This window comes from Streptomyces sp. NPDC002004 (assembly GCF_053593975.1).
Genome location: NZ_JBSFDP010000017.1, coordinates 1 through 56,963, shown reverse-complemented (window position 1 = coordinate 56,963; position 56,963 = coordinate 1). Strand labels below are relative to the sequence as shown.

The window sequence follows — 56,963 nt, the reverse complement described above, 5'->3', positions numbered from 1 at the left end:
ACTGGGCGTGCAGATGCAGGTCACGTGCGGCGGCGTTGGCGGAACCGGTGTCGAGGTACGCGGTGAGTGCGTGCAGCAGATGGCGGTTCGCGGGATCGGCGAGGGGACCGAGGACGAGGCGGCCGATCTGGTCGGGGGCGGCGGCAGGGTGCCCGGCGAGCAGCGCGAGCACCTGGGCGTCCGCGTCGGTGAGCACCCGGTCGGGCTGGTGGGCGTGGGCGGGCGCGGTGTCCAGGGCGTCGGCTGCGAGGCGATGGGCGACGGCGACGCGGTCGAGCGGCTCCCGGGTCATCGCGCAGCCGCGCCAGCGCCGTTCGTGCAGGGCGGCCGGTGCGCCTGCGGCCTCCGCGGCGGGCAGCAGCAGGACCGCTCGGGAGCCGCGGACCGTCGCCAGGGCCGTGGTGTGGCCGCCGTCCGCGACGAGGGAGGCCAGCAGCCGGGCGGCCGTGTCGGGCGCCATGTCGGGGGTGCCGGGACCGACGGGCTCGGCGACCAACAGGCAGTACGGGTCCGGGAGGTGGACGCCCAGCCGGGCCGCCCGGTCCGTGAGGGCGCCGACGGACGCGTGCCGGCCGGCGATCAGGTCGTCGAGCAGCAGACGCAGCGCCCGGTCGTGGTCCTCGGCGAGGTCCTGGCTGGCCGCGGCGTAGGTGGCGGCCATCTCCTCGGAGAGGGTGTCCAGCGCGGCGAGCAGCATCCGGGTCAGCGCGAAGGCGTCATCGGTGGTGGGCCGGGGCATACAGGCCGCGACCTCGTCGGCGATCACCGTGGCGGCGACACGGTACGCCCGCAGTACGGCCTGCACGGGGCGCCCGTCCGCGGCGCGGGCCGCCGCGATGCCGCGGAAGCGGCGCAGGTCGGCGGGGGCCAGATCGCCCTCGGTGGCCCAGAGGTGCAGCAGCCGCTCCAGGGCCCACGCGGCGATCGCCCGCACCTCCGGCATCCGGCTGTCGTCGAGGGCCGCGTACGCGGGGACCTGCCGGTGCACCGCCTCGACGATGGACTCGACGACCCGCGGCGTGGCGGTCAGCTCGTGCCGGATGCGCTCACGGTCGTTCATCACAAGGTGATGATTCCAGCGGAAGGAAGTGCGCACCAGCCTGGACGGGGCTTGTCACTGTCGACAGGATCGGCGTCGATGTCCGAAGCGGACCGGCGCGCAGGACGGCACCGGCGGCGCCCTCGTGGGACGGGCCGGTGCGTGCCGGTGCGGACCGCTGCGGGTCGCGGCGCACCGGGCGAGGACGCGGTCCGCGGCGCACACCACCGGCGCCCGGCCCGTGGCCGGCCCCGGAGGCGGTCCGCGGCGCACACGGGCAGGCTTTGACACGGTCTCAGGGACGAGAGGCGGGGCTCACGCATGACGGCACATTGGGCGGACTTCCAGTACGAGATCTATCTGAACGGCATGACGGGCGCCGTACCCCGGCTGCCCACGGATCTGACGCGGCTCGAGGAGCTGACGGAGCAGCGGCTTGGCCCCGGGCCCGTGGGCTACGTCGCCGGGAGCGCGGGCGACGGCAGCACCGCGCGCGCCAACCGGGCCGCGCTGGACCGGTGGCGGATCGTGCCGCGCATGCTGCGCGACGTGCAGGCCCGGGACCTGGCCGTCGACATGCTCGGACGCACCCTGCCCGCACCGGTCGCGCTCGCGCCGGTGGGTGTCCTGTCGATCATGCATCCGGACGCCGAGTCCGCGGCCGCACGGGCCGCGGCGGCACGTGGTGTGCCGTACATCCTGTCCTCCGCCTCCAGCACGCCCATGGAGCAGGTGGCCGAGGAGATGGGGGACGGCGAGCGCTGGTTCCAGCTGTACTGGGCCAGGGACCGCGAGGTCACCCGGAGCTTCCTGGACCGGGCCAGGGCCTCGGGGTACACGGCGCTGTTCGTGACGCTGGACACCCCGCTCCTCGCGTGGCGGCCCCGCGACCTGGACCAGGCGTACCTGCCGTTCCTGCACGGTGTGGGCACCGCCAACTACTTCTCCGACCCGGCGTTCCTGGCCGGTCTGGCCAAGCCGGTGCACGAGGACCCGAACGCCGCCGTGATGCACTTCGTGGGCATGTTCGCCGACCCGGGGAAGACCTGGCCGGACCTGGCGTTCCTGCGCGAGAACTGGGACGGCCCGATCGTGCTCAAGGGCATCCTGCACCCGGACGACGCCCGGGCCGCGGCCGACGCCGGGATGGACGGCGTGGTGGTCTCCAACCACGGCGGGCGCCAGGTGGCCGGCTCGGTGGCCGCGGCCGACGCCCTCCCGGGTGTCGTGGACGCCGTCGGCGACCGGCTCACCGTGCTCTTCGACAGCGGGATCCGCACCGGCGACGACATCGTCAAGGCGCTGGCGCTGGGCGCACGTGCGGTCCTGGTGGGGCGTCCGTACGCGTACGGGCTCGCCCTGGACGGCCAGGCGGGCGTCGACCACGTCATCCGGTGTCTGCTCGCGGAGCTCGACCTCACGCTGGCCCTGTCCGGTCATGCCGGGCCGGACACCCTGACCCGCGACGACCTGGTCAGGGACGCCCGATGACCCGGGACGCGGCAACCGCAGGCCCCCGCACCGCCCCCACCTCCGAAGCGATCACTGGAGCAGCCACCGTGAAGAACGTCCTCGCCGTCATCTCGCCCCACGTGGGCGGCCGTTCCGCCGGCGCCGCTCTCGCCGGCGTCTTCCCCGAGGCGGCCCGGGTCACCGTCGTCGAGAGCACCGACGAGGATCCGGCCGCCCTGCGTGAGGCGCACGTCATCGTCACCGGCCTCGCCCCGGTCACCGCCGGCCACATCGCCGCCGCCCCGGCGCTCGAACTCGTCCAGTGCGCCAGCCACGGCTTCGACTACGTCGACGTGGACGCGGCGCGCGAACGCTCCGTCCCCGTCTGCAACATCGGTTCCAGCGGTGCCGAGAAGCAGAACGTCGCCGAGCAGACGTTCGCCCTGATGCTGGCGCTGGCCAAGCAGTTGATCCCGGCCCACACCGCACTCGTCGAGGCGGACTGGGCGCTGCCGCGGCTCCAGCAGTCCATCACGGAGCTGTCGGGCAAGACCCTCGGTGTGGTCGGTCTCGGTCACATCGGCGAGGAAGTCGCCCGCCGCGCCCTGGCGTTCGACATGCACATCGTGTACGCGGGGCCCTCGGGGATCGGTGCCGAGGCCGAGGCCCGGCTGGGCGGAGCCCGTCACGTCGAGCTCGACGAACTGCTGCGGACCGCCGACTACATCACGCTGCACGCCCCGCTCACGGACAGGACCCGGCACCTCCTGGACGCGGACCGCCTCGCGCTCCTCAAGCCCACCGCGTTCGTCGTCAACACGGCCCGCGGCGCCCTGATCGACCAGGACGCCCTCGCCGACGCCCTCGAACGCGGTGCCCTGGCGGGCGCGGGCATCGACGTCTTCGACCCGGAGCCGCCCACCGCGGCGCTGCGGCTGCTGAAGGCACCGAACGTCGTGCTCTCCCCGCACGTCGCCGGGGTCACCCGCGAGACGCTGGTACGGATCGCGCTGGCCGCCGTGCAGAACGTCGCCGACCACCTCGACGGCAAGCCGCTCAGGGACGTGGTCGGCTAGGAGTTCCGGCCGACGGCACGAGCGAGGTCCCACACCCGGATGCCCCCATCGCTCCCCAGGGTGACGGCGACCGGGACGCCGGACAGCTCGGTGACCGTCTCCAGGCGGCCGGGGATCGGGGCGCCGAGCAGTTCGCGGTGCCCCAGGTCCCACACCCGGCTGGTGCCGTCGTCGCTGCCGGTGACCGCGATCGCGCGGCCGGCGATCCGTATGGTCCTCATCGTGACGATGCGCTCGGTGTGACCGGGGAGAGGCGCACCCAGCGGCTCTCCGCTGTCGAGGTCCCACAGGTGGAGGGCGTTGCCCTCGCCTCCTGCCACCACCACCGGACGGCCGTCGGCCTCCACTGCCGCGAGGGCCCTGACGACCGGCTCGATACCGGTCAGGGACTGCCCCAGCTGCCGGCCGGTGAGCAGATCCCAGACCTGTACGAAATCGTCGTGGCCCCCGGTGACGGCGACGGGGCGACCGGCGATGAGGCCGGCTCCCATCCCGCCGTTGTAGCTGCCTCGGAGTGCCGCCACCCGCTCACCGCGCGTCAGGTTCCAGGCCCTCAGCTCTCCGTCCTCGGAGCTGCTGACGCCGAGCAGCCCCAGGCTGGTCTCCACCGTGGTGAGCGACGTGACGCCGAGCCCGTGACCGGTCAGCGTCTTTCCGATCTTCTCGCCGGTGTACAGGTCCCAGACGCGTACTGCTCCCCCCATCGTCTCCAGGTCGGGCCCGGACAGATCGAGGCGTCCGCCGCCGGTGACGATCACGGGGCGTCCGCCCAGGTGCGCCACCGTCATCTCGGAGGCGATCTCGTAGGCGTCCACGTCGCACCTGGGCCTCCACTCGCCCTCGTCGCCCTCCGCCTCCTCGAAGCCCTCGTCGTCCGCGTCCCACTCGCCGACCTCGTAGTACCACTCGTCCTCGGGGCCCGCGGCGTCGAGCTCCAGGGGGCGCCCGGCGCACGCCCCGCCCAGCAGGTCGCAGACCCACAACGTCGCGTCGCCGTCGACGCCGACGGTGACGGGAACGCCGTCCACCTCCGTCACGGACGTGGCGGAGGGCCGGGCGTGGGTGTGGCCGGCGTAGCGGCTCATGATGCCTAACCACCGCTACTGACAAGAGAGTTGGCGGTCGGGGGGGCGGCTCAGTCGCGCCGTCGGTCCTCCTCGTGCCACAGGTCGGTGCTGCGGGCGTCGACGAGTGCCCGGATGCGGGCCAGGGCGTCGGCGACAGGGCGCGGATCGAGCCGGCGCCCGTCCCGCAGGCGCAGCGCGACACGGCCGTCGGCGGCCTCCCGGGCGCCCACGACGGCCTGGTAGGGCACACGTCGGGCCTCGTGGACACGGGCCCCGAGGCTGCCCCGGTCCGGCGCGAGGAGCTGTGCGCGCAGGCCGAGCCGGGTGGCCTGTGCCACCAGGCCGGCGGCGTGGTCCAGTGCGTCGGCGGAGACCGGCAGGACGGCCAGTTGGGTGGGGGCCAGCCAGGCGGGGAACGCCCCGCCGTGCTGCTCGACGAGGTGGGCGACGGCCCGCTCCACACTGCCGATGATGCTCCGGTGCACCATGACCGGGCGGTGCCTGGCTCCGTCCGCTCCGGTGTAGTGCAGGTCGAACCGCTCGGGCTGGTGGAAGTCGATCTGCACGGTGGACAGGGTGGATTCCCGGCCGGCAGCGTCGGCGACCTGGACATCGATCTTGGGGCCGTAGAAGGCGGCCTCGCCCTCGCCCTCCTCGTAGGGCAGCCCGGAGCGGTCGAGGACGTCGGTGAGCATCTCGGTGGCCCGCTGCCAGGCGGCCGGTGCGGCGACGTACTTGCCGCCGGGGCCGGGGAGGGAGAGACGGTGGCGGGCCGGGCGGATGCCGAGTGCCTCGTACGCCTTGCGGATCATGTCGAGGGCGGCGGTCGCCTCGTCGGCGACCTGTTCCAGGGTGCAGAAGATGTGCGCGTCGTTGAGCTGGATGGCCCGCACCCGGGTCAGCCCGCCGAGTACGCCGGAGAGTTCGGAGCGGTACATGCCGCCGAGTTCGGCCATGCGCAGCGGCAGCTCGCGGTAGCTGTGGGACCGTGAGCGGTAGATCACGGCGTGGTGGGGGCAGAGGCTGGGCCGCAGGACGACCTCTTCGGAGCCGAGTTCCATCGGCGGGAACATGTCGTCGCCGTAGTGCGACCAGTGGCCGGAGATCTCGTACAGCTCGCGTTTGCCGAGCACCGGCGAGTACACGTGCTGATAGCCGGCCCCGCGTTCCGCGTCGCGGATGTACTCCTCGAGGGTGTGGCGTACGGTCGCGCCGTCGGGCAGCCAGTAGGGCAGGCCGGCTCCGATCAGCGGGTCGGTGTCGAACAGGGCCAGTTCGCGGCCGAGTCTGCGGTGGTCGTGCGAAGCGTTCACGGCGGTCTCCTCGCGGGTGCGGGGCGAGCGACCGCAGGACGAGAGCCCCGGGGCACTTGCCCCGGGGCTCTCGATACTGGACATCGGTCAGCGCGCCGGGACACTCTCCGGCGTCGTCGTGAGGTCTGCGCGCTTCATGCGGTGCACCGTAGCAAGGCGTTGGCGGGGGCCGCGCGCGATTTTCAGCGGGGCCCCGCGGCCCGTTCCCGGCCGTCGCCCGGCAGCCGTGAGGCGATGCCGTCGACGAGGAAGCCGAGGCCGCACACCTCCGCGTACGCCGTCGACGCCTTCGGCGCGGACGTGGCCGTCGAGCGCCACGGCAACGGGAACCCGGCCGGGGCACCGTGCGCGTGCCGGTCTCGGTCACACCGCTGTTCCTCTTCACCGCCCTGGACCGGAGCGCCGGGTCCGACGCGGTGGCCTCCACCGGGCGTGCGCACCGCCCGTGACCGCCGAAGCCACTGCCCCGGCCCGCGAACGCGTCGGCGACGGCGACGCGACAGCGGCGGCGATCGCTTGAACGCGCCCGCCGTCGCTCCGCCGGACCCACGACACGGGCCACGCCCGCCGGTGAGCCCTGATCGGCCTGTGCCAGACTGGTGATCACTTATGTCCACAGGGCGTCCGAACGCGCCCGGCAACACCCGGAGTAATCCCATGACGAAGGTCCGGCTCAGCACCAACCACGGCGACATCGTGCTGGCGCTCAACGACGAGAAGGCGCCGAACACGGTGCAGAACTTTCTCTCGTACGTCGACGCCGGCCACTACAACGGCACGGTCTTCCACCGGGTCATCCCCGGTTTCATGGTCCAGGGCGGTGGCTTCTCCGAGGCCATGCAGCAGAAGCCGACCAGCGCGCCGATCCAGAACGAGGCGGACAACGGTCTGAAGAACAACGCCTACACCGTCGCCATGGCCCGCACCAACGACCCGCACTCGGCGACGGCGCAGTTCTTCATCAACGTCAACGACAACGAGTTCCTGAACTTCACCTCGAAGTCCCCGAACGGCTGGGGCTACGCCGTGTTCGGCGAGGTCGTCGACGGCCAGGACGTCGTCGACCGGATCAAGGGCGTGAAGACCGGCTCGCGCGGCATGCACCAGGACGTCCCGAAGGACGCCGTCGTCATCGAGCGCGCGGAGCGCGTGGCCGACTGACCGGTCCCTGCCCGACCCCTCGGAGCCCGGGCCGGCGCCCCGCGGGTGCGTGACGCCGGCCCGGACCCCACCCGTGCGGGCCCACGCGGCTCACACGCCCTCGCCGGGCGGGAAGCCGGTCCAGCGCAGCTCCTCGGGCAGATGGCGCATGTCGTTGTAGAACACCACGGACGACGGCCGGCCGGGTTCGTAGCGGATGACGGTCAGCGCCGCATTGGCATGGTGGAGGCCGATCCAGCGCCAGGACGGAGCGTCCAGCGCGTCCCTCACCAGCCATCCGATGAGGAAGTTGTGGGTGACGACCAGCTCGTGACGGGGCTCCTCACCGGCGACCGGCCCGGTGAACCGCGCCAGCGCGGCACGCGCCAGCCCGGGACCCTGCTCCCGCTCCGGCGCGGGGAACTGCGCCAGCCGCTCGACGACGGCCCGCCCGGAGTCCTGCGGCAGCTCCTTCTCGTCCGGAACGTAGGGGAGGTAGTCGCCGGCCACCTCGGTCGACTCCACGGCGACGCCGTCGAGTTGCTCGCCGATCAGCCGCGCCGTCTGCGCCGCCCTGGCCAGCGGGCCGTGGTGGATCACCGACAAGGGGACGGCGCGCAGGCGCTCCCCCAGCAGCACGGCCTGGCGGCGGCCCTTCTCCGTCAGTGCGCTCTCGTCCTCGGTCGCCTCGCCGTGCCGGGCGAGGTAGAGGTGGCGGGTGGCTTTCGCCGTCATACGGCAGGTCCTCTCTGCAGCGCTCTCGATCGCGAGCGTTCTTGATCTTGTGCCCTGAGGGACGTTCCGGAGAAGAACGCGGTTCCCCCATCCGCGTCATATGGGGCGTCGTCGGCTGGTGTCTGCGGGTGACAGCCTGCCCCCGGCGGGGTGAGCGTTGACCCGCACGGCCGGCCCTGCGGACCCGGACCGGGCATCCACACACCATGATCAAGAACTCGGTACGCACCCTGTGCGCCCTCTCACTCGCCATCGCTCCCGTCCTCCTCGCCTCCCCCGCCCACGCGGCGAGCAACTGCACGGTCAACGGCGTGCCCGCGACGGGCCCCGCCGTCAACGGCACCGCGGGCCATGACGTCATCGTCTGTTCCGGTCTCGACGCGGGCGACACGGTCAGTGCCGGCGACGGCGCCGACGTCGTCCTGCTGACCGGCGGCATCAGCGGCACCGTCGACGCCGGCGCGGGCAACGACGTGGTCAGCCTCGCCCGGACCGCCACACTGAACGCCGACGGCGTCATCAACGGCGGCCCGGGCAGCGACACCGTCGATCTGCGCGGCACCGTCCAGGGCCGGGTGAACGGCAACGAGGCCGACGACTACCTCGTCGCGAACACGGTCGCGGCCGGCGGATCGGTCAGCGGCGGCGACGGCAGCGACGTCATCAGCGCCGGATCGAACGCCGGCAGCGTCGGTGGCGGCAGCGACTTCGACATCTGCCATGTGGGTACCGGCAACGCGCCCACCGACTGCGAAATCACCTTCTAGACGGGGACGCCGGTGTTCGCCGCCCGCCCGGGCGGCGAACCCGCGTCGTCACCGGCGCACGGCACGAGACCTCACACCTCCGGGGCGCGGCGGCCTGCGCTCAGCCGCGGCTCGTGTCGATGACGCAGAACCGGTTCCCGTCGGGGTCGGCGAGGACGACGAAGTCGGGGTCCTGCGGATACAGGTCCCAGTCGACGCGGTGCGCGCCGATGGACACCAGCCGCTCGACCTCGGCGGCCTGATCGGCCGCGTCACCGGCGTAGAGGTCCAGATGGACGCGAGGGTGCTCCTGGACCGGCGTTCCGCTGCGGCCCAGGGACAGCTGCGGGCCGGCGCCCTGCGCGGGAACGAGCACCACCCAGTCGTCCTCGGTCTCCTCCCGCGGGACGTACCCCAGGGCCTGCGTCCAGAACGCGGCCGCACGCCGCACATCCGACACACCCAGCACCAACGACCCGATTCTCAGCATGCCCCGAGTCAACCAGACGCCACCGGGCGGTTCCTCATGTCCCGGCGGACGGGGACGCCACGCCGACCGGCGCGTCGGGATGGGTGAACCAGGAGCCCTGCACCAGCCGCTGGACCAGCATCAGCACGACCCCGATCAGCAGCGAGCCGATACCGACGACGGACACACCTCCGACCTCGCCGACCAGGGGCAGCCGGATGACGGTGGCGCCGTACGAGGGGTCCGCGTACACGACGAAGGCCGCGTAGCAGAAGAAGAACAGCAGCATCAGTGCGCCGAGTCCGGGCAGCACGCCCTTGAGCCAGAAGTCGGCGGCAGTGCGCGTGAGGACCTTGCGGAAGTACCACACGCAGGCGAAGCCGGTCAGCCCGTAGTAGAAGGCGATGCCCAGGCCGACCGAGGAGATCGAGTCCTCCAGGACGTTGTCGCTGATCGCGGTGAGTCCGACGTAGAAGGCGATCGACACCAGCCCCATCGCGACCGTCGACCAGGTGGGGGTGAGGAAGCGCGGGTGGACGCGGGCGAAGGCCGCGGGCAGCGCCTTGTGCGTGGCCATCGAGAAGCTGGTGCGCGCCGTCGGCAGGATCGTCGTCTGCGTGGAGGCGGCGGCGGACGTGAGCACCATGAGGACCAGCAGCTTCGACAGGAACCAGCCGAACCCCGCGGTGCCGAAGACCTCACCGCCGAGGCTGCCGAGGACGTCTCCCGCATGGGCGGGGTTGGCCAGGCCGCTGCCCGTGTCGTCGATCCCGGCGAAGGCCTGGGCGGCGGTGGTGACCAGGGCGTAGATGCCCAGGAGCAGGACCGTGGAGATGACGGCGGCGCGTCCCGGGGTGCGTTCGCGGTCGGCGGTCTCCTCGTTGACGGAGACGGCGGTGTCCCAGCCCCAGTAGATGAAGACGGCGAGCAGCACACCCTGGGTGAACGCGCCGGCGGAGCCGATGGCGAAGGGGTTGAACCAGTCCGCCCTGACGTGCAGCGACTCCGGGGGCGGCGTCGCGGAGTACGCCTTGACCAGCGCGGTCACCGACAGCACCGCGAGGAGGACGAGCTCGACGGCCAGGAGCCACTTCTGCAGGGCGGCGGAGATCTCGATCCCGATGTAGCAGATGGCCGTCATGACGACGATCCAGATCACCCCGGCGACGGCCGTCCACCAGTGGCTGTGGGCCAGGCCGCCCGCACCGACGAGTTCGAAGCCGTACTGGCCGGCGATCTGCGCCAGGTTCGCCATCACGATGATGTCGGCGACGATGATGCCCCACCCGCCCATCCACGCGGTGCGGGGGCCGAAGGCCCGCGCGGCCCAGGTGAAGGTGGTGCCGCAGTCCGGGTCGACCGCGTTCAGGGCCTTGTACGCGTAGGCGGTGAACAGCATCGGCACGAAGCCCAGGATCACCACGACCGGGGACTGGAGTCCCACCGCGAGCACGATGAAGCCGAGCGTGGCGGCGAGGCTGTACGCGGGGGCCGTGGAGGCGAGCCCGATGGCGACGGAGGAGACGAGCCCGAGCGCGCCGCGCTTGAGCCCCTTCCCGCCCACCTCTGAGGTCTGCGTGGGTACGGGGCCGGGCTCACCGGGCTGTGTGCGCATGGTGCCGCCTTTCACCTCGGCCGGGCGGCCGACGGGCGAGCATCACCAATGTAACGGCCCTGCGGCGTCCGTGCCGTTCGCGGCGGGCCCGTTCCCGCCCGGGCCGGGTCCGCGAAGTCCGCCCGGCTCGTGGCGGATGGACGGCGCTGCTTTGCGGGCACGACCTAGCCGGGGCCGTCCGTGCCGAGGCGTTCCTGCGGCGGCAGGGCGAGCTCGCCCCACACCTGTTTGCCGCCGCCGACGGGCACCGAGCCCCAGGACTCCGACAGGGCCTCGACGATGAAGAGGCCCCGGCCTCCGGTGGCCTGCCACTCCACGTTCGCCGGCCGCACGGGGGTGCGCGGAGAAGTGTCGCTCACGGCGATGCGCAGGCGGTCCGCGGAGAGCGTGAGATCCAGCCGGACCTCGCCCTGGGTGTGCACCAGGGCGTTGGTGACCAGTTCGGACACCACGACGGGCACGGCCCCCGAGTCGTCCGTGACCTGCCACGTGCGCAGGGTGCGGGCGGTGAACCGGCGGGCGTGCATGACGGCGTTGGGCAGTCGCCACACCGTCCAGCTCGCCCGCAACGGCCGCACCAGCGTGCCGTCGTAGCGCAGCAGCAGGAGCGCCACGTCGTCGTCGCGGCGTACCGAGGTGCCGAGCAGTTCGTCGGCCACCCGCCCCATGTCGGCGGGATCGACGCTGTCGAGGACGTCCCGCACCCGGTGCATGCCGCTCTCCAGCGGCAGGTGGGCCGACTCGACGAGCCCGTCCGTCACCAGCGCCAGGAGGGAGCCGGGCGCCAAGTCGACTTCCGTGAGGGGGTAGTCCGCGTCCGGGACGACGCCGAGCGGGGGCCCGCCCTCGATGTCCAGCTCCTCGGTGGTGCCGTCGGGCCGGCGCAGCAGCGGCGGGGGGTGACCGGCCCGGACGAACCACGCGAGGCCCTCCTCCATGTCCAGGTCCACATAGAGGACCGTGGCGAACATGTCGGCCTCCATGCCGACGAGGAGGCGGTTGGCGTGGCCGATCACCACGTCGGGCGGGTGCCCCTCGACGGCGTAGGCCCGGACGGCCGTGCGCATCTGCCCCATGATCGTGGCGGCTCCGGCGCTGTGCCCCTGGACGTCGCCGATGACGAGGGCCACGTGCGAGTCGGACAGCGGGATGACGTCGTACCAGTCGCCGCCCACTTCCAGCCCGACGGTCGCGGGGAGATAGCGGGCGACGGCCATGCCTCCGGTCAGCTCGGGCAGGTTCCTGGGCAGCAGGCTGCGCTGGAGGGTCCGGGCGAGCTCGTGCTTGGCGTCCAGGCCGTGGGCGCGCATCAGGGCCTGGCCCGCGAGACCGGCGGTCGCGGTGAGCAGGGACCGCTCCTCGGGGCCGAACCGGTGCTCGCCGTCCCAGCCGACGAGACACACCCCGACCATCCGGCCCTCGGCGGGGAGCGGCAGCACGGCGAGGCCGCCGGGGCCGATGCCCATGAGTCCGGGTTCGAGGTCCGCACCGGGCGGCCACAGGCTCACATGACCCTCCCGTACCGCGCGCTGCAGGGTGGGCAGGTCGTGGAACGGCACATCGGGCCAGTCGGAGCGCCATTCGGCCCGCCATGTCTCCGGCCAGGCGTCGGGCTCCGGCGGGTCCAGACAGGTGACGACGAGCCGGTCGGCCTCCAGTTCGGCGATCGCGGCACGGGTGGCCCGCAGCGGGGTGCGCAGGGCGTCGACCACCGCCCGGCTGACGTCGCGGATCGTGGTGGCACCGCCCAGCACGGCGCTCAACTGCTGGACCCGCGACACGTCGTCCGCACTGGGCCGGAGGTAGGAGGCGTCCGCGACCACGCCGAGCACCCGCTCCGGCCAGCCGCTGGCGCCGGCGAGCACCCGGCAGCGCAGGCCCAGCCAGCGCACGTCGCCGCCGGGCCTGCGGACCCGGAAGGCGAGTTCCTGGGTGGCGGCCGACACCCGGTCCGGCTCGACGAGCGCCATCAGCGCGGGGAGGTCGTCGGGGACGGCGCAGCTGAGCAGGGTGTCGACGTTCCCGTCGAACTCGTCCGGGGCGACACCGAGCAGTCTGAGCACCTGCGCGTCCGCCTCCATGGCGCCGCTGCGCAGATGGAGCACGAACGAGCCGCCGTGGAGCGGAACCAGGGCGTGGGCGGAGCGTGGCCGTGACTCCGCGCTCGGGAGGGTGCGCGCCGCCTGCGCCTCCAGTCCCGCGGCCACCTGGTCCGCGTACAGCTCCAGCAGATGCCGGCGGTCGGCGTCGAAGGCCTGGGGCGCCTTGCCCACGACGATGAGGCAGCCCAGGTTCCCGGTGCCGCCCCGCAGCGGGAGCACGCCCATGGACACCTGATCCGGCGACGGGTGGTCCGCCTCGCCGGGCGCGGGCCTCTCGGGGCCGTGCAAGGAGGTGTCGCCCGTGCTGTACGGGGCGTGCTCGTCCGAGCTCAGCCACAGGGGCCGGCCGGTGCGGAAGGCGTCCGCGGCGGGCGAGTGACCGGACACCACGTAGACGCTCGGGAGCCAGTACGAGCCCACGGCGCCCACGGCCTCCGCCAGGCGCAGTTCCGTGCCGTCCTCGGACAGTACGTACACAGCGGCCAGCTCGGCCCCGCAGAATTCGAAGTCTCGCCTGGCCAAATCCTGCATCCCCTGCCGGTGCGGCAGGCCGGTGCCTACCCGCTGTCTCCAGTCCCATGCTGCGGCAGAGAGTGCCATGAGGGCGAGTCACGGCACGAGGGCTGTTACTGAGCGTACGCTCGTCCATCACCGGGAGTGCCCCGACGGACGGGATCGCACGGAAAACCGGTTGTCCGACGATCACTGCTGCATCTAGCGTCTCGGACCATCGACGTGTAGCTCAGCAGCAGAGCGCCGGGCTCCGGACCCGGAGGGCGCGGGGGCGGAACCCGCCACGTCGGCTTATGAACGACGACGCTGAGCAGCAGCTTCCCACCGCCTCTCCGTCCTTTGCGCAGACTCAGTTGGCCAGGGCCTTCGTGACCGCGCTGACGCACGAGGACCCGGCTACCCGGCAGCGTGCGCAGGAGCGCGGCCGGCGCTGGCGCGAGGTGCTGGCGGGGATGGCCGACGGCAGGCTGTCGGTCGGCTCCCGGACCCCGGTGGCAGGACTGCCCGCCTGGGTGACGCCCGAGGTGGTGCGGGGCGGCTTCGCCACGGGAACGGCGAGCGCGGGAGGGCCGCTGCTGCCGTACGAGGAGGAGGCCGCGCGGCGGTTCGGGGTGCCGGCCACCCGGCGGGCGCTGTTCGCGCACTGCCTCACCGAGCCCGGGCTCGACCGGCTGGGCGCCCTGCTGGACAGCGGCGGCTACGAGGTGACGGTGCCCGAGGAGGGTGCGCTGCTCGCCGTGGCATGGCTGGTGCGCGCCGGGGACGTGGGCGGAGCGCTCGAACTCGTCGACGTACTGGAGCCGTTCGCGGACCGCCTGCGGTTCCTGCCGCGCCCCGCCGGCCGGCCGGCACCGGACGCGTCCGCCGTGCACCGGCGCACCGTCGGCGATGCCGGTGCGGCGCTGGCACGCCGACGGCCCAAGGCGGCGGTGGAGACCCAGCGGGAGGCGCTCACGGTCTGGCAGCCGTTCGCCGACGAACTGCTGGTGCACTGGCTGGAGACCGCCGGTTCCGGTCGGGTCCTGGAGCGCACCCCCGACGCCGACTGGCTCGGCCGCGGGGCCGCCCTGCTGCGCCGCTACCGGAAACTCGCCGCCGAGCACACGCGCTGCGGCAGGCACCGCGATCCGAAGGGCAACCTGGCCATCCTGCGGGGCGCCCTGGAGGAGACCGTCGCGGGACGTCCGCTGGACGCACGGCGGCTCGGACTGCTGCGCTGCGCCGTCGAGGCCATGGTGCGGCGACGCGGTCTGCCCGGCTCCGCGCGCCACACGGACCTGCGGGCCCGGCAGGCGGAGCAGGCGGCGCTGCCGTCGCACCACGCGCTGGCCCAGCTGGTGCTGCGCCGGCTGTCGGCGCTCCCCCAGGACGTGGGTGCCGCGGACGTCGCACCGCTCGTCGCCCCCGTGACGGAGCGGGAGCAGCAGGAGACCGGGCTGCTCGCCGCCACGGCGGTCCCGCCGGCGATCCGGCAGGTGGTCGAGGGCGCGCTGAGCGCACCCGTGGGCACGCTGGTGGCGCGCGGCGTGGTGCCGTCGGCGGAGGTGCTGGCCGAGCTGGTGCCGCAGCTGGTCGCCGCGACCGCCGCTCGGGCGTACCCGGACGAGGCGCTGCGCACCCTGATGGCGGCGGCCTACCGGGCATTCCGCAACCGCCGCTCGCTGCTCCTGCTGAACCTGGAGCAGCAGGTGCGGTTCGATGAGCTGCCCTGGGTGCGGGCGGTGGCCGGGCATCGCGGGGGCACCGGGAGCCCGGCGGAGGCCGAGGAGCCCGCGCTCGCCGCGCTGCGGCAGCTGGGCGAGCTCGCCGTGCAGGCGTTCCCCGGCACCATCCTGCCCAACCCGCTGGTCCGCGAACTCGCCGTGCTGGCCCGCCAGGCCGAGCTCGGTGCGCCCCTGGTGGAGGAGCTGGCCGCGGACATCTTCATGGGCACGTTCAGCCCGAAGTTCCTCACGGCGGCACGGATCGCGGCCGAGCTGCTCGGCGGGACGCTGTACGAGCGGTACTACGGGATCGACTACGCGGCGGTCCGCAGTCTGGCGGTCGTCGAGGCGAGCGAGGCGCTCGGCCGGTCGTACAGGACCGGTACGTCGCCGGGGTTCGCGCACCTGTGCGCGGAGCGGGCCGGGGGCGGCGCGTCCTGGTCGGTGGCGGCGAACGGCAAGGTGATCGAGCAGGCGCAGATCCTGACCACGCACAATCTCGCCGTGCTGGTGCACCGCGTCGGCATCGCTCCGGAGCCCGGCTGGGCGGACCTGGCGCGCCGGACCTTCGCGACCGTGTGCCGGCTGACGGCACGGGTGCACCACAATCCGCGGCCGCTGTCCACGATCAAGGACGCGGCGTACGCATGGCGCCAGATGGTCTTCCAGCTCGCGCTGTGCGCCCCGCAGGAGCAGGAGCGCGTGCTGGCCGGTCTGGACGAGGAGACGGCGCGCCACCCGGCCCATGTCGCCGGCCGGCTCGCCCCCGCCGTCGCCGGGCTGCGGCTGGTCGCCGAGGGCGGCCGCTTCGCGCCCGACGGCACGTCGGACGGCGGCCGGGCGCGCCGCTTCCTCGGCTGGAGCACGAGCGGCCACTGGCTGCGCGCGGATCCGGGCACGGCGGCACCGGGGCGCTGATCCCCTGAGGCCGGTCCGCATCGGGCGGGGCGCCCCGAGCACGTCGGCCTCGCCCGCCGCGCCGTGGCCAGCGCGGTCACGGAGCCGGCGGGTCGTCGTCCGACGCGAGGATCGAGGACTCCAGCTTGCGCAGCAGCCGGGCGAGTTGGCGGCACTCGGACGGCGACAGCTCGCCCAGCATGCGCCGTTCGTTGTCGAGGTGTTCGGCGAACACCGTGTCCACGGTGGCGAGGCCCTTGTCGGTGAGCCGCGAATACACCACGCGCCGGTCGTCGGCGTCCCGCTCGCGCACGATCAGGCCGTCCTTCTCCAGCCGGTCGATCCGCAGGGTCACCCCCGCGGACGACACCAGACCGGAGTCGGCGAGCTGGCCCGCGGTCAGCCGGTACGGCTCCCCCGAACGCCGCAGCGCGGTCAGCACGTCGAAGCCGGCCACGGACAGCCCGTGCCGCTCTATGGAGGCGGTCAGCCGACTGTTGTAGCGCAGGAACGAGCGGTGCAGCCGGGCCAGTACCTCCAGCGGGCCGGTGTCCAGGTCGGGCCGCTCGCGCGCCCAGTCCTCGATCACCATCGCCACGGCGTCCCGGCTCTGCGCCGTCCTGCGTGCAGCCATCTTCGTCCCCTCGTACGGCTTACGGCCCGAGCGCCGAACATGTCACGCCCCTGAGAATTTTACCGCTGAGGCGATTGGCGTCCGGGGCCCTGCGCCTCAGGAGTTGAGTTCCTCCAGCGTCCTGTCCTTGGTCTCGACGGCGAACAGCGCGACGACCGCGCCCCACCGCTGCGACGCCCGCCAGCTGGGCGAAGACGGTGGCCAGACCGCCGCCCGAGCCGAGGACGGCGCCCACGGCGACCGGGCCGAGGATCACGCCGAGCCGGTTCCACAGTCCGCCGAACGGCCACGCTCGAGGAGGTCTTCAGCCAGGACTGCCATGAACTGGCGGACGTCGTAAGCGGGTTGAACTCCCGCCTGGTTCACGCACCGGACGGCGCCCCCTGGACCGAGGACTCCTTCCGCGCCGAGATGCACCGGCTGGGGGCCCTGACCATGACGCTGTCGACCGCCGCGACCGCCGACACATCTACGCCAACGGCCTGCGCGACCAGTGGCATGCCGTCGTGCCCTCCCACTTCGTCGCCCCGGGCGCGATGCGCAGGGTCACCGTGCTGGGTGAGCAGTGGCTGCTCCTCCGCCGCTCCGGACTAGCGGCGCTGCGCGGTCTTCTTCTGGCGCTACCGGCGGGTGCGCGGCTGGCAGCGCGACACCTGGCGGTTCCTGTACAAGACCCTGGTGGAGAAGCGCCATTGGGAGGTCCTGGAGCAGGACCGGGTGATGCTGGAGTCCCTGCCGGCGGATGCCGACCAGCGCGAGAACCTGTACCAGCACGACCTGGGCGTGGTGCGACTGCGCCGCCTGTACGGGGCGGCGGCACGAGCTCAGGCTGGGGAGGGCGTGCGGGCCTAGGTCGTGTCCAGGCGGGGGTCGGCAGCGCGGGCGCGGCAGTGGATGACGGCAGTGAATGACGGCAGCGGATGACGCCGGTGGGTCACGGCAGTTGGTCACGGCAGTTGGTCACGGCGACGAAAGTTGTTCTACTATGCTGCAAACAACTGCATCATATAAGGCACCCAGAAAAGGGGCGTCATGATCAAGCACCGCGCCGGCCTGGCCGGACTCGCCGTCCTTCCCTTCCTCGTGGCCCTGGTCTGCGACCTGGCGCTGTTCGTACACCTCCGCGGCCGTCTGCCCGACCCGTTGGCCACGCATTTCACGGGGTCGGCCGGCATCGCGGACGGGTATGCCGGGCGGGGCTCCTTCCCCTGGGTGTGCTCGGCGTCCCTGCTGGGCCTGAGCGCCCTGTTCGGGGCGATCGGCGCCATCGGCGTCTCCCGCCGCCCGGGGCCGTGGCCCCTGGTCCTCGGATATGCGACCGCCGGGCTCCTCGGGTCCGTGTTCGCCTCCGTGCTGGTGGTCAACTCGGATGTGTCGCAGGGCACGGACGCCCGGCTTCCGATGTGGCACGTGGGTGCGGCCCTCGGTGTCGCCGCCGTGGCCGCGGTGGCCGTGCTGCCGGTCGCGAGGAGGCTGTCCGCACGGATGTCCACCGGGCCTCACGAGCCGGCGGCGGACCGTGCGTCGCTGAACCTCGCCGACGGCGAACTCGCGGGCTGGGCGGGCCGCACCGGCTCGCGGCCCGTGGGCGCCCTCGGCGCGGCCCTCGTCGCCGCGGCCTGTGTGCTGCTCCGGTACACGGGATGGCCCGCGTTCGCCTCGCTGCTCCTCGCCGGACTGCTGTGCATGGCGTTCACCCGGCTGCAGGTCACGGCGGGTGCCCAGGGCCTGACGGTCGCGCCCGCGCTGCTGGCCTGGCCCCGGATACATGTGCCGCTCGACAGGATGACGGAGGCGTCCCACCGCGAGATCAGCGCGCTCCGTGACTTCGGCGGCTGGGGGTACCGTGTCCGGGCCGGCGCCTCCGGGGTCATCCTGCACTCGGGCGACGCCCTGTTCGTACGGCGTGGCGACGGCCGTGAGTTCGCCGTGACCGTGGAGGACGCGGCCACCGCGGCGGCCCTGCTCAACGCTCTGATCGACCGGAGGAAGGGGCACTGAGATGCTGTTCCGCGTCGACCCGGGCTCGACGGTGCCGCTCGGGGAGCAGATCGCCGCGCGGGTACGGCGTGCCATCGCCGAGGGCGAGGTGGCGCCGGGCGACCGCCTTCCCGCCGCCCGTTCCCTCGCCGACTCCCTGGGCGTCAACCTCCACACGGTGCTGCGCGGTTACCAGCGGCTGCGGGACGAGGGGCTCATCGAGCTGCGGCGCGGCAGGGGCGCCGTCGTCCTCGCGGGCACCCCGGCGCGGGCCCGGCTGCTGGAACACGTCCGCGCCCTGGTCTCCGAGGCCGGGGCCCTCGGCCTCACGCAGGACGAGCTGCTGAGCCTCGTGCAGTCGGGAAGCGGCGGGCTGTCGGAGGCCTGAGCACGCCGGCGCCGGCACGGTTGCGGGCGCGGCCGGTCCGTCCCGAAGTGTTCCGCTCCCGTCCGGAGATCGTCCCGCGCACCCTGCAGCGGGCTCCGGGGTCCTACGCTCCCGTACGTGCAGACAGAGAGATGGAAGCGGACCGCCCTGCTGATACCCCTGCTCGCCGTGCTGGGTGTGCTGGGCCTCTTCGCGTACGGCGCCGCCGACGACGCCCATGTGAGGAACGAATGGGCCGTCTGTCACGACCTGCCCGTCAGCCGGGAGATGTACGGCGCCGCGTACGGCGCGCTCGCGTGCGAGGTGGGCGCCCTGCTGCTTCTCTGGTGGCTGTTCAGGCGGGGCGGGGTGCGGTCCTGGCAGGGGACGACCGCGCTCGTCTGCGGACTGCTCGCCGTTCTGCCCCTGTTCTTCCAGGTGGTGGTCGTCCTGTCGCTGTACCAGCCCGCACCGGGCGGGCCCATCACCTGCACCGGGTGATGGGCAGTCAGGGGCCGAACGCACAGGGCCGGTCGCCCGGGTCGGCGCGCCCCGTCCTCCACGTCCCCGCCCCCACCGCGCAGACCGCGTCGCCCGGCGCTGGGATCCCCGGCGGAGGGGTTCAGTCCACGGGCCAGGTGTGGACCGGTGCGTTGAGGTGCATGTAGTCGATGTACTGGCTGGTCATGCGGCGCAGGGCCTCGTGCTGGCCGACGTGTGCGGTGCCTTCGACGTGGTGGAACATCTCCTTCTGCCACACCGAGCCGTTGCGGCCGGTGACGCATCGCTGCTCGATGATGCCGAGCAGGGGCTCGCGCCATGCCGCGTCCATGCCGGAGCGCTCAAGACCGTCGTGGGCCAGCGGCAGCAGCCGCCTCAGGACCAGTTCGGACGCCGGAACCTCTCCCATCCCGGGCCAGTACAGGCGCGCGTCGATACCGAACCGTGCGCCCGCGTGCAGGTTGTCCTGGGCGGCGGAGAACGACATCCGCGACCAGACCGGCCGCTCCTCCTCGACCAGTGCGCGCGTGAGACCGTAGTAGAAGGCGCCGTTGGCCAGGACGTCGGCGACGGTGGGGCCGGCGGGCAGCACACGGTTCTCGACCCGCAGATGAGGCTTGTCGTGGGCGATGGCGTACACCGGGCGGTTCCAGCGGTAGATCGTGCCGTTGTGGAGGGTGAGCTCGGACAGTTCGGGGACGTCACCGCCGTCCAGCGTCTCCTTCGGGTCCTGCTCGTCGCAGATCGGCAGCAGCGGCGGGAAGTACCGCACGTTCTCCTCGAACAGGTCGAAGACGCTGGTGATCCAGCGCTCCCCGAACCACACCCGGGGACGGACGCCCTGCACCTTGATCTCCTGCGGACGGGTGTCGGTGGCCTGCTCGAACAGCGGGATACGGGTCTCGTGCCACAGCTCCTTGCCGAACAGGAAGGGCGAGTTCGCCGCCAGCGCCACCTGGACGCCGGCGATCGCCTGGGCCGCGTTCCAGTAGTCGGCGAACTCGTCCGGTGACACCTGGAGGTGGAACTGGGTGCTCGTGCACGCCGCCTCGGGCGTGATCGTGTCCGCGTAGGTGCGCAGCCGGTCCACCCCGTCGACCTCGATGCGCAGATCCTCTCCGCGGGCCGCGAAGACCTGCTCGTTCAGCAGGTGGTACCGCGGGTTCTCCGACAGGGCGGCCTCGCCGACGTCCGTCTGCCGCAGCGTCGGCAGGACCCCCACCATGATCAGGTGCGCGCCGACCTCCGACGCGCGGCCCTCCGCGTGGTTGAGCGCCGCCCGGATCTCCTCCTCCCAGGCGTCGGGGCCGCCGGCCGTCAGCCGCCGCGGTGGGACGTTGATCTCCAGGTTGAACCGCCCCAGCTCCGTCGACCAGGCGGGGTCGGCGATGGCCTTGAGGACATCGGTGTTCCGCATCGACGGTTCGGCGGCCTCGTCCACCAGATTGAGCTCGATCTCCAGCCCGACCTGGGGCCGCTCGTACTCGAAGCGCGACTCACGCAGCATCCGCGCGAACGCGTCGAGGCACGCCTGCATCTTGTTCCGGTACCGGCGGCGGTCGTCACGCGTGAACACCTGCGCCGGGACATCTCGCCCCATCGGCCCTCCCGCGTCCTGTGCGGACACCCCCTCGCTCCAGGGTCCCACTCCCTCGCCACCCGAACCAGCGAAGCCGGGCCCGGCGGTCCCTGCCCGGGGCCGCACACCCCCGTAGGCTCGGCGCGTGGCCCACACCGACGAGCGCGCCGAGGGCGCCGGACCGTTCACCACGCGCCTGACCAGGCGGCTCGCCACGGGCGGCATCTCGGTCTGGGAGTCCCGGGCGGCACGCAAGCGCGGCGTCCTCATCATCCGGCCGCAGGACGCGGCGGCGACCACGCGGTACGCGGACGAGGAAGCCCTGCGGCGGCTGCGGATCCTCAATACCGTGGTCGCGGCCGCATTCACGGTCGGCGGCGGGCTCTTCGTCGCCGGCGCCGCGATCGCCCAGTTCGGGTCCGGCAACGCCATGGAGAGCGCCACGGTCTACTTCGTGGGCGGGCTGTTCTTCAACACCGGTGCGTACGCCTCCGTACTGCAGGCCGTGAACGCGCCGCGCCGGAGCGGTGACGCCGGAGCGCTGGTCACGCACCGCTGGCGCTGGTGGAGCTACGAGCCCATGCGGATCGACTGGCTGAGCACGTTCGTGCTGTTCGTGGGCACCCTGGAGTTCGGCATCAATCTGCTGGACTCCTTCCTGCAGGGGCTGACCGTCCAGCAGGTGAACCGGCTGATCTGGGCGCCCGACGTCATCGGCTGCCTGCTGTTCCTGGTCTCCGGGCATCTCGCGCTGGCCGAGGTCAGCCACGGGCGGCTCCGGCTGCTTCCGCGGGACCTCGGCTGGTGGATCGCCGCGGTCAACCAGCTCGGCTCGGCCCTGTTCATGGTCTCGGCGATCGCCGCCTTCACCAATCCCGGCACCGGCGCCATGGTCAACGTGTCCATCGCCAACTGGGGCACGCTCACCGGAGCCGCGTGCTTCGTCGTCGGCGGCTTCCTGCAGTTCTTCGAACGGCCGGCGCCGCCCGCGTGACCCCGGCACCCCTGTGATCGGGTGACGGTCCGCGGCCGCGACAGCGTGTCGCTGCGGGGGCGGTCCGGGGGAGCGGGGTGCTGCGGAGACTGACCCCATGCGTGAAAGGTTCTCCCCGCCCGGCCCCGCCGGGATGCGCGAGCTGGAGCAGTTCGGGGCCATGGCGACGCTCACCGTCCTCGCGGGCGCCATCGACGCGATCAGCTTCCTCGCCCTGGGCCATGTGTTCACGGCCCTCGCCACCGGCAACCTGCTGTTCCTGTCCTTCGCCCTCGCCGGCCACGGCCATGTACCGGCCGCCCGGCCCGCCGTCGCCCTCGCCGCCTTCGCGCTGGGCGCAGGCCTCGGATCGCTGTTCCTCCGCCCGCTCGTCGCACGCGGGCTGCGCTGGTTCCCGGCGGCCCTGGTCATGGAGGGCGTCGTCCTCGCGGCGGCCGGTGCGCTGGCGCTGTGGCAGCACGGGACCGCCGTCCTGAACGAACGCCCGGACATCCTGGTCATCGCCCTGGTCGGCCTGGCGATGGGCATGCGGGCGGACGCCGTCCTGCGCACGGGCGTCCCCGGCATGCCCACCCTGCTCATCCAGATGTCCCTGGTGAGCCTGCTGCACGACCTGACCGCCGGTCCCCGTACCTCGCGGACGGCGCACGAGCGACGGATGGCCCGGCTCCGGCTCACCGGGACGATCGTGGGGATCTTCGCCGGGGGGTTCCTCGGCGCACTCATCGTGCCCTGGGGAACCGGCCGCGCCCTGCTCACGGTCGCCGCGGGCGTCCTGGTCGTCGCGGCACTCCACGTCCTGATCCCCCGCTACCCGGCGCCGTCCGAGGCGGGCCAGGGGGCCTCCTAGACCGGCAGCGCGCGGGCGATGTCCGGCAGCGTCACGAGCCGTCCGGGCGCGCTCCGGGCCACGAGCCGTCCCGGGGCCGGGCACCGCGCCGGCACCTGGCGCCCGGCCGTCACAGCCCGACGGCGCCGTCGATCCGCTCCCGGAGCAGGTCGGCGTGGCCGTTGTGCCTGGCGTACTCCTCGACCATGTGGACGAGGACCCAGCGCAGCGACACGGTGCCGCGCCACGCGTCCTCGCCCTCGACGTCCAGACCGGGTGCGCCGGCGACGAAGTCCTCGGCGAAGGACACCTCGGCGCGCCAGGCCTCCCACGCCCCTGCGATCACCGCGGCGTCCGGCGCGGCGTCGTCGAAGGCACGGTCCGGATGCGTCCGCGACGCGAAGAGCGGCGGTGCCTCCTGCCCGGCCATGACCTGCCGGAACCAGCGGCGTTCCACATCGGCGAGGTGCCGGACGAGTCCGAGCAGGGACAGCGTCGAGGGCGCGGCCGAACGCAGCGCCAACTCCGGCCCCAGGCCGGTGCACTTCAGCTCCAGTGTGGTGCGCTGTGCCCTCAGGAAGTCCACGAGCATCGTGCGTTCGTCGGCGTTGGCGCGGGAGACGAACCGGTCGTCGCGCTCCTCGGGTACGAACATCTCCGCCCGTCTGCGTGCATCGGCCATGGACACCATCATCGGCGCGGCCGGGCGCGATGTGGGCCGGAATGCCGGAACAGGGCGACCGGCGCCGCGCCGTCGTACCCGCAGGACGGTCGGAGCACCGCACGGGATCCGGGGCCGCGGCGTCGGCGCCGCAGGACCTCGGCGCCGGCGCCGCACAGTGGCCGCGGCCGCGCCCTTCAGTACCTCAGGACGGCGGCGATGCCGCTCGAGTCGCCGAGGCGGCCGTCCGGGACGAAGCGGACGTCGGCGCCCTTCTCCAGGGCCTGCTCGACGATTTCGTCGACCATGTCCTCGCGGGAGTCCGTGTCGCCGGGTTCGGCGGGCACCAGGTGGTTGCCCTCCTCGCGGACCGTCACGCGGTAGTCCTCCTCGACGACGAGCAGTCCGACCCGTCCGGCGGCGACGTTCTGCCACACCTCGTCGACCCCTGCGGCGAACTCGCGCCGTCCGTGGGAGTTCTCCACCTCGCGCAGCGTGTCGGCGATCTCCTGCTCCCGCTGCTCCTGGACGACGGGCCGCAAGGCCTGCCACACGGCTTCGGGCGTGGCGTGGGCGAGGCCTCCGTGCGGCACGTGGTGAGCCTTCGCGCCGACGGACCCGACGTCCGCCAGTGCCGCGAGCGCCGCCGCCTCTCCCGCCACGTACAGCCGCGACGGTGAGCCGACGACGCCCTTGAGCGCCGTGTCGGCCTCCCTCAGGAAGTGTCGCGTCCCCTCGTCCCGGAAGGTGCTGGGCACGTCCCCGATCTGCTCCTCGCGCTCGGCGTCCGGGTTCTCCAGGAGGGGCCTGGTGCGCGGGAAGCCGCCCATGCGCACCTCCACGACGCCGTGTGCGTCGCCCTTCCACAGGCTGACGCGGTCGGCGGCGACGGCCAGCACCCAGAAGGGCCGCTGGGCCTCGTGCGCGGCCACGAGGTTGCGGGTCAGGAAGCTGTCGGAGAGCACGACGCGCGCGGGTACGTCGCGGGGCAGCGTCCACACATGGTGTTCGCCGGGCGCAGCGAAGATGGCCAGCCCGTCCTCGGCGTGCACCAGATCGGTCTCCGCGAGGGCCCGGTCCAGCTGGGCGGCCACCTCCTGTCGCCGCTCCCCCGTGACGGCGGGATCCGCCTTGAGCCGCTTGGCCGCCTCGGCCACCAGATTGCGCAGCCGGATCGGGTCCTGCGCGTTGTCCGGCTCCCTGCGGTGCGTGGGCATCAGCACGGAGACCGCCGGATAGGGGCGCGGCCGGCGCAGTTCGGCGAGGACGGCGGGGGTGAGTGCGGGCGGCATGAGGCGCCTTTCAGGTCGGGTGCGCGTGACCAGGAAGCACTGATGAACGCACGCTATGTCCGCCTCGGACATGCTGCACTCCGTACGGCCCCGTATGGGGCGACGGACCGCCACGCCGCCCCGGCCGGCCGGGAACCGGTCCGATCCGGGAAGGCGCACCGGTCCGGGTCGGGGAGGGGCAGAGGGCCGGGTCCGGGAGGCGGACCGGGGCGGGTCGTCGGGCCCGAGCGGTTGTTCTCCCGGCACGGCCGCCCGACCATGGACATTAGCGATCGAGGCTGGTTGGTGCGATGAGCGAACCGAACGCGGAGAGCGCGGACCTGCAGGACCCCCTGGACATCACGCGGGCGGCCGCCGTCGTACTGGACGGGGCGGGGCGGATCATGGGCTGGAGTCCGGCGGCCGAGGCGCTGCTGGGCCATCCGCCCGAGGCGGTCACGGGGCGGCCCTTCGCCTCGCTCAGGGTGAACGGACCGCCGCTCGACTCCGTGGCCGGCGCCGGGTCCGTCTGCCGGTCCGGCCAGGTGGTCGACGTCCGGCACCGGGACGGCGGTGTGCGCCGGCTGGCGATGTCCGCCTGCGCCCTCTCCCACGAGGGGGCGGGCGAACCGGCGTGCATCCTGCTCCTCGCGGGGCAGGGCGAGGTGCGCGACTGGGACGCGCAGCTGGCGATGCTGCGCAGCCTGGTCCGGCACTCGCTGGTGGGCCTGAACATCTACGACCGGGATCTGCGGGTCGTCTGGGCCAATGCGACGGTCGGCCAGGAACTGGGCGGACCGGTACGGCAGTTCCAGGACCAGGACGCGGACGAGCTGTACCCGGACGGCCGCGTCATCTCCCCGGAGTTCCCGCAGACACTGACCGCGGTCATGCGGCAGGTGCTCGCCACCGGCGAACCGGTCATCGACCTGCACTACCGCGCCCGACTGCCGTCCGAGCCGGAGAGCGAGCGCGTCTGGTCCTGCTCCTACTACCGCCTCCAGGACGCCGTGGGGCGGGTGCTGGGCGTGTGCGAGGAGTCCGTCGACATCACCGACCGCTACCGGGCGCACCAGCGGCTGGTGCTGCTCAGCGAGGCAGGCACACGGCTCGCCCGGAGTCTCGATCTGCGCCAGACGGCCCGGGAACTCGCCGACATCGCGGTGCCCCGGCTCGCCGACCAGACCGATGTGGCCGTGCTGGAACCCGTGCTCAACGGGGACGAGCCGCTCCCCTACACCGACTTCGCCGAACGGGTGGGCCTGCTCCGGGTGGCGAGCCGGTCCATGACGCACCTCACGCCCGACGCCGCACACGAGCGCCGCGAGAGCGACAGCTATCCGGCCCACTCCCCGCCCGTGCGCTGTCTGGCCACGGGCCGGTCGTTCGTGTACGGCACGGAGGACACCGCGTTCTCGGCGTGGCCGGCCGGCACACCGGGTCCGGCCGGGGGCTTCCGGTCGGTCATGGGCGTGCCGCTGCGGGCCCGGGGCACGGTGCTCGGCTGTGCGATGTTCTTCCGGCAGGGCGCCGAGCCGTTCACCGCCGACGACCGTCTGCTGGCGGAGGAACTGGTGGCCCGGGCCGCGGTGTGTCTGGACAACGCCCGGCGGTACCGGCGTGAGCGCGGCGCCGCCCTCACCCTGCAGCGCAGCCTGCTGCCGAAGAGTGTGCCGCCGCAGACCGCGGTGGATCTCGCGTACCGCTATCTGCCCGCGGACAGCCGCGCGGGCGTCGGGGGCGACTGGTTCGACGTGGTGCCGCTGTCCGGCACCCGGGTGGGCCTGGTGGTCGGCGACGTGGTCGGCCACGGTCTGGAGGCGGCGGCCACGATGGGCCGGCTGCGGACGACGGTACGCGCCCTCGCCGGTCTCGACCTGGCCCCGGACGAACTGCTCGCCCGCCTCGACGACCTCGTCGGCCATTCCGTCGAGCGGCCGTCCGAGCGGTCCGAGGAGCCGAGGGCCGAGGACGACGCGGTCCGCGGGGCGACCTGTCTGTACGCGGTGTACGACCCCGTGTCCGGGCTGTTCAGCATGGCCAGCGCGGGCCATCTGCCGCCCGCGGTCGTCGACTCGGCGACCGGCGAGATCAGCTATCCGGCCCTGGAGCCCGGACCGCCCATCGGGATCGGCGGTCTGCCCTTCGAGCGCACCGATCTGCATCTGCCGGAGGGCAGTGTGATCGGCCTCTTCACCGACGGGCTGGTGCGCGCCGCCAGCCGCGACGTGGACACCGGGCTCGGCCGGCTGGGCACCGTCCTGTGCCGCCACGCGCTGTCGTTGGAGGAGCTGTGCGACATGGCCATCGGGACGCTGCTGCCCGGGCCGGCGGTCGACGATGCGGCGCTGCTGCTCGCGCGGACCAGGAGGCTCGGCGCGGACCACGTCGCCCAGTGGGAGCTGCCGACCGATCCGGCGGCGGTCTCCCGTGCCCGCAAGGAGGCCACCGCCCAGCTGGGGATCTGGGGCCTCGACCATCTGACGTTCACGACCGAGCTGATCGTCAGCGAGCTGGTCACCAATGCGATGCGGCATGCGACGGGGCCCATCCAGCTGCGGCTCATCCGGGACCGGACGCTGATCTGCGAGGTCTCCGACGGTGGCCACACCTCGCCGCATCTGCGCCGTGCCGCGACCGACGACGAGGGCGGCCGCGGCCTGTTCCTCGTCGCGCAGATGACCCGGCAGTGGGGCACCCGGTACACGTCCACGGGCAAGACCATCTGGACGGAACAGGACCTCGGTCCCGAGCTCCTGGACTGAGTCAGCGGTCCAGGACCGGTGCGCTCGGGCTCGTGTCCCCTCGGCTTGATGCCCCGGTCCCCCGGTACCACGCTGGACTCAAGGGGATCGTCCTCCAGAGGGCTCACCGCCTGCGAGATGAACGGCCATGACGCAACAGCGCTCCGCCCCGGACGGCCGGACGGCCGGACGCCCGGCGTACCCGGCCACGGCCGTCGTCGACGAGGCCGGACGTGTGATGCGGTGGAGTCCGGGCGCCGAGCGGCTGCTCGGGCACCGGGCCGTCGATGTGGTGGGCCGGCCCGCCGCCGGGCTCCTCGCCGACGAGGGGACCGCCGATGCGTCCGTGCCGATGCTCGCCGGGCGGCGCCGATGGGCGGGCCGGGTGTCCCTGCGGCACCGCGACGGCCGCCGGGTGGAGACCACGCTGCTGGCGCACCGGCGGGTTTCCGGTTCCGGGAACCCCGAGTGGCTGCTGGTGTCCCCGCCGCTGCGGGAGCCGCCGGTCCGGGGGACGGGCGAGCCGTTGCTGGAGCTGGTCTTCGACCAGTCCCCGCAGCTGATCGCCGTCTTCGACACGGATCTGCGGCTGCTCCGGGTCAATGCGGAGATGCAGCGCGCCGTGGACTTCTCCGAGGACGAGCTGCGGGGGTTCCTGCTGTCGGAGGTCGTGGTGCACCCCGAAGGTCCGCGGCTGGAAGCCCTCATGCGGCATGTGCTGGAGGGACACGGCCCGCGGTTCGTGGAGACCGATCTGCGGGCGCCCGGCGCTCCGATAGAGAACCCCTGGGCCATCTCGCTCGGGCCGGTCACGGACGGCGACGGCAGCATACGTGGTGTCACGCTGGCGGCACTGGATCTGAGCAAGCGGCAACACGCGCGCGACCGTCTGCTGCTCCTCAACGAGGCCGCCGGCCGTATCGGCAGCACCCTCGACCTGGAGCACACCGCGCAGGAGCTGGCCGACGTGGCGGTGCCCCGGCTCGCGGACTACGCGAACGTGGATGTGCTCGCCCATCTGACCGAGGGCGACGAGCCGCCGCCGGGCTCGGTGAGCGGGGAGGTCAGCATGCTGCGGCTCGCGCACCAGTCGGTGCTGGAGGGCTGCCCCGAATCCCTGGTGGGCCCTGGCGGCACGGTGGTGTACCCGGAGTTCTCGCCACCGGCCGAATGCCTCGCCGACGGCAGGCCCGCGCTGCTGGAGATCACCACGGAGCTGTTGGACCGGTGGACGTCCCGCGACCCCGCAAGGGGCGCGAAGATCCGGGCCTTCGGCACACACTCGGCGCTGGTGGTGCCGATCCGGGCCCGCGGCACGACGCTCGGGGTCGCCGTCTTCACTCGCCACCGCACGCCCGAGCCGTTCGGCCTCGACGACCGGCTGATGCTCGAGGAGATCACGGCGCGGGCCGCCGTGTGCATCGACAACGCCCGCCGCTACGCCCGGGAACGGGCCACGGCCATCACCCTCCAGCGCAGCCTGCTGCCCCAGTCGCTGCCGCACCAGGCGGCCGTCGAGATCGCCTCGCGCTATCTGCCCGCGGGCGCCCGGGCCGGCGTGGGCGGGGACTGGTTCGACGTGATCCCGCTGTCCGGAGCACGCGTCGCGCTGGTCGTGGGCGACGTGGTGGGCCACGGCATCCAGGCGTCCGCCACGATGGGCCGGCTGCGCACCGCGGTGCGCACCCTCGCGGACATCGACCTGCCGCCCGACGAGTTGCTGACCCACCTCGACGACCTGGTGACCCGCCTGCCCTGGGCGCCGGACACCGCGGACAACGCCGATGCGGCCCCCGAGTCGGCCGGGGACGTCGGCGCCACCTGTCTGTACGCCATCTACGACCCGCTCGCGCAGCGCTGCACCCTGGCCAGGGCCGGCCATCCCGAGCCCGTCGTGGTCACGCCGGGCGGCAGGGCCGCGCCGGTCGACCTGCCCGTGGGGCCGCCGCTGGGCCTCGGCGGCCTGCCCTTCGAGTCCGCCGAGATAGACCTGCCCGAGGGCAGTCTGCTGGCTCTCTACACGAACGGCCTGGTCGAGGGCCGGCACGACGACATCGGCCTGCGACAAGCCGCCTTCCACCGCTCCCTCGCGCAGCCCACGGCCTCCCTCGACGACATCTGCGACAACGTGCTGGCCGCGCTGCTCCCCGACCGAACCGACGACGACGTGGCACTGCTCATCGCCCGGACCCGGGCCCTGGACACCGACCAGGTCGCCTCCTGGGACGTGCCGCCCGACCCGGCCGCCGTCGCCGCGGTCCGCAAACAGGTCTCCGACCAGCTCGAACGGTGGGGCCTGTGCGACGTCGTGTTCACGACGGAGCTGGTGGTCAGCGAGCTGGTCACCAACGCGATCCGGCACGCCAAGCCGCCCATACATCTACGGCTCATCCATGACCGGACGCTCATCTGCGAGGTCAGCGACGCCAGCAGTACGGCCCCGCATCTGCGGCGGGCCCGGGTCTTCGACGAGGGTGGCCGCGGGCTCCTCCTGGTCGCCCAGCTGACCGAACGCTGGGGAACCCGCCAGGGCCGTACCGGCAAGACCATCTGGGCGGAGCAGTCGCTGTCCGACCAGTGAGCCCGCCGTCCGCCCTCTCACGCGGTCCGCACGCGACCTCGCCGCACGCGCGGCCGCTCACGCCGACGTGAGGCGGGCGCGGAGGGCTGCTGCCACGGCGTCCGACTGGGCGTCCGTCAGACGGTCGGCGGCGGGGCCGTTGAGGAGGCCGAAGACCTTGGTGCCGCGCAGCTCCACGGGAAGGTCCGCCATGCGGGGCACGACATGGAAATGGACGTGCGCGAAGCCCTCCGCCTCGGCGAACTGGACGACGTAGGTCTTGGCGCAGCCGGTCTCGCTGCGCAGCGCGCGCGAGAGTGCGACCTGCCAGGTGCCCAGCGTCGCGGCCTCGGCGTCGGTGAGTTCGTGCACGGCGGTGACATGGCGGCGGGGCAGCAGCACCAGCCAGCCGGGCAGTGCCGTGCCGAGGGCATGGGCCACCCTCCAGTGCCGGTCGGCGGCGATGCGCTCGCGCGGCGGGAGGTCGTCGAACTGCGCTTCCTGGCTGCAGGCGTAGCACCGGGGCGTCGTCACGGCACCGATCGTAGAACCCTGTTGCGGCGTCAGTCCGGGTTTCCGGTGGCCAGTTGGGTGTCGAGCCAGTCGAAGACCCGTTGCTCGAAGAGGGCCCGGCCCATGGGTTCGCAGTGCAGATGGGCGCCCTCGGACGCGGAGAACCGGACCAGTTCCTTGGGGCCGGGCAGGGCGTCGTACAGGCGCTGGGATGCGCCGGGCCAGAAGTGTTCGCCCTCGGGGTCGGTGATGAGCAGCGGCGTGGTGATCCGGTGGGCCACCGGCAGCACGTTGTACTTGGCGACCTCGGCGAGCACGTCGTACGGGGACTCGATGCCGTACGGCTTGGCGCGCCAGCGCCACATGGCGGCCAGGGCGGGCTCCGAACCCAGGCCCTCGTGCATGACCCGGTCGAAGGTCTCGCGGTCGCCGGAGTCCCACAGCGCGCGCAGTTCGGGGCCGAGGTTGTGCCACCAGCTCTCGGCGACGTCGACGACGCCCGGGTCGGCCACGGCGGCGGCGATCCGGTGCTCGAAGGCGAGCGCCCTGGGGACCCAGTAGCCGGCCTGGCTGATCCCGGCGAGCGCGATGCGCCGGCCGTCCACGTCGTCGCGGTCCAGGAGGAAGTCCACGACCGGTGTGACGACCTTCTCCCAGTCGGGGCGGAAGGTGACCCCGCCCTCGAAGAGCATGGACTGCTGGCCCGGTCCGTCGAACAGCAGAGCTCGGTAGCCCCGCGCCACCGCCGGTGCGCCCAGGAGGGTCCAGGCCGCGGAGACGGGGCCGTCGCTGCCGTTGTTGACGATGACGGTGGGCAGCGGCCCGGAGGCGCCCCTCGGGCTCAAGAGGTAGCCCGGCAGCGCGATGTCCTCGTAGGGGATCGCCACGCGCTCGGCGGGCGGGTCCCACAGCTCGGCGAAGCGGTCGAAGCAGTCGCGGTGTTCCGGGAAGACCTCCCCCAGCCGCCCCTCCGGGTCGGCGCACGCGTCGACGGCCACCAGGGCCGTCCCGAAGTACCCGGCGGCTCGCAGATAGGCGTCGCGCGCACTGACCGGGTGCCGGTCCGCCGCGCACTTCTCGGCCTGTCCGTGCACCGTGCGGGCGAGGGCCGTCCAGGCCGCGAACCACGCCTCGCCGTCGCCGTCGGCGGCGGTGGATGCGGTGGCCAGGACCTCTCCCACGTCGGCGCCCTGCTGCCATGCGGAGCCCAGGGCCAGGAGGATCTCGTAGTTGAACTGCTCGTTCGCGCTGAACCGGTACGCCATGCCGACTCCAGTACGCCGTGCGGACGTCCCCCTGCCCAGAACCGGGGATCTCTCCCCACCGTCCAGGCTAGGAGTGGCCGCCCCCGGTCCGCACCCGGACGTGCCGGCGCCCGCGGAGACGGCCGTGTCGACGTACTCGTCCTCGCCGAACATGGTCAGGATGATCACCCGCGGCGGCACCGGCAGGGCGCGGATCTCGCGGGTGGCGGGGGGTCCGTCCATACCGGGCATCCGGATGTCCAGCAGGGCCAGGTCGGGGCTGAACTGCCGTGCCGCCTCCAGGGCGCTGCGGCCGTCCCACGCCTGGGCGACGACGTGCACGTCGGTCCACGGACTCGAGGACGTCGCTGATCCCGCGGCGCACGATCTCGCTGTCGTCGGCCACGAGGACGTGGATCACCATGGCGCACGGTCCCCGCACACCGCTTCCGGGCGGCTCACGGGGGACCGTCGGACCCGGACGCCGCCGGTCCGCCGGGCCGGGTGTCCGCGGGCCGGGATGCGTAGAGCCGGGCGTGGTAGCGGCCTTCGGCCTCCCGTCCCGTGGGGTCCTCGCCGTTGCGGCGCACGCTGGCGACCGCGTGCCGCTGTTCGGCGGCGTCGGTGAAGCGGCGCTGCGGGTAGGTGTGTTCGTCGTCCCGGACGGTGGTCAGCCCGTACCCGGCCAGGGCCTCGACCACGGCGTCGTAGGGGACGGTCCGCAGTACGAAGGCGCTGATCCACACCGGGCGCCGGGCGCAGTCCAGCAGGGCCCGGAACGTCCTGTCGGTGACATAGCTGCCCGCCCCCGTGGCCGTGATCAGCCCGGTCTTGGCCATCGCCGCGCGGAGGCCGGGGCTCGGGGGCGTCCGCTCCAGGTTCTCGGCGTACCCCTCGTCGAGGAGGCCGACGGCGAGGGCGTAGTGGACGGCCTGCTCGGACGCGTCGAGTCCGATCACCGGTCCGGCGTCCTCGCGGCGGTGCGCAGCGTAGAACTCCCGGTCGTGGGCGATGAGTTCGTCGACGCCCAGGTCGCGGACCCCGGGGCCGGTGTAGTGGGCGAAGAGGTCGGCCAGGGTGAGGTCGTGGTTGAGGAGGGCGGCGTTGATGCCGTACGAGCAGGCCACGTCCAGGACCGTGACGGGGGCACCGCCCTCGGCCGCCGACCGTGCGCTGCGGGTGCGCCGGAAGACGCTCTGGGCGTGGTGCGGGATCTCGTACGCGAGCGGTGCGAGGCGCCGGAAGAAGGCACGGGGGTCCGGCCGGGTGTAGATGTCGTCGAACCGGGTCTTCCCCTTGCCCGAAGCGGGTCGGCCTAGGAGCACGATGCATACCTCCCCGGTGGTGGCGAGCGCCCGGGACGTCCTTGGACACCCGGTGTCGCGGGAGGCCGGGTGCACCGCCCGGCGGGATCCGGCCGTGCCGCCCGCGCCCGGGAGGGGCGCCCGGATACGTCCCCACGCCCCGTCTTCATCTTGGGTCAGTGCGCCGGGACGTGCCACTTCGTCCGGGGCGGGCCACCGCGCGGCCGCCGTCGTACGGCCCCGGGGCACGAGCGCCGCGGGGTGCCACCGGCGGGGTTCTCACCGGGTGACCGGATGGGCCGGGGACGGCACCGGGGCGGTCCGCAGCCGGAGAGGGCCCCGAGCCGGGACCGCGGCCGGAGCCGGGGAGGCCGGTGGCGAACGTGGTCCGGGCGCCCCGCCGTGCAGCGGGACGCCCGGTCCGTGCCGTCGGCGGTCAGTGACCGGCGGACGGGGTGTTGGCGGCGGTGACGTTGACCGCGGCCCAGGCCGCGTTCACCGTCCGGTACTCCGTGCTGGAGGTGCCGTACATGTCGGCGGCGGCCTGCAGCGTCGCGGCGCGCGCGTCGTGGAAGTCGGTCGTGGAGACCATGTAGCGGGTGAGCGCACGGTAGAAGATCGACGTGGCCTTCGCCCGGCCGATCCCGGTCACCTTCGACCCGTCGTAGGTGGGCGAGTCGTAGTGGAAGCCGCCGATCGTCTTCTTGCCGCTGCCCTCGGCGAGCAGGTAGAAGGCGTGCGAGGAGACACCGGAACCGGCGTGCACCTCGGTGTCGTACGCCGCGGGCGACCAGTTGTCGATCGTTCCCTCGATCCTGTCGAGGGACGGGTGGTCGAGGCGGCGCAGGAACTTCTGCCGCAGCCCGAGCTTCTCGCCCATGAGGTAGTTCGGCGGGTTCTTCGGATTGTTCGTCGCGAACTCGACGTCCGAGCCGAAGATGTCCGCGAGCGACTCGTTGAGTGCCCCCGGCTCGCCGAACTGGTTCTGGTGCTCGTCGACGCGGGTGGGCTCCAGGCCCGCCGTGGCGTCGACGACGCCGTGCGTCAGCTCGTGACCGGTGACGTCGAGGACCACGAGGGGCTTGGTGAACATCCGGCCGTCCCCGTCGCCGTACAGCATGCAGCCGCAGGTGGGGTCCCAGAAGGCGTTGGCGACCTTGTGCCCGAAGTGGACCATGGCGTGGGCGCCGGTGCCGTTGTTCTTGATGCCCTTGCGACCGAAGGTCTTCTTGTAGAAGTCCAGGGTCTTGGTGATGCCGTACTGGGCGTCCACGGCCGCGGAGGAGGGGTTCGACGTGGCGCCGTTGCCCCAGCGGTCGGTCGTGCTGGTGAGCTTCGTGCCGCGCTTGAAGTCCTCCAGCAACCGGCCCTTGGCGTCCCGGGTCTCGGTGCCCCAGCGGGTGGGGTCCTTGAGCAGGAAGCCGTTGCGGGACGTCTGCGTGGTGGTGAGCCCCACCGTGCCGACGAACAGCGACGAGCCGGTGCCGTGAGCGGTACGCGGGTAGCCGCCCGCGGCGGGGGCCTGCGGCGTCGCCGAGACGGCCGGACCGTTCGCGCCGATACCGGTGGCGGGGTTCGCCTTCTCGCCCCTCTTGCGCAGCGCCTCGCGGACCCGGGGCGACAGGAACTCGTCGCTGTCGGGGGTGTTGCTGCGCACCTTGCCGGTCACGGCGTCTACGACGACCGTGCTGGAACCGCCCTCGGTGGAGCGGCTGTCGGTCACCTGCACCTGGTAGGCGAGCGCCGACGCGCCGTCCCGCGCGTCGAGGACGAGTTCCGCGGTGCCCGCGTCACCCCGGGCGGCCTCGGCCGCCTTGTCCTCGGCCTGCTGCGCCGTCAGCTTGGCCGTCGTGGTGGCCGGCTTGACGGTGTGGGCGGCGGCCCGCGTCACACCGACGTAGGAGGTGTTCTTGTCCAGGTGGATGACGAGGTCGCCACCGAGGACGGGCATCCCGCGGTGGGTCCGGACGAAGCGGACGTGCCGCCTGCCCTCCGGGTCGACCATCGCGTCCTTGGCCACCAGGGTGTCGCCCTTGGCGACGCCGGTGGCCGCCGCGTGGGCGAAGGCGGCCTTGCGGGCCGCGTCCACCAGCGGCTTGAAGGCCGGGGACGAGGCGGGGCCGGAGGCGGTCACGGACGATGCCGCGGCCCGGACCTCTTCGGGGGCGGACGGGGCCGCGATGGCCGCGCCCGTGGTGAGCGTGGCGGCCGTCGTCACGGCGACGGCTATCGCCACGCTGCGTATGTGGGGTCTACGCACTGATCGGGGTTCCTTCGGAAACGGGCGGCCGGACGTGCCAACCGCCATGGCACACGGCGCCGTTGGGCGCGGTGCGGGGCCATCCGGCCCCGAGGCGCAACCCTTACCGATCAGGCATGTACATGTAAAGCCGAAAGATCCCTTTTCTCCGGATGGGAGGGGATTCTTTGCGTTTGTTCACCATGGGGTGATCAGGGGGTGACCAACCGTGCGTCGCCCAGGGAGATGTGACGGACCGCAAGGAGGTTGCCCACGGGCTCCGCGCCCGGTGGGATGTGATCAACGTCGCACGGCCGTCTCCCCCGTGCCGGGGTGCGCGCCACGGCGAGCGCCCCGCGGGTGTACGAGGCCGAGGGAAAAGAGGCCGGGGGAAAACCCGTCGCCCCGCGCGCGGGGGCACGGGACATCACATGTGCGGCACGGCCTCGTGGCGGACGCGTACGGCGAGTGCGGCCACGTCGTCCTCCGCATGACGGGCGTCCAGGCGACCCAGCACGATGTCGAGCACCGCCTCGACACCGGCGCCCGGCGGCAGACGCAGCCCGGCGAGCCGCGACAGTGACACGTCGATGTCCTCACCGCGCCGCTCGACGAGGCCGTCGGTGAACATCAGCAGGGTCTCCGACGGGACGATCTCGCGGGTGACGAGCTCGTACCCGCCGAATCCCGTGCCCAGCGGCGGTCCGACCGGCGTGTCCAGCAGGGCGACGGTGCCGTCGCCGGCGATGAGCGCGGGCGGCAGATGGCCGGCGCTGGAGAAGGTGGCCATGCCGCGCGCGGGGTCCACCCGCACGAGCAGACAGGTGGCGGGGCGGCGCGCGTCGTCCTCGGCGACCATCGCGTCGAGCTGGCGCAGCACCCGGTGGGGCGGCAGGTCCGTCGACGCCACATAGCGCAGCATCGAGCGGTAAGCGTTCATGTCCACGGCCGCGTCCAGGCCGTGGCCCATGACGTCGCCCATCACCAACAGGGTGCGGCCGTAGTGCAGACGCACGGTCTCGTACCAGTCCCCGCCGACCATGGCGCTGGTGCCGGAGGGCAGATAACGGGTGGCGACCTCCAGGTTGGGGTGGGGCCGGCCCGGCTCGGCCAGCAGCGCCCCCTGGAGTTTCAGCACCGTGCTGTGCGCCTCGGCGTGCTCACGGGCGTGGCCCACGTGCACGGCCGCGAGGCGGGCCGCGTAGTGCACGGTCGCCGTCTCGTCCGCCGCGAAGCCCTCGGCGCCGGCCCGGACGGCCAGCAGGACGCCGTACAGACGGCCGTGTGCCACCAGGGGCACCGAGACGGCCGCCACCGGGAGGGACGGCTCGCTCAGGCCCGTGGCGGCGGTGATGGGGTGCCCCTCGTCCAGCGCCTGGACCGGCAGCGCCCCGGCGTACTCGGAGAACTCGCCCTCGAGCAGTTCGGTGCGGCCCGCCGTCGCGACCCGGCGGAGCGTGGTGTCGGATGCGGGGCTCGCCGTGGGCGCGCCCTCGACCAGCAGGTTGACGGCCGCGGCGTCGCACAGCCGGGGGCACAGGAACCCGACCAGCTCCGCGCAGGTGGTGTGCTCGTCGAGCGTGGTGCCGATGCGGTCGACGGCGAGCTCCATGGCGTGCAGCCGTGCCCGGATACGGGCAGGGTCCCGCACCTCGTCCCCCGGCTCCCGCTCCTGGCCCGACACGTCACCTCCACAGCGGACGTCCACCCGGTGCCCCCGCTGCGCGCGACGCACCGGTGCAGTGCACCCCCTGCTTCCGACCATGCACTCGTGCAGCCATACCACCACTTGAACGGCCGCATCACCTGCAACGACGCTCACCACCGCGAACGGCGGTCGCGTCCGTGCCGGCCGCGTTGTCGGACCCACCACCTACGGTGAGCCCATGGAGAGACGGGAAGGCACACGCGCGGTTCGGCTCGAACCGTGGTCCGAGGACGACTTCGAGCTGCTCGTCAGGAACAACGCACCGGAGATGACCGAGCACCTGGGCGGCCCCGAGACACAGGAACAGCTCGTCGAGCGGCACCGGCGCTATCTGTCGCTCGGCGAGCGCGGCCGCATGTTCCGCATAACGGTGGAGACCGATGGCACCGACGGCGCGGTGGCCGCCGGCGCCATCGGGTACTGGGAGCGGGACTGGCAGGGCGACATGGTGTGGGAGACGGGGTGGGGAGTGCTGCCCGGTTTCCAGGGGCAGGGCGTGGCCGCGGCGGCCGCACGGCTCGTGGTCGAGCAGGCCCGGGCCGCCGGGCGGCACGCGTCGCTGCACGCCTTCCCCTCGGTCGACCACCCCGCGTCGAACAGTGTGTGCCGCAAGGCGGGCTTCGAGCTCGTCGGCACCTGCGCGTTCGAGTATCCGAAGGGGCACTGGGCCCGCAGCAACGACTGGCGGATCACCCTCTGAGCGCGGCTCCGGCGCGGAGTTGCGGCCCCACGCCGGAGTCCCGGCCGGACGCCGCGCCCCACCCGGTCCCGGCACCGTGCGCAGGCGACCGGGCCGGTGCGCATCCATCCCGCACCGCCCGGGACCGCGGCGGCCGGTTCGGTGCCACGGGCGCCCGTTCGGAGCCGCGGGTGCTTGACCGGAGCCGCGGGCGCTCGACCGGCCGGGGGCCTGGCCGCCGCCCGTCCGCCTACAGCTGCTTCTCCAGGAGCGTCACGGCGTACGGGCTGCCGATGCCTCCGTCCTTCGCCCCCTGCTCGCCGACGACCGTGTAACCCGCCTGCTCGTAGTAGGCGCGCAGCCGGGGGTTGTTCGCCAGGCAGTCCAGTCGGCACAGGTCGCGCCCGGCGGCCGCGATCCGGCGCTCCGCCTCGGCCAGCATGCGAAGTCCGGTTCCCGGCGGGGCGGTGCGCCGGTCCGTCATCAGCCGGTGGACGTAGCCCGCGGTGGGCGGCCGGGGTCCCCAGGCGGCCGGGTCGTCCCACCACAGCTCCCAGGCGCCGGCGGTCGGTCCGTCCGGGCCGAGCGTGGCGATCCAGACCTCGCCGTCCGCGAGCCGCTCGCGGAAGTGGCGCTCGCCGAGCTGCCCCGGCTTCCACTGGTCGATCCCGTGGGCGAGCTGCCAGCGTGCCGCATCGTCGCGGAGCCGGACCAGCTCGGCCAGATCGCGTTCTCCGGCCCGGCGGAAGGACAGCGCCGCCCCGGCGTCCGCGGGCTCGACGAGCTGGGCGCGCAGGGCGGCCACCAGCGCGTCGTCGACGCCGAGCACGTCGGTGACGTACCCGCGCACCGAGCCGTGCCGCTCGGCGAGCGCGGCGAGGAACAGACGCATCACCGCGGCCGGGGCCCGGCCGTATCCGGGCCAGTCCGGCAGCCTGCCGGCGTGGTCGGCGCGCCAGTCGGCGACCAGGCGTTCGGTCGCGTGCTCGGTGAGCGTGAAGTCCGCGACGATGTCGTCCTCGCCCACGCCCAGCAGCGTCAGTACGAGCGCGGCCAGCAGGCCCGTGCGGTCCTTGCCGGACGCACAGTGGAACACAAGGGGTTCGTCGCCGGCGTCGGCGATGACCTCCAGGGCACGGCGCAGTTCCTTCGCACCGTCGTGGGCGACCTCGAGATAGCGCTCGGCGAGATAGGCGCCCGGCTCGACGTCGGTCCCCAGGGCGGCCTGGTCGTAGGGCCGGTGCTCGATGCTCAGGTTGTGGTAGGTCAGCGAGGCGTGCTCGGGAACCCGGCCCTTCGTCTCGATCTCCCAGGGGTAGCGCAGGTCGATGACATGGCGGACGCCCAGCGCCCGGAAGCGCTCCCAGTCCCGGCCCCGGAGCTTGCCCAGGGAGTCGGAGCGGAACAGTCGTCCCGGCCGCACCGTCCTGCCGTCGTCGGTCCGATATCCCCCCAGGTCACGGAAGTTGTGCAGGCGCTCGAAGGGTATGTCTCTGATCACGGGACAGGACCTTATGCGGGCTTGCCCACACGGGGGACGCGTTTCAGCAAGGCCACGGTCAGACCGGTCAGCCGCGAGGTGGCGGCCACCCTGTAGTGACCGCGCAGGGCGTCCCGTTCGTCGTCGGGCAGCCACTGGAGGGGGTCGGAGGGATTCCGGGCGGCCACCAGCCAGATACGCGGCGCGGTGCCCAGGCACCGCTCGGGCGCCGCGCAGTCGGTCGCCGTCAGGTCGTTCCTGTCGACGGCGGACTCGCCGAGGAAGACGTCGCGCATCGTGCCGAGCCGACGGGGCAGGTAGTACCTCACGCCCACGTCGCAGATCGTGTAGTGGCATCCGGAGCGGTCGTACGCCACGGCGTCCCCGCCCCGGTAACCGTCGCGGATGACGTCCGCCGCCCCGCGGTAGTCCATCCTGGGCCCGTCGTCATCGGCGGGATAGGCGACCCAGTGGTGGGCGAAGGTGTCGCGCACCGCACACTGATCGGGAACCGACAGCCCGGCGAGGGCGACCAGCGCGAGCGGCAGCACCGCGCCGGCGCGCGCCCGCTCGGAGACCCGGGCGATCCCGGCCCCCGCGGGCAGGGCCCATGCGGGCAGCGTGAACACGAAGTACCGCGGGTCGAAGTACGAGATGCCTCCCTGGGACACGGTCCACACCAGCAGCAGCGGAAGCACGGTCATGGCGGCGCAGAGGAGGAGAGCGTCCCGACGGTCCGGCCACACCCGCACGGCGAGCAGCCCGAGCACCACCAGCGCCCCGGGCACAAGGGCGGACTTGAAGACCGTCTCCCACACGCTGAGCAGTTCGCCCACGCCCGGCGTGGGAAGGAAGGAGATCTGCCGGTGCGCCTGCCGCTGCCCCAGCACGAGTACGGGGCCGGCGCACACGAGGCCGGCGACGGCCGCGAGCCCGAACCCCGCCACCGGCCGCACCGCGGGCCCGCGTCCCGGCGGGCGCAGTGGCCTGCCCCCGGCGCGCAGCTCGAACCCGGATCCCGCTCGGCCGCCGGACCGCGCCCGCAGCAGCACCGCGACCGCATGTCCCGCCAGCACGGTGAGCGCCACCAGATGCAGCAGCCCGATCGCCCCCACGCACAAGGCATATCCGCACCACCACGGCCGGCGCCTCGGGGTGTCGAGTGCCCGCAGGAGCACCCATGTGGCCAGCGCGACCGCGAGCGTGACCAGGGCGTACGCGCGGGCCTCCTGCCCGTAGCGGCTGACCGCCGGCAGCAACGCGAACACCAGGCCGGCCGCGAGTCCCGCCCGGGCGTCGAACAGTCGGCGTCCCACGCAGGCCACGCAGACCGCGGTTCCGGCCATGGCGAGCGCCGATGGAAGCCGCATGACCCGGACGGCGTCCCCGAACACGCCGATCCAGCCGTGCATGAACAGGTAGTAGGTGCCGTGCACGGCGTCCACGTTCTCCAGCACCCTCCCCAGGCGACCGGTGCTGCGGGTCGCGACCTCCCAGGTGGTCAGTTCGTCCCACCACAGCAGCGGGTCCGCCATCCGGTACAGCGTCAGGGCCAGGGTCAGCAGGGCCGGCCACAGCCATACGAGGTACGGCAGTTCGCGCAGTGCGTCGCGCAGCCGGCGTCGTCGGGCCGTGCCGCGCGTCGCGGCGTGCGCGCGGTCCGAGTCGTGGGAGACGAACGGTGCCATGGGGAAGTCAACGTCCTCCGAGCGGAGTCGCGCCGGGCGGCGGGGCCGTCGAGCGGGCGCGTCGGGCTGTGATCCGGATCCGGCCGGCCTTCAGATCTACCGGTCCCGCGGGGTCCGTTGGGGAAGGCGCGACGTGGCGGGCTGCGGCATTCCCACGCCCAGGCCGCGAGGACAGGGCCCGGGACGGCGCCGCCGCCGGTCGACCGCGCATGCCGTGGCCACCCGCCGCGGAGTCTGCGGCACGCCCCGGCCGGCACCAACCGGGGCCGGAACCCACGGCCGGGTAGGCTGGCACGCCTATGCCTCCCATACGTCCCGCCCGCCGCGCCGACAGGACACGGCGGTGCCGGCGCGCGGTTCCGACGGCCGTCCGTGCCGCGGCTTGGGTGGCCGTGACGGCGGGCGCGGCGGTCGGATGCGCGGCCCCGTCGGGCCTGACGGACGCAGGCGTGGCGCCCCGTCTCTCCCCGCCGGTGAGCGCATCACCGCTGTGGCCCCGGGAGTCGCTGCCCGAGCGGCCGGCGGGCAAGGGCGAGAGCGGTTCGCGATTTCCCGAGTACCCCGTGGTCGAGGGGGTCCGGGTGCCCGCCGGCGGGATCCGGGACGTGTCTGCGGTCGATCTGCTGCGCAGGGACAACCTTGCGCCCAAGCTGATACCGGCCGCCATGGACGCGTGTCCCGGGGCCTGGTGCGGACTGCGCAAGCCGGTCTACCGGGACGTCACGGGCGACGGACGGGCCGAGCTCCTGGTGGCCGTGGACGACCGCTCCGTCGGCATGACGCTCTTCGAGGTGTACCGGGCATCGGGCCGCAGCGTGCGTCCGATCCTGGTCACCTGGGGGCGCCTGGGTCTGACCGGAGCGACGTACGGCCACGACCTCGTGGTCAGCTCCACCGGCGAGGACGGCCGGCTGACGACCCGTTACCGATGGAACGGCCGGGTCATGACCGCGTCCGTCCCCCAGGACGGACTTCCCGCCCCGGCCGGCGAGGAACCGACGCCCGGCCCCGCCACGCCGCATGCGTCGGCCGCCCCCACCCGACCGCAGCCCAGGACCTTCCCATGACGACCCCCTCCCCCGCCGCCGAGGCGCACGTGCTGCTCGTCGAGGACGACGAGGTCATCCGACGGACCGTCGGCATGCTGCTGGAGCGCTACGGATTCACCGTCTCCACGGCTGCCGACGGGCTGACCGGCCTGGAGACGTTCCGGGAGGCCGACCCGGATCTGCTGCTCCTCGACGTCATGCTGCCCGAACTCGACGGCATCGGTCTGTGCCGCAGGATCCGCGAACTGAGCCTGGCCCCGATCCTGATGATGTCGGCACGCGGCGACGCCTTCGACGTCGTCTCCGGGCTGGAGGCGGGCGCTGACGACTACGTCGTCAAGCCCGTGGAGAGCGCGGTGCTCGTGGCGCGCATCCGCTCCCTGCTCCGCCGTGCGTCCTTCGCCCCCGTGACCGCGGCGGGCACCCACGCACGCGCGGCGGGAGGAGCGGGTGACCCGGCGGCCGGGAGCGGCACGCTGACCTTCGGGGACCTCACCGTCGACCCCCTGGGCATGGAGGTCCGCCGCGCGGGAACCCCCGTCGCCCTGACGCCCACCGAGTTGCGCCTGCTCCTCGAATTCGCCGCCGCCCCGGGTGTCGTGCTCGAACGCCGTACCCTGCTCGACCGTGTCTGGGACCACGCCTGGCACGGCGACACACGGGTCGTCGATCTGCACGTGCAGAGGCTGCGCGCGAAAATAGGTGCCGAACGCATCGAGACCGTGCGCGGTTTCGGCTACAAGCTGCGGCGCTGACGATGGCCCTGAGATGGCGCATCGCCGCGCTGGTCGCGGCCGTCGCCTGCGGTATCGCCGCCACGGTCGGCATCCTCGTGCACCATGCGTCCCGGGCACGGGAGTTGTCCCAGGCCCGCGACATGGCCCGCACCACGCTGGACCGGGCCGCCGTCGCCTACGCCCGCACCGGATCCGTGCAGGGCACGGGGGCCGCGCTCGATCCACCGGGTGTACCTGCGGGCCTGCGTGCCCTGGTGTCGAGGGGCCACCAGGGCACGGAGTTCGCCCCGGGGCCGGGCGGCCCCGACGTGTGGGCCGGGCGGCCCGCCGCCGGGCATGTGCTGGCGGTACGCGTAAACCTCGCACCCGTGCTCCGCGATCTCGACGCCCTCGACGCGACCATCGCCTGGGCGGGTCTGCTCACCACCGGGGTGGTCCTGCCCCTGGGCGTGTTCACGGCCGGACGCATGAGCCGGCGACTGCGTACGGCCGCGGGAACGGCACGCCGTATCGCGGCCGGGGATCTCGACGCCCGTATCTCCGCCGCACAGCGGCCGCGTGACGAGATCGCCGAGATCTCCACGGCGGTGGACACCATGGCGGCGGCGCTCCAGGAACGTCTCCACAACGAACAGCGCTTCACCGCGGACGTGGCGCACGAGCTGCGGACACCGCTCATGGGGCTGGTCACCGCGGCCGAACTGCTGCCCGACGGCGAGGCGGCCGGGTTCGTGCGGGACCGGGCACGTGTCCTCAGCGCTCTGGTCGAGGATCTGCTGGAGGTGTCCCGGCTGGATGCGGGCGTGGAGCACGCCGACCTCTCGGAGTGCCGGCTGGTGCCCCTCGTCGAGGAGGTCCTGGCGCGCGGCGGACTGTCGGCACGGCTGCACGTCGTGCGCACGGTGAGCGCGGCGGGCACGGACGGAGCGGAGGACGCGGGGAGCACGGAGGACTCCGGGGGCCCGGGGCCGGCGCCGAACACCGTGGGCACGGCGAGCACTGCGCGCACCGTGGGCTTGGGCGGCGACCCGGAGCACGTGGACGGCGCGGTGTCCGGGACCGCGACCGTGCGGACGGACCCGCGCAGGCTGGAGCGCATCCTCACCAACCTCGTCGCGAACGCCCGCCGGCACGGCGAGCCGCCCGTCGTCGTGACCGTGGAGGCGGACCGGCGGACCGTCCACGTACGGGACCACGGCCCCGGCTATCCGGAGGGCTTCCTCGAGGACGGGCCGCAGAGGTTCCGTACCGGCGCGCGCGAACGAGGTACCGGCCACGGGCTCGGCCTCACCATCGCGCTCGGCCAGGCACAGGTCATCCGGGCGGAGCTCACCTTCTCCAACCCGCAGGGCGGAGGTGCACTCGCCACCCTCCGGCTCCCGGCGGGGGCGCCCTTCGCGGAGCCGCCGGCCGAGGACGGGCGGGGACGGATACACGACTGATACGTCTTCGCGTCCCGACCGACGACGGACTCCGGCCCCGCCAAGATCTTCGCCACCGACGATGGCGCCATGCGGAACAGGCACCGAAGGGACCAGGCGGGCGGCGGACCGGACGCGCAGGCGCCGGCCGGCGACACGGACAGCGACCCCGCGCACGGCGCCACGAAGACCGACCCGGCGCACGGCGAACCGGACACCGCCCGCGCCGGCGCGGGCCCGGGCGCGGCGGCTGCCGCGGAGTCGGCCACGGCCACGGCGGGCTCCGGCCGGCGCGCGTCCCGCAGACGGCGCCGGCTGTTCACCTGGCGCAGACTCGCGGTGTGCGTGACCGGCCTGTGTGCGCTGCCGACCGGGGCGTTCACGGTGCTGTACCTCGCCATCGACGTCCCCAGCCCCAACGAGCTGGCCAAGGCGGAGAGCAATGTCTACCTGTTCAGCGACGGCACCCATCTCACCTCCACCGGGGACATCAACCGTGAGTCGGTGCCCCTGGCGCGCGTGCCCAGGAAGGTGCGGCTGGCTTTCGTCGCGGCCGAGAACAAGGACTTCTACGGCGACCCCGGCATATCCGTGGCCGGCATGGTCCGCGGCGTCGCCGGCACCCTGACGGGCCACGGCACCCAGGGCGGCTCGACCATCACCCAGCAGTTCGTCAAGAACTACTACCTGAGCCAGGAGCAGACCGTCACCCGCAAGGTGAAGGAGCTGATCATCTCGCTGAAGGTCGACCGCCGCAGTTCCAAGGACGACATACTCGCCGGGTATCTGAACAGCAGCTACTACGGACGTCTGGCGTACGGGATCCAGGCCGCGGCGCGTGCGTACTACCACCGGGACGTCGGCGATCTGACGGTGGAGCAGGGCGCCTACCTGGCGGCCGTCCTGCAGGCGCCGAGCCAGTACGACTGGGCCTCGGCCGGGCCGGAGGGCAGGCGGCTGGTCAGGGCGCGCTGGGACTATGTGCTCGACAACATGGTCGGGCAGGGCTGGCTGGACCGGGCCGAGCGGGCGCGGATGCGCTTCCCGGTGCCGAAGGCGCCGCATCCCACCGCGGGGCTCGCGGGGCAGAACGGCTATCTGGTGGACGTGGCCCGGCGGGAGCTGATGGCCTCCGGCGTGAGCGAACAGGAACTGGCGGCCGGAGGGTGGCGCATCACCCTCTCCGTGGATCCGGCCCGTCAGCGGGCGCTGGAGAAGGCCGTCGCCGCGGGGCTCGGGGACCGGCCCGGCCGCTCGGGCGGTTTCGGTCCGTCCGGGGCGGGCCGTGACCGGCAGGCCGGTGCGGTGTCGGTGGATCCCCGGTCGGGGCGGATCGTGGCGCTGTACGGCGGCCGCGACTACGTGACCCACTATCTCGACAACGCCACGCGGTCCGACTACCAGGCGGGCCCGACACTCCGTCCGCTCTCGTTCGCCGCCGCGATCCAGGGCAGGGCCGAGGACGAGGCGCTGCGGTACGGCGCCCCGGACGGGCGCTCCGGACCCGACGAGGCACGCGAACTCCGGCGGATGGCCGTCGCCCTGGGCATCAGTCCGCGTGCGAGCGGACTCGGCTCGCCGCGGGCCACGGCCCTGGGACTGGTGGGGGTCAGCCCGATGGAGATGGCGGGCGCGTACGCCACGTTCCAGCACGAAGGCCGGAAGGTCACACCGTCGATCGTGGTGTCCGCCCGGCGCGACGGGCGGGTGGTGCCGCTGCGACGGGCGGTGGGTAGCCCGGTCATCGGCGGCAAGGCGGCGGCCGCGGGCGCCACGCCCCTCACGACCGCCGGCCGCACCGACGACGGCAAGGCCGAATGGTTCATCGGATCCACGCCGGAACTGGTCACGTCCGTTGCCCTGTTCGGCGAGGACGCAAGGACGCACCGGCAGGTCCCGTTGACCACCCCCAAGGGGCACGGGACGACTGCCGGCATCTGGAGTTCCTACACCGGTCGGCCGGTCACCCCGGCCCCGTCCGGCCCCCCGCCCGCTCCGTTCGAGCAGGCGGGTGTGCACGAGGACGCGTACCGGGATGCGTCCGCGGACGGATGGTGACGGCCCCCGGCCCGCTCACCAGTAGTGGCGCCGGCCTCCCACGGAGTGGCCCACCGCGCCCAGGACCCACAGGACGAGCCCGATGATCAGCAGAATGATGCCGATGGTCCAGAGAATGCCGATCCCGGTGAGGAACCCGATGATCAGCAGGATGACTCCGAGGACAATCATGACGACCTCCCGTCGCGATCCCCCACGGACGTCGAGTACCCCTCACCTCGGCACCTACGCAGCAGACGGCATACTTGCCCCTCGGCGCGACGCGATCACTCGTACCCGAGGAGCAGTCATGGCCGATCAGCCCGCCGCCGGGAAGACCACCTTCAGGCCGGTTCTCCGGGTGGGCGCCACCCATCTGGAGCAGGCCGAGAACGTGGTGGGCGCGTTCCAGCACGCGATCGCCCCGGCGACCGTGGACTACGACTTCGGTGAGATCAGCCGTGCGGCCGGGGCCGTCCCGGGCGCCTCCACCGTGCGGATCGTCCGTGGTTGGGGGCTCCGGGAGACGGCGCCGGTGAACGTGATGGTGCTCTCGCTGAAGGAGGCGGTGCGCCAGGCACTGCCGCAGCCGTTCGCCGACGCCGGGTTCTGGGAGGAGGCCGGCCGCGCCCTCACCGACGCGTTCGTCGGGCTGGGCTCGCAGGAGGGTACGCACCTGTCCTTCCACGACGGGACACCGCACAGCACGAGCTACTACTACAACGTGCTGTTCGTCCTCCAGGGCGAGGAGACAGGGGACTCCCTCTACGCCCTCGCCCTCTGCGCCGATGTGACCGTGGCGCTGGAGAAGGAGAAGGTGCTGGCCCTCGGCCTCGGCGACACCGCTTCCTACGCGATCCGCGTCAACGCCATCACCGTGCGGCAGGCTCTGGCCTCCGCGGCGTGACCGTGGGGAGGGGGCGGCCGGGAAGGACGGCCCGGAAGGGCCTCCTGACCGCCCCCTCCCCCTTCGGCGTCACACGGTCCACGTACCGAGGAAGCCCGCGTCGGCTCGGCCGGGGCCCGTCGTCGAACTCCCGTCGTCCGCCGGAAGACCGGACTCGGCGGCGCCGGAGGCCGCATGCCTGACGCCGTTGTGCCGGACGCCGCAGCGCCGGACGCCGCGCACCCCTTCGGCGACGTCCCCTACAGGCTGTCCACGCGCTGCCAGTCGCACGGGGTGGGCAGTTCGTGGTGCCTGGTTCCGGTATGGGCCTTGAGGGCGACGCTGACGAGACTGAGCAGCAGTTCCACGTCCGCGTCGCAGTCGAGGAGCACGGTGACCCAGGCCGCGCCGGGTATCACCCGGATCGCACTGCTGTGCCGTAGATGCGGGAGAAGGCGCTCGACTGCCGTACTCGTGAGGTTGACGTCGGCGGCGTCCTCGGAGTGGAAATGGACGACGTCGTATTCGGTCGTAGCGAAGGCATGCCCAACAGCGCACTGGGGCCGGCCACTTACCAGGTTCGGCCATGTCCCCAGCCGGGCCATGGCGCGATGGACCGCGGTCATGACCCCATCCTTGCGCACCCTTCACCCGCAGGACCACCCCCAGCCGCACGCCGGTTACACCGGCGCACGGCCGGGGCTCGCCGCACCTCCTAGCGGAGGAGTCCTCCGAGGTAGGCCCCCACACCGTCCACGTCGTCGCCCCGCGTCAGCAGCGCGACATGGCTGTCCGGCCGGATCAGCACGAGGGCGTCCCCGGTGATGCCGTAGGCCCTCCGGGCGTGGCCCGCGTGGTCGCGCACGACGGGGAGGCCGTCGCCCTCGCCGTCGACGGCGTATCCGCGCACGAGGTCCGGATGCTTGTCCACGACCGTCCGCAGCGCCCGGGCTCCCTCGGTGCCGAATCCGAGCAGGGTGAAACGCGGTCCGGCGAAGAGCCGGAACAGCCGCTGCGGCCGGCCCGCAGCATCGAGGCACGGCGCGTCGGGGGCCCGGTCACCGGCGCGCAGGACCGCTGAGTCGCCCGCCGGGGACGGGCCGGCGAGAGAGCTCCAGGGATAGCCGCGGACGTTGTCGCGCACGGCGGCGGTCTCGATGCCCTTCCCCGGCTCCTTGACCGCTTCCTGGACATGGCGCATCCGGTCCGAGGTGATGTCGAGGGTCCAGGCGGCGACGGGCAGCCGCTCCTCCTCGTAGGTGTCGAGCAGACCGGGGCCCGCCTGTCCCTTCGCGACGAGCGCCAGCTTCCAGCCGAGGTTGTACGCGTCCTGGATGCCCGTGTTCATGCCGAGTCCGCCGGCGATGGGATGGACATGGGCGGCGTCACCGGCGAGGAACACCCGCCCCACGCGGAAGCGGTCGGCCATCCGGACGTTGAAGCGCCAGGTGGAGAGCCAGGTGGGGTTGCGCAGCCGGACACCCGGCACCCGGGCGTGCCGGTCGAACAGCCGCTGGAAGCTCTCCAGCGACGGCGGCACGGGCGCGCCGTGCTCGTCGAACTCGGGTACGGCCTGGAACTGGAAGTAGTCGGTACCGGGGATGGGGCACATCAGCACGCCGCCCTCGGGCGTGAACCACTGGTGCCAGACGTCGCGGCCGATGCCGGGCGCCTCGACGTCCCCGCACACCATGAGGGTCTCCTCGGAGTGGCCCTCGAAGGACACGCCGAGGGTCTTGCGCACGGTGCTGCGCCCCCCGTCGCACCCGACGAGATACCCGGCCTCGATGCGTTCGCCCGTGCTCAGCGTGGCGACGACACCGCCCTCGTCCTGCGTGAACCCGGCGAGCTTCCGGTCGAGTTCGACCGTCACGCCGTGTTCGCCGAGCAGTTCCCGCAGGATCTCCTCGGTGCGCCACTGCCCGATGAAGACACCCCTGTCGTACGGGGCGTCGGGACGCGGCTCCTGCCCCGCGAACGGATCGGTGTCGCCGGCCGGGCGGCCCTCGAAGTACTTGCGGAAGGGCAGGTGGGTCTCTCCGCCGTCCAGGATCCGGTCCACGACACCGAGGTCCTCGAGGATCTCCAGACTGCGGGGCTGCAGACCCTTGCCGCGGGAGTGGTGGTGATGGGCGGTCTCCGCGTCGATCACGCGCACCGACAGGTCACGGCGGGCGAGTTCACAGGCCAGCGTCAGTCCGGTCGGTCCTGCTCCGACGATCAGCACATCGGTCATGGGGCCCCCTTCGTCGTCTCGGTGACGTCGATCAAACACCCCGGGGAGCGATAATGCAACTCGGTTACAAATTTTTCTGAGTCACACTCTTTGGGACGGGCTGTCGGGGGCGGGCGCACGGCGCGCGGGGCCCTAGGGAGAGGCCGGCAGATGGGGGCTCTCGTCGCTGTCGAGGAACTCGATGACGGCCAGGGCGATGAGTGCGCAGACGACGATCCAGACGATGACCACGCTGGTCGGGTAGTTCCAGGCGAGGACCACAGCGGCGGCCACCGCGACCACGGTCCAGTTGAGCCAGGGCTTGGCCCGGTGCACCCACGCGTCCACCCGGCCGGCCGGCAGACCGGTGGCCTCCCGGACGGCGCCGATACCACCGGTCCAGCCCGCCTTGACGCGCCTCGCCGCGCGCCCCTCCCCGGTGAGCCAGGCGGCCAGGGCCACCGCCACCCCGAGCGTGATGACCATCCGCACGCTCGCCCGCAGGAAGTGCACGAGGGCGTCGTAGACCGAACCGGCCGCGGGCTGGGACACGTCCGCCGGAAGGGCATCGAGGTAGAAGGGACGGAACACCCACAGCGCGATGCCGAGCACGGCGGCCCCGGCCGCCACCAGCAGCGCCACGGTCACCAGGGCCCGACGCCGGCGCACGGCGAGCAGGACGCCCGCGGCGGCGATCACCAGGGTGAGCAGGGGCAGCCAGACCCCCAGCAGCTGGAGCAGCCGGAAGCCCTGTTTCACCTTCCGCAGCTCGTCGGACCGCAGCACCGTGAACGAGGTGTGCACCTCGGGAATCTTCCCGGCGATGGTCAGTCCCCGGTCCACGAGCCGCTTCTTGACCTCGTCGATCACCGGCGCCAGGTCGATCGTCACGGCGTCCCCCGTGAGCTTCACCGCGCCGCCCCCCTTGCCGGTGAGCGCCTTGTCGACCGCGGTGTGTGCCCGTCTGTTGAGCTGCACCCACAGGGTGTCGAAGGTGTCGCTGGTGACGAACTTGTGGACCGTGTCCTGCACGAGCCCACTGATGCCGCTGGTGAGGGGGCCGCTCACGAGATTGAGCGCCTGGTCCAGCCGCGGCCGGTCGGCGGGCGCCACCTTGTCGAGCAGACTGTGGATGTCGATGTGGTCCATGACGGCGGTCGTCACCCTGTTGGTCACCGCGTCCTGGACGTCGGGGTCGGAAGCGAGCGGCGCGACCGTGGCGACGTACCGGTCGGTGTCCCCGACGATGCTGTTCGCCCAGGTGGCGACCAGGCTCAGCGGGGTGAGGAGGGCGGCGACGAGGACGAGCACCACGGCGAGGACGGACCGCGCCGGGTGCCGCTCGCGGCGCGCACGGCGCGTCTGGGCCTCCAACTGGTCCACGCGCTTCTGCAGTTCCGCGAGTTCCGGCGGCTTCTCCTGATCGTCCGACGCCACACGGGCCTCCGCTGTACCGGCTGCTGGCTGGTTGCGCCCACCCTCGCCCGGGCGCCCGGTGACGGCCACTCGGAACGGGCGGGCGAGTGACGGACCCGCCCGCCGGGATCACCCGGGCGCCGGGCCCGTCGGGCGGGCCGGCGGCGGAGGTTCGGCCGCGGCGGGCGTGCGCTCGTCACGCCCGCGCACCATCAGCTGTCCGGTGATGAAGGCGACGACGGCCGAGACGACGATCAGCGGTGTCTGGTTGTGCGCGTCGTGGCCGAGCAGCAGCACCGCCAGCACGGAACTGGTCAGCGGCAGCCCGGTGACCACCGCCGCCGCGGACGCGATGCCGAGCGCGAGGCCCGGTGTGGTGCCGAGCCCCGGCAGGCCCGAGCAGGCGATGCCAACGGCCGCTCCGATCAGCGTGGACGGGAAGACGGGGCCGCCGCGCATGCTGCCCAGACAGATGCCCCAGGCCAGCGCCTTGCACACGACGAGCGTCACCAGGGCTGCTACGGACCAGGAGTGCGGGTCCGCGGCGAGCTGCCCGAGCGCCAGCTGCCCGGACAGGGCGGCCTCCTCCGGAGAACGGCCGCTGATCAGGGCGTAGGCGGTGATGCAGACACCGACGGCCACGGCACACAGGACCGTGCGCACCGCGGTCCGCCGACCGGTCCACCGGGCCACCCGCCGGCCGAGGCCGCGCCCCGCCGTGACGATCACCGCGATCAGAGCCGCGGCCGGGATGCCCCAGAGGAAGTCTCCGACGTCGGGCGTCACGTCCGGCGGCACGACGGGCAGCCCGAGAGCGCCGATGGACAGGCCGGTCCAGTGGCCGAACCCGGTGAAGATCACGGCACCCGCCGCACTGGCGAGCAGACACGGCAGCAGCAGCACGACGAGCTGCGTGCCGCCGAGTCCCGCGGCCTCGATGACCATCACGGCGGCGACCACCGGGCCGCCGAGGATGGTGGAGATCGCGGCCGTCGACCCGGCGGCGGCGACCACCGCCCGCGCCCTGGGCTCCTGCGCCGACCGGACCGCACGCGCCGCGAGGAGTGACAGCCCCGTGCCCACCGCCATCAGGGGCGCCTCGGGACCCAGAACGACACCGAGCGGCAGCGTCGTCAGAGTGGCCACCACCACCCCCGGCAGCTCCGCGGGGCCGACCGGAGCGGCGCCCAGCCCGTGCACGGGCAGATGGCCGCCGCCACCGCGCATCCGGGTCACGACCGGTGCGAGCAGGAGCCCGGCCAGCAGCAGCGCCGGAAGGGGCCACCACCAGGGGACGCGCGGGAAGCCGGCCGCCTGGGGCAGCGACTCCCACACCTCGTGCTGGAGCCAGTGCTGGAGGCTGACGAAGAAGAAGCATGCGAGCGCAACGGGCACACCGAACAGCACGCTCAGCACCAGCAGCCGTACATAGCCGTGGGTGAGCACGGTCTGACGCAGCGTGGGAGTGCCGGACGGGGGCGGCGTGTCCGCGGCAGCGCTCATCGGGGCGTGGTGGAGCGCCCGGGGGTGTCGTCTGCCATGCCCTCATGCAAGTCCGGCCGGACGCACCGTGCCCGCCGGTGAGGCCGGACGGGTGACGGGCGCAGAGGCGTCCCCGCCGCGCCGGGAAGGTGTGCACCGGGGGTGTCCCGCGATCGGGTCGGATCAGGGAACGGGGCCCGGTGCACCGCGTCCGCCTCGCTCACGGCCCTCCCCGGCTGTGCGATGCGTCCTTCGGATGCCGAGCGCAGCCGCAAGGCGTAGGAAGGGAATCGACGCGGCGCGTCGGGGACCGACCACAACACGGCAGCCGTGCGTGCCGGGCCCATGAGCCCGCTGTGATCGACCCGGCGCTCCCTGCCCCTGGTGCGAGGGCTGTACCCGCGCGCCCACCTGCCGTTCGAGGACCGGCTGACCGAGGAGGCGCGTACGGCATGGACCCCGCCTACGACGCGGCGTTGCTGCACACGCTGTTCAGCCAGCCCCCGATCGGGCTGCACGTCCTGGACCAGGATCTGCGGATCGTGCGGTTCAACACCGGGGCGGCCGGTGTCGAGGGCATGGACATGAGCGATGCGGTGGGGCGCAGATGGGAGGAGCTGGGACTGGTCGCACCGGATCTGGACCGGATGCTGCACCGGGTACTGGACACCGGCGAGCCGGTCAAGGACTACGCCGTCAGGGTCAGTCTGCGCGGCGCGAGCCACGAGGAACGCGTGGTGTCCGTCTCTGCGTTCCGCCTCCAGGACACCGATGGGCACGTCCTCGGCGTCGCGGGCGTCGTCGTCGACATCACGCACAAGGACCGTGCCCAGCGGCGCCTGGAACTGCTGTACCGCGCCGGGGAGCGGATCGGGACGTCCCTGGACGTGTTCCGCACGGCGCAGGAACTCGCCGATGTCGCCGTGCCGGAGTTCGCCGACGTGACGGCCGTCGACGTCCTCGATCCCGTGCTGCGTGGCGAAGCCCCCGCTCCGGGGCCGCTCTCCGAACAGATCACCGTCCGCCGGGCCGGGTACCGCAGTCACGCCGCACCGACGGTCCGTCACCCGTTGGAGGTCGGGGATGTCCGGATCATGGAGTACGGAACCCCGTACACGCAGTCCCTGAGCGATCTGCGGCCGAGGCTGGTGCGCGATCTGCGGTCCGACGACACATGGCTGGCCCGGGACACGATCCTCTCCGACGTGGTGCGCAGAGCCAGGGTGCACTCCCTCATCGCGGTGCCGCTCGCCGCGCGCGGCGTGGTACTGGGCATGACCGCCTTCTACCGGACGGAGGGGTCACCGCCGTTCGAGGAGTCCGACCTCGGCCTCGCTGCCGATCTGACGGCCCGTGCGGCGGTCTGTGTCGACAACGCCCGCCGCTACACCCGTGAGCAGACCATCGCCCGCCTCACCCAGCGCACCCTCGTGCCCACGCGGCTGCCCCCGCATGTCGCGATGGAGACCGCCTGGACCTATCTCCCGGCGTCCGGCGGCGCCTGGTACGACGTCGTACCGCTGTCGGGAGCGCGGGTCGCCCTCGTGGCGGGCGACGTGTCCGGGCACGGCATGCGGGCCGTGACGCTGATGGGGCAGCTGCGCACCGCGGTCGCCGCGTTCGCGGCGATGGACCTCCAGCCCGCCGAACTGCTCGAGCGGCTCGACACGCTGACCGAGCGGCTCATGCGCGAGCACCCGGACACGGAGGAGTGCGACCCGGCGCCCCAGGTCGCCACCTGCCTCTACATGGTCTACGACCCGGTCGAGCGGTGCTGTCTGCTGTCCCGGGCCGGCCATCCGCCGCCCGTGGTCGCAGCCCCCGACGGGACGGTGCACGTGGTGCAGAGCCCGGCGGGTCCCCGCCTCGGACGTGGTGTGGCCTCGTACGTCACCGCGCAGGTGGACGTGCCGGACCGCAGCATCCTCGCGCTGACCAACACCGCGCTCCTGCGCGCCCGGGAGGAGAGTGCTCTGCCGGTCTACCGCGCTGCGCTCCGCGATCCGGCCCGCGGCCTGCGGGAGATGTGCGACGCGCTGATGACCGCGCTGCTCCCGGAGCCTCCCGCGGACGACGCGCTGCTGCTCCTGGCCCGTACCCGCGCCCTCTCCCCGGACCGGCTGGGCTCCTGGAGCCTGCCCCATGCGCCGGAGAGCGCCTCCGAGGCGCGCCGGCTCGTAGGTGAGCGCCTTGCCGAGTGGGGTCTCGACGGCCTCGTGTTCAGCGCTCAGCTCATCGCGAGTGAGCTGGTCACCAACGCGGTCCGCTACTCGGCGGGCCCCGTCGAGCTCCGTCTCATCCGTGACTCCTCACTGATCTGCGAGGTCTCCGACACCAGCAGGGCGGCTCCCCATCCGCGGCAGGCCGACGCCGACGACGAGGGCGGCCGCGGTCTGTTCCTGGTCTCGGAGTTCACCCGCAGCTGGGGCTCCCGCCAGTCGCCGCGGGGCAAGACGATCTGGGCCGACCTGCCGCTGGCCGAGCTGCCGGCGACCTGAAGTGCCCCGACCGATGCCGTGCGGGCCGGACCCGCCTGCCGGTGCCGTGCGGTACGGATCCGCCGGCCGGGTGCCCCGCGGCACGGCGTCCGATCCGCCGAAGGCGGGGACCCGCGCGAGTCAGTCGTCCGGGACGACGGCGACCGGGCACGGACCATGATGGATCGCCGCGCGGGCGATCCGGCCCAGCCGCCCGCCCTCGGGGGCGTCCCGGGTCGGCCTGCCCACGACCAGCAGGTCGGCGGTCTCGGAGGCCCGGGTCAGGACGTGGACGGGCCTGCCCTCGACGGCACGGGCAAGGACGTCGACCCCGGGGAACTTCTCCCGCCAGGGGGCGAGGGCGGCGGCGAGCGCCGACTCCACGCCCTGCCCGGCCGCTTCGGCTTCCCCGGCGGGCGGCTCCGCCTCACCGTGGATGCCCGGCAGGTGCCAGGCGTGCAGTACGTGCAGCGGCGCGCCCGCGAGGTGCGCCTCGCCGAACGCGAACTCCAGCAGGGCGTCGCCGCGCCGGCGCAGGTCGACCGCCACGAGCACGGGCCGGGGGACGTCGCGCGGCGCCTCCCCGTCCTCACGGCCGGGCGGCCGCCGGTCTCCCGGGGCACGCCCGGACCGTACGAGCACGACGGGGCGTGCGGCGCCCGAGGCGACCGCGATGGCCACCGACCCGGCCAGGAACCCGCCTATGCCGCCGAGGCCCTGGCTGCCGAGCGCGACCAACTCGGCCGACTCCGCCTCCGCCAGCAGGGCGGGGACCGGGGGCCGCCGGATCTGCACGGCGTCGACGGACACCTCCGGATAGCGCTCGGTGAGCAGATCGAAGGCGTGGCGCAGGACGCGCTGCGCCCAGAACCGGGGTGCCTGCAGAGCGGGGAGCGTGGTGGGTTCGTCGTCGGGCAGCCCCTCCCAGGCGTGCACGAGCCGCAGCGGCAGGCGGCGGCGCAGCGCCGCACGCGCGGCCCAGTCCGCCGCGGCGATGCTCTCGGCGGAGCCGTCGAGCCCCGCCACGATGCGCCTCGTCATCCCGGCGCTCCTCCCTCGGGACGAGAGGCCGCCCGCCCGTGCGGGCGGTCATGGGTGCGGTGCGGTGTCCGGCTCCGGCGGCGGCGTCTGACGGCCCGCCACGGGGCGCCCCGGCAGACGGTGGGCCCCGGGCGTGCCGGGCACGGTGGCCCGCGGTGCACCCCGGCGCGCCGTGGCCTCAGCCCTGGCCGGTCGCGGCCTGGACGCCCGGGCGCACGATCACCACGGGACACGAGGCGTGCTGGGCCACGTGCTGGCTCACGGAGCCCAGCAGTGCACGGGCGAAGCCGCCGCGGCCGCGGCTGCCCACGACCACCGCCTCGGCGCCCTCGGAGAAGTTGATCAGAACCTCGGCGGGGTTGCCGCGCACCACGTAGGTCCTGACCCGGGCGGAGCCGTCGGAACCGAGCACCTGCTGGAGTTCTTCGGTCAGCGCCAGGGTGGCGCTCTCCTCGTCGAAGTCGGCGTCCACCGCGGGCGCGGACCAGCCGTACGACGCGGGGAGCTCGAACGCGGCCACCGCCTCGACGGTCCCGCCGGTCTGCCCGGCGTACCGGACCGCCCATCGCAGGGCCGCGTGCGAGGACGGCGAACCGTCGACGCCCACCACGACACGCGGAACCGATGCATCCGTGCCCATGCCACCTCACCTCTCAGCCGACGGCTCCCACCCCTGTTCTCCACGCTGCGGGACCCGCGCGAAGTGCGCCATTCGCCACGCGATGCCTGCATCCGATCGGGCCCGCATACTGAAGGCACGATCATGCGGCTCCAGGGGAGGGAGTCCGGCAGGAGAGAGAACGGGAGACAGAGATGGGCTCCGTGAATCTGGCCTACGACTACCCGGTCCTCGGCGCCTTCTGGACGGCCATGTGGGTCTTCCTCTGGGTGCTCTGGATCTTCCTGTTGTTCCGGATCGTGTTCGACATCTTCCGCGACGACAGCATGAGCGGATGGGCGAAGGCGGCCTGGCTCCTCTTCGTCATCCTGTTGCCCTTCCTCGGCGTCCTGGTCTATGTGATCGCCCGCGGCAGGAGCATGGGGCAGCGCGAAGTCGAGCACGCCCAGGCGCAGAAGAAGGCCTTCGACGAGTACATACGCGAGACCGCGTCCGGGCCCGCCGCGGGCGCGGGTGCGGCGAGCCACGTCGACGAGCTCGCCAAGCTGTCGGAGATGCGCACCCGCGGCGACATCACCGAGGAGGAGTTCAACAAGGCCAAGCAGAAGCTCCTGCAGTGACCTGCCGTCGCGTCACGCACCGTCGTGGAGCGTCGTCAGCAGAAGGGCGATGTCGTCCGGGCGGTTGGTCGCACCGCGGGGGGGGGGGGGGCGGCGGGGGGGCGGGGCGCGCCGGGCGGGG

46 protein-coding genes, 1 tRNA gene and 2 pseudogenes (1 of these 49 running past the window's edge) are annotated in these 56,963 nt (G+C 73.2%); 23 read left to right on the top strand and 26 right to left on the bottom strand.

Annotation, left to right across the window (positions count from 1 at the left end; all coding sequences use genetic code 11):
• A protein-coding gene (locus ACWCP6_RS23785; protein ID WP_450934531.1) for a PucR family transcriptional regulator crosses the window boundary here: on the bottom strand, positions 1–1,060 show its 5' portion. 110 nt of this gene lie to the left of the window's left edge; the window shows 1,060 of its 1,170 coding nt (coding positions 1–1,060); it begins with the start codon at positions 1,058–1,060; its stop codon lies off the left edge, out of view.
• A 300-nt stretch (positions 1,061–1,360) separates the two neighbouring features.
• On the opposite strand from ACWCP6_RS23785, the gene ACWCP6_RS23780 reads away from it, so the two are divergent.
• Both ACWCP6_RS23780 and ACWCP6_RS23775 read left to right on the top strand, forming a co-directional pair.
• Positions 1,361–2,530, top strand: a complete 1,170-nt coding sequence (locus tag ACWCP6_RS23780) for a lactate 2-monooxygenase (protein WP_450934530.1) — start codon at positions 1,361–1,363, stop codon at positions 2,528–2,530.
• Positions 2,527–3,567, top strand: coding sequence for a 2-hydroxyacid dehydrogenase (locus ACWCP6_RS23775; protein WP_450934529.1), 1,041 nt, complete (start codon positions 2,527–2,529; stop codon positions 3,565–3,567). Before ACWCP6_RS23780 ends, ACWCP6_RS23775 begins: the two co-directional genes overlap by 4 nt.
• Here the strand turns inward: ACWCP6_RS23775 and ACWCP6_RS23770 are convergent.
• The 3 genes from ACWCP6_RS23770 to ACWCP6_RS23760 form a co-directional block, all read right to left on the bottom strand.
• Positions 3,564–4,652, bottom strand: a complete 1,089-nt coding sequence (locus ACWCP6_RS23770; protein ID WP_450934528.1) for a WD40 repeat domain-containing protein — start codon at positions 4,650–4,652, stop codon at positions 3,564–3,566. The two genes, ACWCP6_RS23775 and ACWCP6_RS23770, sit on opposite strands and share 4 nt — an antisense overlap.
• Positions 4,653–4,702: 50 nt before the next feature.
• A complete protein-coding gene (gene thrS / locus ACWCP6_RS23765; RefSeq protein WP_450934527.1) occupies positions 4,703–5,947 on the bottom strand; it encodes a threonine--tRNA ligase in 1,245 nt (414 codons plus the stop codon).
• Positions 5,948–6,129: 182 nt separating this feature from the next.
• The gene (locus ACWCP6_RS23760) at positions 6,130–6,270 is read right to left on the bottom strand and encodes a hypothetical protein (RefSeq protein WP_450934526.1); all 141 of its coding nucleotides are present in this window, start codon (positions 6,268–6,270) and stop codon (positions 6,130–6,132) included.
• Between the two features lie 334 nt (positions 6,271–6,604).
• On the opposite strand from ACWCP6_RS23760, the gene ACWCP6_RS23755 reads away from it, so the two are divergent.
• Positions 6,605–7,108 carry a peptidylprolyl isomerase gene (locus tag ACWCP6_RS23755; protein ID WP_450934525.1) on the top strand — a complete coding sequence of 168 codons (504 nt, stop codon included), beginning with the start codon at positions 6,605–6,607 and terminating at the stop codon, positions 7,106–7,108.
• 90 nt (positions 7,109–7,198) lie between these two features.
• Here the strand turns inward: ACWCP6_RS23755 and ACWCP6_RS23750 are convergent, their stop codons facing one another.
• Entirely contained in the window at positions 7,199–7,822 is a 624-nt protein-coding gene (locus ACWCP6_RS23750; RefSeq protein WP_450934524.1) for a histidine phosphatase family protein, read from the bottom strand.
• Between the two features lie 206 nt (positions 7,823–8,028).
• Here ACWCP6_RS23750 and ACWCP6_RS23745 point away from each other — a divergent pair, with 206 nt between their 5' ends.
• Positions 8,029–8,589, top strand: coding sequence for a hypothetical protein (locus ACWCP6_RS23745; protein ID WP_450934523.1), 561 nt, complete (start codon positions 8,029–8,031; stop codon positions 8,587–8,589).
• Positions 8,590–8,689: 100 nt separating this feature from the next.
• On the opposite strand, the gene ACWCP6_RS23740 is transcribed toward ACWCP6_RS23745, so the two are convergent.
• The 3 genes from ACWCP6_RS23740 to ACWCP6_RS23730 all read right to left on the bottom strand — a co-directional run bounded on the left by ACWCP6_RS23740 (position 8,690) and on the right by ACWCP6_RS23730 (position 13,276).
• Positions 8,690–9,058, bottom strand: a complete 369-nt coding sequence (locus tag ACWCP6_RS23740) for a VOC family protein (RefSeq protein ID WP_450934522.1) — start codon at positions 9,056–9,058, stop codon at positions 8,690–8,692.
• A 34-nt stretch (positions 9,059–9,092) separates the two neighbouring features.
• Positions 9,093–10,652, bottom strand: coding sequence for an APC family permease (locus ACWCP6_RS23735; protein ID WP_450934521.1), 1,560 nt, complete (start codon positions 10,650–10,652; stop codon positions 9,093–9,095).
• A gap of 164 nt (positions 10,653–10,816) precedes the next feature.
• Entirely contained in the window at positions 10,817–13,276 is a 2,460-nt protein-coding gene (locus ACWCP6_RS23730) for a SpoIIE family protein phosphatase (RefSeq protein WP_450934520.1), read from the bottom strand.
• A 209-nt stretch (positions 13,277–13,485) separates the two neighbouring features.
• Here ACWCP6_RS23730 and ACWCP6_RS23725 point away from each other — a divergent pair.
• Together ACWCP6_RS23725 and ACWCP6_RS23720 are read left to right on the top strand one after the other, a co-directional pair.
• Positions 13,486–13,557, top strand: a tRNA-Arg gene (locus tag ACWCP6_RS23725).
• A 3-nt stretch (positions 13,558–13,560) separates the two neighbouring features.
• On the top strand, positions 13,561–15,888 hold the full coding sequence (locus tag ACWCP6_RS23720; protein ID WP_450934519.1) for a hypothetical protein: 2,328 nt from the start codon (positions 13,561–13,563) through the stop codon (positions 15,886–15,888).
• Between the two features lie 76 nt (positions 15,889–15,964).
• Here the strand turns inward: ACWCP6_RS23720 and ACWCP6_RS23715 are convergent, their stop codons facing one another.
• Positions 15,965–16,501: a MarR family winged helix-turn-helix transcriptional regulator gene (locus tag ACWCP6_RS23715; RefSeq protein ID WP_450934518.1), complete on the bottom strand. Its 537-nt coding sequence runs from the start codon at positions 16,499–16,501 to the stop codon at positions 15,965–15,967.
• A 285-nt stretch (positions 16,502–16,786) separates the two neighbouring features.
• Between ACWCP6_RS23715 and ACWCP6_RS23710 the strand changes: the two are divergent.
• From ACWCP6_RS23710 to ACWCP6_RS23690, 5 genes and pseudogenes are all read left to right on the top strand, one after another.
• Positions 16,787–16,930, top strand: a pseudogene (locus ACWCP6_RS23710) (recombinase-like helix-turn-helix domain-containing protein); the annotation flags it as partial.
• A gap of 168 nt (positions 16,931–17,098) precedes the next feature.
• A pseudogene (locus tag ACWCP6_RS23705) lies at positions 17,099–17,353 on the top strand (3-phenylpropionate dioxygenase); the annotation flags it as partial.
• 180 nt (positions 17,354–17,533) lie between these two features.
• Positions 17,534–18,502 carry a DUF1648 domain-containing protein gene (locus tag ACWCP6_RS23700; protein ID WP_450934517.1) on the top strand — a complete coding sequence of 323 codons (969 nt, stop codon included), beginning with the start codon at positions 17,534–17,536 and terminating at the stop codon, positions 18,500–18,502.
• Between the two features lies 1 nt (position 18,503).
• The gene (locus ACWCP6_RS23695; RefSeq protein ID WP_450934516.1) at positions 18,504–18,869 is read left to right on the top strand and encodes a GntR family transcriptional regulator; all 366 of its coding nucleotides are present in this window, start codon (positions 18,504–18,506) and stop codon (positions 18,867–18,869) included.
• A 117-nt stretch (positions 18,870–18,986) separates the two neighbouring features.
• Entirely contained in the window at positions 18,987–19,349 is a 363-nt protein-coding gene (locus tag ACWCP6_RS23690; RefSeq protein WP_450934515.1) for a hypothetical protein, read from the top strand.
• Positions 19,350–19,470: 121 nt separating this feature from the next.
• Here the strand turns inward: ACWCP6_RS23690 and ACWCP6_RS23685 are convergent, their stop codons facing one another.
• A complete protein-coding gene (locus ACWCP6_RS23685; RefSeq protein ID WP_450934514.1) occupies positions 19,471–20,949 on the bottom strand; it encodes a glutamate-cysteine ligase family protein in 1,479 nt (492 codons plus the stop codon).
• A 124-nt stretch (positions 20,950–21,073) separates the two neighbouring features.
• On the opposite strand from ACWCP6_RS23685, the gene ACWCP6_RS23680 reads away from it, so the two are divergent.
• Positions 21,074–21,922 (top strand): hypothetical protein, encoded by an 849-nt coding sequence (locus tag ACWCP6_RS23680; RefSeq protein ID WP_450934513.1) that lies wholly within the window; start codon positions 21,074–21,076, stop codon positions 21,920–21,922.
• Positions 21,923–22,019: 97 nt separating this feature from the next.
• Entirely contained in the window at positions 22,020–22,772 is a 753-nt protein-coding gene (locus tag ACWCP6_RS23675) for a YoaK family protein (RefSeq protein ID WP_450934512.1), read from the top strand.
• A 109-nt stretch (positions 22,773–22,881) separates the two neighbouring features.
• Here ACWCP6_RS23675 and ACWCP6_RS23670 read toward each other — a convergent pair whose 3' ends face one another.
• Both ACWCP6_RS23670 and ACWCP6_RS23665 read right to left on the bottom strand, forming a co-directional pair.
• Entirely contained in the window at positions 22,882–23,433 is a 552-nt protein-coding gene (locus ACWCP6_RS23670) for a DinB family protein (protein WP_450934511.1), read from the bottom strand.
• Positions 23,434–23,609: 176 nt separating this feature from the next.
• Positions 23,610–24,704: a baeRF3 domain-containing protein gene (locus ACWCP6_RS23665; protein ID WP_450934510.1), complete on the bottom strand. Its 1,095-nt coding sequence runs from the start codon at positions 24,702–24,704 to the stop codon at positions 23,610–23,612.
• 290 nt (positions 24,705–24,994) lie between these two features.
• On the opposite strand from ACWCP6_RS23665, the gene ACWCP6_RS23660 reads away from it, so the two are divergent.
• Positions 24,995–27,448, top strand: a complete 2,454-nt coding sequence (locus ACWCP6_RS23660) for a SpoIIE family protein phosphatase (protein ID WP_450934509.1) — start codon at positions 24,995–24,997, stop codon at positions 27,446–27,448.
• Positions 27,449–27,575: 127 nt separating this feature from the next.
• Positions 27,576–30,008 (top strand): SpoIIE family protein phosphatase, encoded by a 2,433-nt coding sequence (locus ACWCP6_RS23655; protein WP_450934508.1) that lies wholly within the window; start codon positions 27,576–27,578, stop codon positions 30,006–30,008.
• 57 nt (positions 30,009–30,065) lie between these two features.
• On the opposite strand, the gene ACWCP6_RS23650 is transcribed toward ACWCP6_RS23655, so the two are convergent.
• The 5 genes from ACWCP6_RS23650 to ACWCP6_RS23630 all read right to left on the bottom strand — a co-directional run bounded on the left by ACWCP6_RS23650 (position 30,066) and on the right by ACWCP6_RS23630 (position 36,971).
• The gene (locus ACWCP6_RS23650; protein ID WP_450934507.1) at positions 30,066–30,521 is read right to left on the bottom strand and encodes an HIT family protein; all 456 of its coding nucleotides are present in this window, start codon (positions 30,519–30,521) and stop codon (positions 30,066–30,068) included.
• A gap of 29 nt (positions 30,522–30,550) precedes the next feature.
• Positions 30,551–32,086: a response regulator gene (locus ACWCP6_RS23645; RefSeq protein ID WP_450934506.1), complete on the bottom strand. Its 1,536-nt coding sequence runs from the start codon at positions 32,084–32,086 to the stop codon at positions 30,551–30,553.
• Positions 32,087–32,202: 116 nt separating this feature from the next.
• Complete coding sequence (locus ACWCP6_RS23640; protein WP_450934505.1) at positions 32,203–33,069, bottom strand: hypothetical protein; 867 nt, start codon at positions 33,067–33,069, stop codon at positions 32,203–32,205.
• A 415-nt stretch (positions 33,070–33,484) separates the two neighbouring features.
• Complete coding sequence (locus ACWCP6_RS23635) at positions 33,485–35,308, bottom strand: M4 family metallopeptidase (protein WP_450934504.1); 1,824 nt, start codon at positions 35,306–35,308, stop codon at positions 33,485–33,487.
• A 406-nt stretch (positions 35,309–35,714) separates the two neighbouring features.
• Positions 35,715–36,971, bottom strand: coding sequence for a PP2C family protein-serine/threonine phosphatase (locus ACWCP6_RS23630; RefSeq protein ID WP_450934503.1), 1,257 nt, complete (start codon positions 36,969–36,971; stop codon positions 35,715–35,717).
• A 202-nt stretch (positions 36,972–37,173) separates the two neighbouring features.
• Here ACWCP6_RS23630 and ACWCP6_RS23625 point away from each other — a divergent pair, with 202 nt between their 5' ends.
• Positions 37,174–37,695 carry a GNAT family N-acetyltransferase gene (locus ACWCP6_RS23625; RefSeq protein WP_450934502.1) on the top strand — a complete coding sequence of 174 codons (522 nt, stop codon included), beginning with the start codon at positions 37,174–37,176 and terminating at the stop codon, positions 37,693–37,695.
• Between the two features lie 229 nt (positions 37,696–37,924).
• Here ACWCP6_RS23625 and ACWCP6_RS23620 read toward each other — a convergent pair whose 3' ends face one another.
• Positions 37,925–39,175 carry a tyrosine-protein phosphatase gene (locus ACWCP6_RS23620; protein WP_450934501.1) on the bottom strand — a complete coding sequence of 417 codons (1,251 nt, stop codon included), beginning with the start codon at positions 39,173–39,175 and terminating at the stop codon, positions 37,925–37,927.
• Between the two features lie 11 nt (positions 39,176–39,186).
• Positions 39,187–40,842, bottom strand: coding sequence for a glycosyltransferase family 39 protein (locus tag ACWCP6_RS23615; protein WP_450934500.1), 1,656 nt, complete (start codon positions 40,840–40,842; stop codon positions 39,187–39,189).
• A 449-nt stretch (positions 40,843–41,291) separates the two neighbouring features.
• Between ACWCP6_RS23615 and ACWCP6_RS23610 the strand changes: the two genes are divergently transcribed.
• From ACWCP6_RS23610 to ACWCP6_RS23595, 4 genes are all read left to right on the top strand, one after another.
• Complete coding sequence (locus tag ACWCP6_RS23610) at positions 41,292–41,909, top strand: hypothetical protein (protein WP_450934499.1); 618 nt, start codon at positions 41,292–41,294, stop codon at positions 41,907–41,909.
• The gene (cseB, locus tag ACWCP6_RS23605; RefSeq protein WP_450934498.1) at positions 41,906–42,646 is read left to right on the top strand and encodes a two-component system response regulator CseB; all 741 of its coding nucleotides are present in this window, start codon (positions 41,906–41,908) and stop codon (positions 42,644–42,646) included. The genes ACWCP6_RS23610 and cseB overlap by 4 nt, the downstream gene beginning before the upstream one ends.
• Positions 42,647–42,648: 2 nt before the next feature.
• On the top strand, positions 42,649–44,070 hold the full coding sequence (locus tag ACWCP6_RS23600) for an ATP-binding protein (protein WP_450934497.1): 1,422 nt from the start codon (positions 42,649–42,651) through the stop codon (positions 44,068–44,070).
• Positions 44,071–44,139: 69 nt separating this feature from the next.
• Positions 44,140–46,107 carry a transglycosylase domain-containing protein gene (locus ACWCP6_RS23595; protein ID WP_450934496.1) on the top strand — a complete coding sequence of 656 codons (1,968 nt, stop codon included), beginning with the start codon at positions 44,140–44,142 and terminating at the stop codon, positions 46,105–46,107.
• A gap of 15 nt (positions 46,108–46,122) precedes the next feature.
• On the opposite strand, the gene ACWCP6_RS23590 is transcribed toward ACWCP6_RS23595, so the two are convergent.
• Positions 46,123–46,278 (bottom strand): DUF6131 family protein, encoded by a 156-nt coding sequence (locus tag ACWCP6_RS23590; RefSeq protein WP_450934495.1) that lies wholly within the window; start codon positions 46,276–46,278, stop codon positions 46,123–46,125.
• A 118-nt stretch (positions 46,279–46,396) separates the two neighbouring features.
• On the opposite strand from ACWCP6_RS23590, the gene ACWCP6_RS23585 reads away from it, so the two are divergent.
• Positions 46,397–46,993, top strand: coding sequence for a Type-2Aa cytolytic delta-endotoxin (locus ACWCP6_RS23585; protein ID WP_450934494.1), 597 nt, complete (start codon positions 46,397–46,399; stop codon positions 46,991–46,993).
• A 239-nt stretch (positions 46,994–47,232) separates the two neighbouring features.
• Here the strand turns inward: ACWCP6_RS23585 and ACWCP6_RS23580 are convergent, their stop codons facing one another.
• The 4 genes from ACWCP6_RS23580 to ACWCP6_RS23565 form a co-directional block, all read right to left on the bottom strand.
• Complete coding sequence (locus ACWCP6_RS23580; protein ID WP_450934493.1) at positions 47,233–47,598, bottom strand: luciferase domain-containing protein; 366 nt, start codon at positions 47,596–47,598, stop codon at positions 47,233–47,235.
• Positions 47,599–47,687: 89 nt separating this feature from the next.
• A complete protein-coding gene (locus tag ACWCP6_RS23575) occupies positions 47,688–49,208 on the bottom strand; it encodes an FAD-dependent oxidoreductase (RefSeq protein WP_450934492.1) in 1,521 nt (506 codons plus the stop codon).
• Positions 49,209–49,340: 132 nt separating this feature from the next.
• The gene (locus tag ACWCP6_RS23570; protein WP_450934491.1) at positions 49,341–50,624 is read right to left on the bottom strand and encodes a hypothetical protein; all 1,284 of its coding nucleotides are present in this window, start codon (positions 50,622–50,624) and stop codon (positions 49,341–49,343) included.
• Between the two features lie 108 nt (positions 50,625–50,732).
• Positions 50,733–52,106, bottom strand: coding sequence for a chloride channel protein (locus ACWCP6_RS23565; RefSeq protein ID WP_450934490.1), 1,374 nt, complete (start codon positions 52,104–52,106; stop codon positions 50,733–50,735).
• Between the two features lie 431 nt (positions 52,107–52,537).
• Here ACWCP6_RS23565 and ACWCP6_RS23560 point away from each other — a divergent pair, with 431 nt between their 5' ends.
• Positions 52,538–54,583, top strand: a complete 2,046-nt coding sequence (locus tag ACWCP6_RS23560) for a SpoIIE family protein phosphatase (protein WP_450934489.1) — start codon at positions 52,538–52,540, stop codon at positions 54,581–54,583.
• A gap of 120 nt (positions 54,584–54,703) precedes the next feature.
• Here the strand turns inward: ACWCP6_RS23560 and ACWCP6_RS23555 are convergent, their stop codons facing one another.
• Positions 54,704–55,603 carry a universal stress protein gene (locus ACWCP6_RS23555; RefSeq protein ID WP_450934488.1) on the bottom strand — a complete coding sequence of 300 codons (900 nt, stop codon included), beginning with the start codon at positions 55,601–55,603 and terminating at the stop codon, positions 54,704–54,706.
• A gap of 178 nt (positions 55,604–55,781) precedes the next feature.
• On the bottom strand, positions 55,782–56,243 hold the full coding sequence (locus ACWCP6_RS23550) for a universal stress protein (RefSeq protein ID WP_450934487.1): 462 nt from the start codon (positions 56,241–56,243) through the stop codon (positions 55,782–55,784).
• A gap of 173 nt (positions 56,244–56,416) precedes the next feature.
• Here ACWCP6_RS23550 and ACWCP6_RS23545 point away from each other — a divergent pair, with 173 nt between their 5' ends.
• Entirely contained in the window at positions 56,417–56,842 is a 426-nt protein-coding gene (locus tag ACWCP6_RS23545) for an SHOCT domain-containing protein (protein WP_450934486.1), read from the top strand.
• The last annotated feature ends 121 nt before the right edge of the window (positions 56,843–56,963 follow it).

Bases quoted from the DNA above. Each gene is read 5' to 3' on its own strand.
- ACWCP6_RS23550 (WP_450934487.1), bottom strand. From the start codon at position 56,243: ATGGGCACGGATGCATCGGTTCCGCGTGTCGTGGTGGGCGTCGACGGT.
- ACWCP6_RS23585 (WP_450934494.1), top strand. From the start codon at position 46,397: ATGGCCGATCAGCCCGCCGCCGGGAAGACCACCTTCAGGCCGGTTCTC.
- ACWCP6_RS23595 (WP_450934496.1), top strand. From the start codon at position 44,140: ATGCGGAACAGGCACCGAAGGGACCAGGCGGGCGGCGGACCGGACGCG.
- ACWCP6_RS23750 (WP_450934524.1), bottom strand. From the start codon at position 7,822: ATGACGGCGAAAGCCACCCGCCACCTCTACCTCGCCCGGCACGGCGAG.
- ACWCP6_RS23655 (WP_450934508.1), top strand. From the start codon at position 27,576: ATGACGCAACAGCGCTCCGCCCCGGACGGCCGGACGGCCGGACGCCCG.
- ACWCP6_RS23555 (WP_450934488.1), bottom strand. From the start codon at position 55,603: ATGACGAGGCGCATCGTGGCGGGGCTCGACGGCTCCGCCGAGAGCATC.
- ACWCP6_RS23625 (WP_450934502.1), top strand. From the start codon at position 37,174: ATGGAGAGACGGGAAGGCACACGCGCGGTTCGGCTCGAACCGTGGTCC.
- ACWCP6_RS23755 (WP_450934525.1), top strand. From the start codon at position 6,605: ATGACGAAGGTCCGGCTCAGCACCAACCACGGCGACATCGTGCTGGCG.
- ACWCP6_RS23590 (WP_450934495.1), bottom strand. From the start codon at position 46,278: ATGATTGTCCTCGGAGTCATCCTGCTGATCATCGGGTTCCTCACCGGG.
- ACWCP6_RS23545 (WP_450934486.1), top strand. From the start codon at position 56,417: ATGGGCTCCGTGAATCTGGCCTACGACTACCCGGTCCTCGGCGCCTTC.
- ACWCP6_RS23700 (WP_450934517.1), top strand. From the start codon at position 17,534: ATGATCAAGCACCGCGCCGGCCTGGCCGGACTCGCCGTCCTTCCCTTC.
- ACWCP6_RS23560 (WP_450934489.1), top strand. From the start codon at position 52,538: ATGGACCCCGCCTACGACGCGGCGTTGCTGCACACGCTGTTCAGCCAG.
- ACWCP6_RS23675 (WP_450934512.1), top strand. From the start codon at position 22,020: ATGCGTGAAAGGTTCTCCCCGCCCGGCCCCGCCGGGATGCGCGAGCTG.
- ACWCP6_RS23780 (WP_450934530.1), top strand. From the start codon at position 1,361: ATGACGGCACATTGGGCGGACTTCCAGTACGAGATCTATCTGAACGGC.
- cseB (WP_450934498.1), top strand. From the start codon at position 41,906: ATGACGACCCCCTCCCCCGCCGCCGAGGCGCACGTGCTGCTCGTCGAG.
- ACWCP6_RS23580 (WP_450934493.1), bottom strand. From the start codon at position 47,598: ATGACCGCGGTCCATCGCGCCATGGCCCGGCTGGGGACATGGCCGAAC.
- ACWCP6_RS23720 (WP_450934519.1), top strand. From the start codon at position 13,561: ATGAACGACGACGCTGAGCAGCAGCTTCCCACCGCCTCTCCGTCCTTT.
- ACWCP6_RS23770 (WP_450934528.1), bottom strand. From the start codon at position 4,652: ATGAGCCGCTACGCCGGCCACACCCACGCCCGGCCCTCCGCCACGTCC.
- ACWCP6_RS23695 (WP_450934516.1), top strand. From the start codon at position 18,504: ATGCTGTTCCGCGTCGACCCGGGCTCGACGGTGCCGCTCGGGGAGCAG.
- ACWCP6_RS23665 (WP_450934510.1), bottom strand. From the start codon at position 24,704: ATGCCGCCCGCACTCACCCCCGCCGTCCTCGCCGAACTGCGCCGGCCG.
- ACWCP6_RS23660 (WP_450934509.1), top strand. From the start codon at position 24,995: ATGAGCGAACCGAACGCGGAGAGCGCGGACCTGCAGGACCCCCTGGAC.
- ACWCP6_RS23565 (WP_450934490.1), bottom strand. From the start codon at position 52,106: ATGAGCGCTGCCGCGGACACGCCGCCCCCGTCCGGCACTCCCACGCTG.
- ACWCP6_RS23715 (WP_450934518.1), bottom strand. From the start codon at position 16,501: ATGGCTGCACGCAGGACGGCGCAGAGCCGGGACGCCGTGGCGATGGTG.
- ACWCP6_RS23575 (WP_450934492.1), bottom strand. From the start codon at position 49,208: ATGACCGATGTGCTGATCGTCGGAGCAGGACCGACCGGACTGACGCTG.
- ACWCP6_RS23685 (WP_450934514.1), bottom strand. From the start codon at position 20,949: ATGGGGCGAGATGTCCCGGCGCAGGTGTTCACGCGTGACGACCGCCGC.
- ACWCP6_RS23740 (WP_450934522.1), bottom strand. From the start codon at position 9,058: ATGCTGAGAATCGGGTCGTTGGTGCTGGGTGTGTCGGATGTGCGGCGT.
- ACWCP6_RS23615 (WP_450934500.1), bottom strand. From the start codon at position 40,842: ATGGCACCGTTCGTCTCCCACGACTCGGACCGCGCGCACGCCGCGACG.
- ACWCP6_RS23600 (WP_450934497.1), top strand. From the start codon at position 42,649: ATGGCCCTGAGATGGCGCATCGCCGCGCTGGTCGCGGCCGTCGCCTGC.
- ACWCP6_RS23735 (WP_450934521.1), bottom strand. From the start codon at position 10,652: ATGCGCACACAGCCCGGTGAGCCCGGCCCCGTACCCACGCAGACCTCA.
- ACWCP6_RS23775 (WP_450934529.1), top strand. From the start codon at position 2,527: ATGACCCGGGACGCGGCAACCGCAGGCCCCCGCACCGCCCCCACCTCC.
- ACWCP6_RS23670 (WP_450934511.1), bottom strand. From the start codon at position 23,433: ATGGCCGATGCACGCAGACGGGCGGAGATGTTCGTACCCGAGGAGCGC.
- ACWCP6_RS23745 (WP_450934523.1), top strand. From the start codon at position 8,029: ATGATCAAGAACTCGGTACGCACCCTGTGCGCCCTCTCACTCGCCATC.